Here is a 49,372-nt window from a genome sequence, read left to right as displayed (position 1 = left end):
AAGCGCCCACACTTATCGGCTGTGTATTGTTAAAGATCACTTCACGACTGAAAGACCCTGACCACCCTACCACCGTCTTTCTGCGTGTCCGCTGCACGTTGCAGCAGAGAAGCGAGATTATGCAGCCTATTTCCCGCTCCGTCAACACTTATTTCGTTCGCGCTTAAGAACTACTCACCGCCATCGCTGATGTGCGGCACCTTGGCAGCACGTCGGCAGCGCCACGGCTACCACCTGCAATGCCCTGGTCGCGAACGAAGACGCGAATATTAGGCGAGTCGGCGTCATATGACAAGTCGGTGACGCAGAATTTTTCGCTCGTCGTTAGCGAGCTGCGCCTGTCACCAACGGAAGTGGGATGGCGTCCGCCATCGCGTCATAGCCAGCGTCGTCTGGATGAATGTGATCTCCGCTGTCGAATGCCCGGCGAAGCTCTGAAGGATGCGCCGGGTCGCGCAACGCAGCGTCGAAATCGACAACGCCGTCATACGCACGGCTCGTCCTGATCCATTGATTCACCGCAAGCCGGATGCTCTCCCGCTGCGGCGGCAACGCGGCCGGCGTCAGCGTCGCGCCGAGCACCTTGATACCACGCGCGTGCGCATCGGCAATCAACCGCTGATACGCATCGATGAGGCTCGCAGCCGTCACCTGCGTATGCGGCGCATCGCAGTCGAGTCCCACACGCGCGGGCATCGCCGCAAAGTTGATGTCGTTGATACCGATCAGCACAATCGCAGTCCTGACACCCGGCCGATCGAGCACATCTCGACGAAAGCGCGCCTGAAGCGCGTCGCCGTAGCAAACTGAATCGCTGATCAAACGGTTGCCGCTGATGCCGAGGTTGATCACCGCTATCGACCGGTCGCCTGCTTGCGCCACTCTGCGGGCGAATGCATCCGGCCACCGGCGGTTCTGGTTCAGGCTCGAGCGCATGCCGTCGGTGATCGAATCGCCAATCGCCGCAACAGCCCCCGCATTCGGCGCTTCGACCATCAACCCGGTTACCCACACGTACTGGGTGAAGCGCTGACGGTAAGCGTCGTCGGACGCATCATCCGTGTGATTGCCAGGCGCGGACACATAGTTGACCTGGCTCGCGACGCGATGCCAAGCGACCACGCGCTGCTCAGGTCCCATATAGGTGCTGATCGCATACGGCGCTCCCGCGGCCACAGCGACACGAATCGCGTCGCTATCCACTTCCGCGCCAGCCGGCACAACCACCGATGGCTTTCCGCCGAATGTCGCGCGCGCCGACCCACCTTGTGTTCGTGCGCCCGATGTCGCGCGCGCGATTGTCATTGCGTCAATCACGAGCGGCGTACGTCCGTACGCGTTGCTAACATGCACGCGCACGTTGTTGCCGGACAGTGTCGGATAAACGATTTGCCGCACCGTACGACCCGCGACATCCGGTGCGCGGTACAGCGCCGGCAATTGCGCAGTCTGCGGAACAGGTTGCAGCGCAGTCGCCCATGCGGTGATCCATTGACCGTCACGTGATGTTTCGGCCGCAAATGCCGAAGCAGCGCCGGTGAAAAGCAATGCGGCGCCACAGGCGATGGCCAATGTACGAGCGATCATGTTCATCAAACGGCGTAGAGAAAAAAGAGCGCACATTGTGCACGAACTCACGCGTCAAAATGAGCGATGCTCGCAGTCAAATAAAGCCGCACGACGTCAAACTCCCACGACGCGCCCATTGCATCGCGAGGTCGTCTATCGCTTGATCGCCAGATACGCGCGGCTCACCAGTGGGCGGGCATGCACCCAGAGCCTGCTCGCAAGCCAGGCCGCCGACCTGTCCCGCACCTCCAGCCGTCTGATCGAATGCCCGGGAAAGGCTGGCGTAAGCGGCTGACTGGCCGACCATCGCCGAAAGGAATTGGTCCCTCGGTCGCAGGTGTAAAAGTGGCGAAAGCCGGCGCTCAGCGCGACGTCAAGGTAATCGTCGTCGTAGTAGCCCTGCGGCCAGCACAGGTGATTCGAAACTTCGCCGAGACGCGAGCGGAGTGTGTCACGCGCACGAACCAGGTCGTCATGCAGACGCTCCCGCTTCTCGCCGCGGTTGCGGGTCACCATGTCCCAACGGGCATGACAGTGCGTGTGACTATGAAACTCGAAGGTCCCGCAGCGTCGCATTGCTTCGATTTCAGACCAGCGCAAGATGGCGTCGTCGGCGCGGCCCTTTGCGATCGCATCCTCACTTTCCGCGTGACTCAACAGGTAAGGTAGCTTGCCACAGCCGCCACTCGATGCATGCGGCCGCGCAGGCCCATCGCCCGGCCACGCACTAACAAGAAAGCAGATCGCACTGAAGCCGTATCGTTGCAGCACCGGATGCGCGTGAACCCAGTTGTCGAGATATCCGTCGTCAAACGTGATAACTACCGACTTCGGTGCGACCGGCGCGCCACGCAGATAGTCCGCCAGCTCGCGGGCATTGAGCGTTCGGTAACCGCGCCGCGCAAGACACGCGATCTGCTCCGCGAAATGCGCCGGTGAAACGGTGATCATCCCGGGCGTCGGGCTGACATGGTGATACATCAGCACCGGCACCGCGAGCGCGACGCGCGTCATTGCAACCGCCCCAATTCTGCGAATTGTGTCGGCCGGTTTCGCTCAGCGAGGCCGCGCCGATAACAGGCGATCGTCTCATCAGCCATGTGCTCGACGGTTAGCCCGCGTTCGCCGATACGCGCGGCCTGCGCGGCAAGACGCGTGCGCAGCGACGGATCATCGAGCAGCCGCACAATCGACGCGCGCAATGCATGGCAGTCCCTGGCCGGCACGAGCAGACCGTTGACGTCGTCTTCGATCAACTCCGGCACCCCATCGACCCGCGTCCCGATGACGGGCAACCCGCGCATCATCGCTTCGATAAAAGATTGCCCGAGCGCCTCCTGATGCGTGGGCAGCACGAAGAAGTCGCTGCTGCGCAGTACGTTTGGAACATCGTTGCGCAAGCCAAGTAGATGAATGCGGTGCGTCAGCCCTAACGATCCGACGCGCCCTTTGATTCGCGCAAACTCCGGCCCATCTCCGGCCATTACGAAGTGCAGCGTCGGCCGGCTGAAGAGCAACGGGCGCACCGCGTCGATCAGATCGTCATGACCTTTCTTGTCGCGCATCATCGCGACCATGCAACCGATGGTGGCATCAGCCGAAAGCCCGAGCTCGGCGCGTAGCGTCGCCGGTTCGTCTGCGGCCGGCTGCGGCACGCCATCGTATATCGTCGAAATCCGCTCGCACGGGACGCCGGCCGACACCAGATAACGGTTCACGTACGCACTGACCGCAATGACGTGGTGCGGGATCCAGCGATAGGTAGCCAGCGATGTGACCGGCAACGCCAGATGTCGCGTCCTGACAATCAGCGGCGTGCGCGCCATGCGCGCGGCAAAGCCCGCAACGAGGCAGTCGTGACCGCTGTGCGTATTCAGCACGTCGAACGCGCGGCGCGACAGCAGCGACCGGATCGCGATCATCGACGCAACATCGGCGCCGCCTCTCATTGGCGCGTGATGCACCGCCAATCCGAAAACAGCGGCGCGCCTGCCAATTTGCGCGTCGGACGGACAGACAAGTTCGACGGTGTGACCCCGCTCCCGAAGCGCGAGCATCTCCTTCAGCGTGCGGATTTCCTGACCGCCCCAGCCTCGGGACGATTCACCATGCAAAATTTTCATTCGCGCATCGTACCGTGCGACGTATCCCAAATAATTGATTTAATTGTGAAATTTCGTCATCGCATACGGACTGCATTCGCTTGAACCTGCGCGGTACCGACAAGCACGATGTCCGCGCGCAAATATTTATTAACCGACCGGTCGGTTGGTTTATACTGCGGAACACAGCAATCTGAGCTCGCGAGCACACGTCATGTACACGCAATCCCTCGACCTCCCCGGCAATGCGTCACCGCAAGAGCGCGTCGGCACATCGTCCGAGCCCGAACAACGCCGCTTCGACGCGGTGATCGCCGCGGACGGAAAAATCGAGCCGCAAGACTGGATGCCTGACGCGTACCGCAAGACACTGGTGCGGCAGATCTCGCAGCACGCGCATTCGGAGGTCGTCGGCATGCTGCCGGAAGGCAACTGGATCAGCCGCGCACCGAGCCTGAAGCGCAAGGCAATCCTGCTCGCAAAGGTGCAGGACGAAGCCGGCCACGGACTCTATCTGTACAGCGCATGCGAAACGCTCGGCGTATCGCGCGATCAGTTGATCGATGCGCTGCACGCCGGCAAAGCCAAATACTCGAGCATCTTCAACTACCCGACGCCGAGCTGGGCGGACGTCGGCGTAATCGGCTGGCTCGTCGACGGCGCCGCGATCATGAACCAGATTCCGCTATGCCGGTGCACGTACGGCCCCTACGCCCGCGCGATGATCCGCATCTGCAAGGAGGAGTCGTTCCATCAGCGGCAGGGCTTCGACGCGCTGCTCGCGATGATGAAAGGCACCGACGCGCAGCGCGCACTCGTGCAACAGGCGGTCGACCGCTGGTGGTGGCCGGTCCTGATGATGTTTGGCCCAAGCGACAAAGACTCCGTGCACAGCAATCAGTCGGCGCAGTGGGGCATCAAACGGATTTCGAACGACGACCTGCGGCAGAAATTCGTCGACGCGACGCTCGAGCAGGCAAAAGTGCTCGGCGTCACGCTACCGGACGACCATCTGAAATGGAACGAAGCGCGCGGCCACTACGACTACGGCGCAATCGACTGGGAAGAATTCTGGCGCGTGGTCAATGGCGACGGTCCGTGCAACAGGGAACGACTCGCGACGCGCGTAAAGGCGCACGACGATGGCGCATGGGTGCGCGAAGCGGCGCTCGCGCATGCGGAAAAGCAGCGTCAGCGCGCGCAGCAACAGGCCGCGTGACCTCCACGCGACGCCGCCGCGCGACGGCACGCGAAAACGCAGAAGCCGCCGAACCTGACACAGCAACGCACCCGAAACGAAGTAGCGAAGCATCGAAGCAAGGAGATCGACAGTGAACAAGGAATGGCCGATTTGGGAAGTCTTCGTTCGCAGCAAGCAGGGACTCGACCACAAGCATTGCGGCAGCCTGCACGCGGCGGACGCGCCGATGGCGCTGCGCATGGCGCGCGACGTCTACACACGGCGTCAGGAAGGGGTGAGCATCTGGGTCGTGCCGTCGTCGGCGATCACCGCGTCCGCACCCGATGAGAAAGGCGAACTGTTCGAGCCGGCGGCTGACAAGATCTACCGTCATCCGACGTTCTTCACGCTGCCCGACGAAGTCAACCACATGTAAGTGCACAGGTCCGTGCAATCGACACCCGATATGAAAACCACGCCTGAACATCTTGCATACGTGTTGCGCATCGCCGACACCGCGCTAATCCTTGGCCAGCGCAACGCCGAATGGTGCGGCCACGGCCCGGTGCTCGAAGAGGATATTGCGCTCGCGAACATGAGCCTCGATCTGATCGGTCAGGCACGGCTGCTGTACACGCACGCGGCGTCGCTCGAGCAGACGCTCACCGGTCGGACGCGCACCGAAGACGATTACGCGTACTTCCGCTCCGAACGCGAATTTGCGAACTACACGCTGGTCGAGTTGCCGCACTACGGGCCTCTTGCCGGCACCGCGCACGCGGACAAAGACTATGCGGTGACCATCGCGCGCAACTTCATCTACTCGACGTTGATGGTGCATCTGTGGGCAGCGCTAGCCGCGTCGTCCGATGCGCAGCTCGCCGCGATTGCGGCGAAGTCGATCAAGGAAGCGCGCTATCACGTGCACCACGCGCGCGAATGGCTGGTTCGGTTCGGCGATGGCACCGAGGAATCACATCGTCGCGCGCAAGCCGCGCTCGACTACCTGATGCCTTACACGCGCGAGTTTTTCAGCGCCGACGCAATCGACGATGCCGCCGCCGCTGCCGGCATCGGCCCTCGCGCTGCGGATCTCGAATCAGCGTGGCTCGACGATGTACGCGCCGCCGTCGACGAGGCGACGCTCGCGCTTGCGGAACCGGTCACGCATGTGAGCACGGGCAAGCATGGCGAACATTCTGAGCACATGGGCTTTCTGCTCGCCGAGTTGCAAAGCGTCGCGCGGCAACACCCGGGCGCGAGCTGGTAAGCCTTGGTCATCGCAGCCCATCAAAGTGAACATCCGCGCGGATAACGACACAGGAAGCACGTCGATGACTTCAACCCTCGCCACCCGGTCGAGCACCGACCCGACACTAGCCCGCGCATGGACAGTGCTCGAGTCAGTGCCGGATCCGGAGATCCCGGTAGTCTCGATCCGCGAACTGGGCATCTTGCGCGACGTGCGCCGCGCGGCAGACGGCACGCTCGAGGTGGTGATCACTCCGACCTACTCCGGCTGTCCAGCGATGTCGCAGATTGCCGAGGACATTGGTCACGCACTCAACGCCGCGCAACTGACGCCACATCGAATCGAGACTGTGCTTGCGCCCGCATGGACCACCGACTGGATCGACGCGAACGCGCGCGAAAAACTGCGCGCTTACGGCATTGCGCCGCCTACCGGCCGATGCGCCGAAGGCAATTCAAGCGGCAACGCCAACCCTCAACAAACCGTGATTCGCTTCGTTCCACGCGCACCGGCGACACCCGCATGCCCACGCTGCGGCTCGACCCATACCGAACGCCTCGCGCAATTCGGCTCGACCGCCTGCAAGGCGCTCTATCGCTGCATCGACTGCCGTGAACCCTTCGACTACTTCAAACCGTACTGATATGGCCTCGACGACCCCGCAATTTCACCCGCTGCGCATTCGGGAAGTCCGCCCCGAAACGGCCGACGCGGTCTCGGTCGCATTCGAGGTACCGCGCGAATTGCGCGAGCACTACCGTTTCACGCAGGGCCAGTTCGTCACGCTGAAGGCGCACATCGACGGCGAGGAAACGCGCCGCTCGTATTCGATCTGCGTCGGTGTCACCGACTACGATCGCGACGGCGAATTGCGCATCGGCATCAAGCGCGTACGCGGCGGCCGTTTTTCGAACTTCGCATTCGACATGCTGCAGGCCGGCCACACGATCGATGTGATGACGCCCGACGGCCGTTTCTTCACGCATCTGAACGCGCAGCAAGGCCAGCAATACGTCGCGTTCGCCGGCGGTTCCGGCATCACACCGGTGCTCGCGATCATCAAGACGACGCTCGAAATCGAGCCGCGCAGCCGCTTCACGCTGATCTACGGCAATCGCAGCGTCGATTCGATCATGTTCGCCGAGGAGCTCGAAGACCTGAAGAACCGCTTCATGAACCGCCTTGTGCTGTACCACGTGCTGTCGGACGATCTGCAGGACGTCGATCTGTTCAATGGCGTGCTCGACGAAGCGAAATGCGCGGCGTTCCTCGAAGCACTGGTGCCCGCCGGGTCAATCGACGAAGCCTTCATTTGCGGACCCGCGCCGATGATGGAGGCCGCCGAAGCCGCACTCAAGGCCGCCGGGCTCGCGCAGCAAAAGATTCACGTCGAGCGCTTCGGTTCGCCGCTGCCGCAAGCAGGCGTTCCGCCGGCGGAAATCACCGACGATACGCCCGCCGCCGACCTCGAGATCGTGCTCGACGGCAAGCGCCGCAAGCTGCGTCTGCCGTACGACGGGCTGAGTCTGCTCGACGTCGGTTTGCGCGCGGGACTCGCGTTGCCTTACGCGTGCAAGGGCGGCGTCTGTTGCACGTGCCGCGCGAAGGTGCTGGAAGGCGAAGTCAGGATGGACAAGAACTACACGCTCGAAGCGCATGAGATCGACGACGGCTTCGTGCTGACCTGCCAGTGCCATCCGGTGACGGACAAGGTGGTCGTGAGCTACGACGAACGGTAATGCCCGCCGCATCACGTGGAACGCGTACCGGAGCGCTTTCGGCACGACCATGATCCGCTTACACTAGGGCCGCTCGCGCACCGGACGAACTCCGCGCGAGCGGCCCTTTCAGCTTTCGAAACAACAACAACCATGGCCCGTACCCGAGCGCCCGACCACGAAACGCAGCGCGACCAGATTCTCGAGCTCGCCGCGGAAAAATTTGCGCAGACCAGTTACCCCAGCACGTCGATGGCGGATCTCGCCGCCGCAAGCGGTACGTCGAAAGCGCGCCTCTATCACTACTACGAGAGCAAGGAAGCGATCCTGTTCGATCTGCTCGACCGCTACACGAAGCGACTGATGCTGATCATCGCAGAGGTCGAGGGATCGAGCCAGCGGCGCGAACTCTCCGAACGCGAAACCTTTGCCGAACTGGTTCGCGCGTTCCTCGCCGAATATGAAACCTCACACAGCCGGCACGTCGCGCTGCTCAACGACGTCAAATATCTCGACGAAGCGCAACGCGAAGTGATCGTGAACCGTCAGCGCGACGTCGTGGCCGCGTTCGCGCGCCAGCTCGCGCGCGCATACCCGGAGCGCGTCGCGCGCGACAACCAGACCGCGCTCACGATGATGGTGTTCGGCATGATCAACTGGACGTTCACCTGGCTCAAGCCGGGCGGCCGGATGGGATATCGGGAGTTCGCGGAGCAGGTCGTCGACATGGTCGACCACGGCTTGAGTGCGTCGGATTGATATCGCAGAGCAGCATGCGTCGTGGCTAACGCGCGACAGACTGTCACGTATATTACGAACGGTCATTCTTAATAAATCCGTTCAAAATTAACAACTTGGATAAAATACGAGGAGTCAGCAGCCCTCAGAAGAGTCTGAAATTCGGGTTTTCCCCAGTGATGAATGTAGCTTTCAGTTAAAATTACTGCTGCGGCGCATCATGCCGTCAGATGAATAGGAGAACCCGCCATGAGCAAGACGAATGCACGAGCCAAAGAGCCGATCGCGCTACCCGATCGCATACTGGGCGCGGCCGGCATTGCGCCTGCACTGGTTCGGGAACTCGGCGAAAAAGACCGCGAGCGCCTGCTCGCGCACTTCCTCGGCCTCGACGAAAACGACCGTCTGCTGCGCTTCGGGCAGGTGGTGCCGGACCATGTGATCGAGAACTACGTTCGGACGATCGACTTCAAACGCGACACGGTCTTCGGCGTGTTCAACCGTGAACTTGCGCTGGCGGGTGTCGCGCATCTCGCTTACCTGCCGGCCGAAGACGGCCAGCGCACGGCGGAATTCGGTCTGTCCGTGGTCGAAAGCGCGCGTGGCCAGGGCATCGGCTCGAAGCTCTTCGAACGTGCGGCCGTCCGCAGCCGCAATACGCATGTGTCGACGCTCTATATGCATTGCCTGTCGCGCAACAGGACGATGATGCATATCGCGAGAAAGGCGGGCATGCGGATCGAACACGCGTACGGCGAAGCCGACGCGTATCTGACACTCGCGCCGGCCGATCAGTCCAGCATCCTGAAGGAAATGCTCGAAGAACAGGCGGCCGCGTTCGACTATGCGCTCAAGCGCCAGGCGCAGCAGACGTCGACGCTACTGGAATCGTTGCTGCCCGCGGAAATCGCGTAACGCGCGTCTCATCTGCCTGTGGGTTTCATCGTACAGGCAGTGCGGTCGTTTCCTTGAACGTCTCCAGCGAGAAGCTCGACTTCACGTCGATCACCGATGGATGATGCAGCAGCACGTCCTGCACGAAGTGCGAGAAGTGAGCCATATCCGCGACCTGCACGCGCAGCAGGTAATCCATTTCACCGGCCATCGCGTGACATGCGACGACTTCAGGCCACGTCTGCACAGCCGCGCGAAAGAGCTCCGCGTGCGTCGCTCCCGCGTGCGTGCGAGCCACATCGCCGCGCGCGCTGCCCGTTGAGTCGCCCGTCGGGCCGCCGCGCTTTTCAAGCCGCACATTGACGAACGCAAGCAGATCGAGACCGATCCGCTTCGCGTCGAGCAGCGCAACATAGCCGCGAATCACGCCGCTTTCCTCGAGCCGGCGAATCCGCCGCAAGCAAGGGCTCGGCGACAGATTGACCCGTTCCGCGATCTCCTGATTCGACAGCCTGCCCTGCTGCTGCAGGATCGCAAGAATGCGGCGGTCGATTGCATCCAGCTCGATTGCAGCCATTTTCTGCCACTCAAGAGTAAATTCAAGCTACGAAATAGCCGAATCGTAGCCATCAGCGATTAACTTCGCAAGTTTCCATCGCGGCTCGCCCGATACACTTGCCGTCATGGCAACCGCACCGATGCGCGCCGCATTTCGGACGCATCCTGGAGATACGCATGAAGGTCCAAACTTGGGACAATCCTGTCGGCACCGACGGCTTCGAGTTCATCGAATACACCGCGCCCGATCCGAAAGCGCTTGGCAAGCTTTTCGAACAGATGGGCTTTGCCGCGGTCGCGCGCCACCGGCACAAGGACGTCACGCTGTATCGCCAGGGCGGCATCAACTTTATCGTCAACGCGGAACCGGATTCGTTCGCACAGCGCTTCGCGCGCATGCACGGTCCGTCGATCTGCGCGATTGCGTTTCGCGTGCAGGATGCCGCGAAAGCGTATCGCCACGCTCTCGAACTCGGCGCGTGGGGTTTCGACAACAAAACCGGCCCGATGGAACTGAACATTCCTGCGATCAAAGGGGTCGGCGACTCACTGATCTATTTCGTCGACCGCTGGCGCGGCAAGAATGGCGCGACACCGGGCAGCATCGGCGACATCGGCATCTATGACGTCGATTTCGAGCCGATCGCCGGCGCCGATCCCAACCCGGCTGGCCACGGCCTCACCTATATCGACCACTTGACGCACAACGTGCACCGCGGCCGGATGCGCGAATGGGCCGAGTTCTACGAGCGTCTGTTCAACTTTCGCGAGATTCGCTACTTCGACATCGAAGGCAAGGTAACCGGTGTGAAGTCAAAGGCGATGACTTCGCCGTGCGGCAAGATCCGCATCCCGATCAACGAAGAAGGCTCCGAGACGGCCGGGCAGATCACCGAATATCTCGACGCGTACCACGGCGAAGGCATTCAGCACATCGCACTGGGCACGAACGATATCTACCGCACCGTCGACGGTTTGCGCGCATCGAACATTGCGCTGCTCGATACGATCGATACCTACTACGAATTGGTCGACCGCCGCGTGCGGGACCACGGCGAGCCGCTCGAAGAACTGCGCAAACGCAAGATTCTGATCGACGGCGCGCGCGACGATCTTCTTCTGCAGATCTTCACCGAAAACCAGATCGGTCCGATCTTCTTCGAGATCATCCAGCGAAAGGGCAATCAGGGATTCGGCGAAGGCAACTTCAAGGCGCTGTTCGAATCGATCGAACTCGATCAGATCCGCCGCGGCGTGGTGAAGGACGGCGTGTAGCAGCACGTACCGCTACAGCAAAGATCTACGGCAGAAACCCACTGCGGGGCGTATTGCGAAGATGTCAGCGCAAGGACCTACTGCTGGCGACGCAGGCAAACACACAGGCGAATAACGTCATTCGCCTGATGGTGTTCGCCAGGACGGTCCGGAACGATCCGCCACGGAAGTTCTGGACAGCGCTTCCGTCGCCCGAACGAGAACGTTCGGCGCAGCGTTCGATGCGGTTTGCGCGCTGTTCGGGCGCACCGGCGCGCTCATCGCGAAAAATGCCGCTGAGACCATCAGGAAGGTCTGGACATGCTTGCTGTTCATGCTTCCTCCTCGTTCTGATTGGCTGCGCTGCGAAGCTCCACCCGATGTGGAACGTTGCGGGAAAGCGCAGGTGGGGAATTAGACAGGCGCTCGACCGTCGGTTCCGGAGACAGACAGCTTTTACAGCTTGTTACACCGCCGAACGGCGAGTGATACAGGAGGTCATACCGGTATCGTCGTATTCACTGTCTGGCAACCCGCATTCCGGCGTGTGATACACGATGCGACGGGTTTTTCCGGGTGCTACGATCGGGTAAAACCCGTCATGATGGCGGCCTTGGCCAACGCGTCCACAAGATGCCGCGGCCCCCATGCAGTTTTTGGTGATCCCAAAGTCGCTGGAGGAGTACACATAATGAATGCCCCATTGGACGCCGGTCAGCGAGCCTCGCTCGAAGCCGCGTTATCTTCCGTCACGCTCGACGACAAATACACACTCGAACGCGGCCGCGCGTATATGAGTGGCATTCAGGCGCTCGTCAGGCTGCCGATGCTGCAGCAGGAGCGCGACAAGGCCGCCGGACTCAACACGGCAGGCTTCATCTCCGGATACCGCGGTTCGCCGCTCGGTGGCCTCGACCTGTCACTGTGGAAAGCGAAGAAGCATCTCGCCGCGCATCAAGTCGTGTTCCAGCCAGGTGTCAACGAAGACCTCGCCGCGACCGCGGTGTGGGGCACACAGCAAGTCAATCTGTACCCGAGCGCGAAATACGACGGCGTATTTTCGATGTGGTACGGCAAGGGTCCCGGCGTCGACCGTTCGGCCGACGTACTCAAGCACGGGAACTCAGCCGGTTCGTCGCGACACGGCGGCGTGCTGGTCCTGGCCGGCGATGACCACGCAGCCAAATCCTCGACCCTCGCGCATCAGTCCGAGCACATCTTCAAGGCCTGCGGCCTACCGGTGCTATTCCCGTCGAACGTGCAGGAATATCTCGACTTCGGCCTGCACGGCTGGGCGATGAGCCGTTATTCGGGACTTTGGGTTGCGATGAAGTGCGTGACCGACGTCGTCGAGTCGTCAGCGTCAGTCGATATCGATCCGCATCGCACGCAAATCATTCTGCCGACCGACTTCGCCATGCCCGAAGGCGGTCTGAACATTCGTTGGCCCGACCCGCCGCTGGTGCAGGAAGCGCGGCTGCTCGACTACAAATGGTATGCGGCGCTCGCCTACGTGCGCGCGAATAGACTGGATCGCGTCGAAATCGACTCGCCGCATGCGCGCTTTGGCATCATCACCGGCGGCAAGGCGTATCTCGATGTGCGCCAGGCGCTATGCGACCTCGGTCTCGACGATGACACGTGCTCGCGCATCGGCATCCGGCTCTATAAGGTCGGCTGCGTGTGGCCGCTCGAAGCGCAAGGCGCGCAAGCGTTCGCGCGCGGCCTGGAAGAGATTCTCGTCGTCGAAGAGAAACGCCAGATTCTCGAATACGCGATCAAGGAAGAGTTGTACAACTGGCCCGATGCGCAGCGTCCGCGCGTGTTCGGCAAGTTCGACGAGAAGGACGGCGCAGGCGGCGAGTGGTCGGTGCCGATGGGCAACTGGCTGCTGCCCGCTCACTATGAACTGTCGCCGGCGATCATCGCGAAAGCAATCGCAACGCGTCTCGACAAGTTCGATCTGCCGTCCGATGTGCGTGCGCGTATCGCCGCGCGAATGGCGGTCATCGACGCGAAGGAAAAAGCACTGGCGCGGCCGCGCGTCGAAGCGGAGCGCAAGCCGTGGTTCTGCTCCGGCTGTCCGCACAATACGTCGACCAATGTGCCCGAAGGCTCGCGCGCGATGGCCGGCATCGGCTGCCACTATATGACCGTGTGGATGGACCGCAGCACCAGCACGTTCAGCCAGATGGGCGGCGAAGGCGTTGCATGGATCGGCCAGGCGCCATTCACGAACGACAAGCATGTGTTCGCGAATCTCGGCGACGGCACTTATTTCCATTCGGGGCTGATCGCGATTCGCGCAGCGATCGCGTCGAAGGCGAACATCACCTACAAGATCTTGTACAACGACGCGGTCGCGATGACCGGCGGCCAGCCGGTCGACGGCACGCTGACCGTGCCGCAGATCACGCATCAGCTCGCCGCCGAAGGCGCGAAGAAAATCGTGATCGTCACCGACGAGCCGGACAAGTACACGGCGAACGTCGGCCTCGCGCCGGGCATCAGCGTGCATCATCGCGACCTGCTCGACGATGTGCAGCGCGAACTGCGCGAAATCGAAGGCACGACGATCCTGATCTACGACCAGACTTGCGCGACCGAAAAGCGGCGCCGCCGCAAACGCGGCGCGTACCCGGACCCGGCCAGGCGCGTCGTGATCAACGAGGCAGTCTGCGAAGGCTGCGGCGATTGCTCGGTGCAGTCGAACTGTCTGTCGGTCGAGCCGCTTGAAACCGAATACGGTACAAAGCGGCAAATCAACCAGTCGACCTGCAATAAAGACTATTCGTGCCTGAAGGGCTTCTGCCCGAGCTTCGTGACCGTCGAAGGTGGCCAGATGCGCAAACCGGCCGCAACTGGCGTCGGGAGCGATGCAATGCCGCCAGTTCCGGAGCCGGACGTTCCGGCGATCGGCCAGCCTTACGGCGTGCTCGTCACAGGCGTCGGCGGCACCGGTGTCGTGACGATCGGCGCACTGCTGGGCATGGCCGCGCACCTCGAAAGCAAGGGCGTGACGGTGCTCGACGTTACCGGGCTCGCGCAAAAAGGCGGCGCGGTGATGAGCCACGTGCAGATTGCGAACCGGCCGGACGATATCCACGCGACGCGTATCGCGATGGGCGAAGCGAATCTCGTGATCGGCTGCGATGCGATCGTCACCGCCAGCGACGAGTGTGTGTCGCGGATGCAAGTCGGCCGCACGCGCGTGGTGCTGAACAGCGCACCGACGCCGACCGCGGCCTTTATCAAGAATCCGGACTGGCGCTTCCCCGGCGCGAGCACCGATGCAGATGTTCGCGCCGCGGCTGGCGACGACAACGTATCGGCCGTCGATGCGAACCGCTTCGCGCTCGCGCTACTCGGCGACGCGATCTATACGAATCCGTTTGTGCTCGGCTATGCATGGCAGCGCGGCTGGCTGCCGCTCACGCATGCGTCGCTGACGCGCGCGATCGAGCTGAACGCGGTGCAGGTCGAGAAGAATCTCGCCGCATTCGAATGGGGCCGCCGCACCGCGCACGATCCAGCCGCGGTCCGCAAGCTCACCGGAGCGCAGGGCCGCACAGCGGATAGCGATGCCGCGAGCGGCAAGATCGTGTCGCTACACACGCCCAAAGCACTCGACACGCTGATCGACAAGCGCGTGAAGTATCTGGCGGCGTACCAGAACATTGCGTACGCGGCGCGCTATCGCAGGCTGGTCGACGAGGTTCGCGCAGCTGAAACGGCACAGGATGCCGCGGCGGCGAACGCTGGGCAGTTGCCACTGACCGAAGCGGTCGCGAGAAACCTGCACAAACTGATGGCGTACAAGGATGAATACGAAGTCGCGCGTCTGTACACGGACCCGGCCTTTATCGAAAAGGTGAAGGCGAACTTCGAAGGCGACTGGAAGCTCAAGTTCCATCTTGCGCCGCCCGCGCTGTCGAAAAAGGATGCGCACGGTCATCTGGTGAAAAAGCAGTACGGTCCGTGGGTTCTTAGCGCAATGCACGTGCTGGCCAAAATGCGCTTCCTGCGCGGCACCGCACTCGACGTGTTCGGCAAAACGGACGAGCGTCGCACCGAGCGCGCACTGATCGGCGAATATGAAGCGCTAGTGCGCGAGCTGGTCGCGGGTCTCACTCCCGGCCTCGCGGCGGACAAGCGCGCGCTTGCGGTCGAGCTCGCGAATTTGCCGGACGGTATCCGCGGTTATGGTCACGTGAAGGAAAACAACCTGAAGGGCGTTCGCGCAAAATGGACGCAGTTGCTCGCGAAATGGCGCGCGCCCGCCGGAGATCAGACGCGGCACGTCGCATGATGAAGCGACCGCGCGTGTAGCGGCGGCGGTTAATCCGAAACACGCGCGCAACCGCGCGCAAAAAAACGGGCGCCTCGAGTCACCGAGGCGCCCGCTCTGTTTTAGCGACCCTTTACCTTCTACCGCGCACGCGACGTCGGCAACACAAGCAGCCAACGCCGCCGCCCAAGCGTCGCGCTTATTTCGCGGAAGCCGCCCGCCGCACCGCCACGTTCGCCGATGCCACCGCGGTCATATTGATGATGCGCCGCACGGTCGCGGCCGGCGTCAGGATATGCACCGGCTTGTCCGCGCCCAGCAGGAACGGCCCGACCGTCACGCCTTCGCCGCCGATCATCTTCAGCAGGTTGTACGTGATGTTCGCCGCCTCGACGTTCGGCATGACCAGCAGGTTCGCTTCGCCGGACAGCGTCGTGCCCGGGAACGCCGCCTTGCGCACCACTTCGGATAGCGCCGCATCGCCGTGCATTTCGCCGTCCACTTCGAGATTCGGCGCGCGCTCGACAATCAGCTTGCGCGCGGCCGCCATCCGCTGCGACGACGACGAAGGCGAACTGCCGAAGTTCGAGCTCGACAGCAGCGCGACCTTCGGCGTAATGCCGAACTTCTCGATTTCGCGCGCCGCGAGCAGTGTCATATCGGCCAGCTCTTCCGACGTCGGACATTCATTGACATAGGTGTCGCAGATAAACAGGTTGCGGCCCGGCAGCATCAGCAGATTCATCGCCGCGAAGTTACGCACGCTGACCGCCTTGCCGAGCACCTGATCGATAAACTTCAGATGCGTGTGGTACTGGCCGATCATCCCGCAGATCATCCCGTCCGCATCGCCGACACGCACGAGAATCGCGCCGATCAGTGTATTGAACTTGCGCATCGCGGCCTTCGCGACTTCAGGCGTCACGCCTTCACGCGCGCCGATCTCGTGGTACTCCTGCCAGCACTTCTGGTAGCGCGGATCGTCTTCCGGATTGACGATGTCAAAGTCCTCGCCGCACCTGAGCTTCGACCCCATCTTCTTCAGACGCATCTCGATCACCGCCGGGCGCCCGATGATGATCGGCCGCGCAATCTTCTCGAGCAGCACGAACTGCGCGGCGCGCAGCACGCGCTCGTCTTCACCTTCCGCGAACACGATGCGCGCCGGCTGCGCCTTCGCGGCGGCGAACACCGGGCGCATCACGAAACCCGTGCGATACACGGTCGCGCCGAGTTCCTCGCGATACGCGTCCATATCGTTGATCGGACGCGTCGCGACGCCCGACTCCATCGCCGCCTGCGCGACCGCCGGCGCGATCTTGATGATCAGACGCGGATCGAACGGCTTCGGAATCAGATAGTCGGGGCCGAACTCGAGCGAATGGCCTTCGTACGCTTTCGCGACCTCATCGCCCTGATCGGTCTCCTCCGCGAGCTCCGCGATCGCGCGCACGCACGCGAGCTTCATTTCCTCGGTGATCGTCGTCGCACCGACGTCGAGCGCGCCACGGAAGATAAACGGGAAACACAGCACATTGTTGACCTGGTTCGGGTAGTCCGAACGCCCGGTCGCGACGATACAGTCCGGCCTCACCTTCTTCGCTTCTTCCGGACGGATTTCCGGCTCCGGGTTCGCGAGCGCGAGAATCAGCGGCTGTGTGCCCATCTTCTGCACCATCTCCGGCTTCAGCACGCCGGCGCTCGAGCAGCCGAGGAATACGTCGGCGCCGTCGATCGCGTCGGCAAGCGTGCGCGCATCGGTGTGCGCGGCATAGCGGGCCTTCGACGGATCGAGATTATCGCGCCCTTCGTAAATCACGCCCTTCGAGTCGGTGACGAGAATGTTGGCTTTCGCGAGGCCGAGATTCACCAGCAGATCGAGACAGGCAATCGCCGCCGCGCCTGCGCCCGAACAGACCAGCTTCACTTCCGCGAGCTGCTTGCCGACGACCTTCAGACCGTTCAGGATCGCCGCCGACGCGATGATCGCGGTGCCGTGCTGATCGTCGTGGAAGACCGGAATCTTCATCCGCTCACGCAGTTTCTTCTCGATGTAGAAGCACTCGGGCGCCTTGATGTCTTCAAGGTTGATGCCGCCCAACGTCGGCTCGAGCATCGCGATCGCGTCGACGAGCTTGTCGGGATCGGTCTCGTTGAGCTCGATATCGAACACGTCGATGCCGGCAAACTTCTTGAACAGACACCCTTTGCCTTCCATCACGGGCTTCGCGGCAAGCGGGCCGATATTGCCGAGGCCGAGCACCGCGGTCCCGTTCGTCACGACGCCGACCAGATTGCCGCGCGACGTGTATTTCTGCGCGTCGAGCGGTTCGCCATGAATCGCCATGCACGCGGCTGCGACACCCGGCGAATACGCAAGCGACAGATCGAGCTGATTCGACAACGGCTTGGTCGGCGTGACCGAGATCTTGCCTGGTCGCGGATTCTGGTGATACGCGAGAGCGCTTTGCTTCAGTTGTTCGTCCATTTTTTTGACCTGCTAACGAGAGGACTTCGATTAGGATCGGACCCGGCTCGCCCCCCCTTGCGGCATCGGCATCGATCGTACGGAAGGTCGATTGACGCGAAATTCGCGCTTGCGCCGGACAGCGGCAACGAGATTGAACCCGCAGCGGAAAGACCCGCGGCGCGAGCGTGAACGAGGTATCGCGAGCGATTTCGGGCGGTTAGTTTACCCCTTACGGACGACGAATCGTTGGGGTTATGTCAGATAGCATTGCGAAAGTCGGTGCCCGTTGTCACGCTGCAATGCGAAACAAATGTTATCGCGACGAACACCCTGCGCGAACCGGAAAAGCCGCTTTAACGCTGCTCGAAACGCCAATCGCTTGTAGCCGGCCACCGGCGTTCCGCACGCGCGTTCCGTCTCGTCGGCCGCGCCGGAATCGGGTAAAATTGCAGGTTGCGCGCAACAGTCCAAGCCCGCCGGCTGCGCGGGGTCGCAGGCCATCGGGCATCTGGAAACCAGCGGAAACCGGCGGAAACCGGCGGAAACCCCGGAACATCCGCTTGCTGCGCGGCCGGGCGCGACGCCCGCCCTCCCGCTTACTCGTGCATCCCTACCCAAGGACCGCCCATGACAGGCTTCGATCGCCAGACGATCTCCGACACGACCGCCCGAATGCTGCTCGAAGTTCAGGCCGTGCATTTCAACGCTGAAAAACCATATATCTTCACGTCCGGCTGGGCAAGCCCGGTGTATATCGACTGCCGCAAGCTGATCTCGTATCCGCGCTTGCGCCGCGGGCTGATGGATATGGCCGAGACGACCATTCTGCGCGACGTCGGCTACGAGCAGATCGACGCGGTGGCGGGCGGCGAGACCGCCGGCATCCCGTTTGCCGCGTGGATCGCGGACCGTCTGATGGTGCCGATGCAATATGTGCGCAAGAAGCCGAAGGGCTTCGGCCGCAACGCGCAGATCGAAGGCTTGCTGACCGAAGGTCAGCGTGTGCTGCTGGTCGAGGACCTGACCACGGACAGCCGCAGCAAGATCAACTTCATCAACGCACTGCGCACCGCGGGCGCGAAGGTGAACCACTGCTTCGTACTGTTCCACTACAACATCTTCAAGGAAAGCGTGTCGGTGCTGAAAGACATCGATGTCGATCTGCACGCGCTCGCCACCTGGTGGGACGTGCTGCGCGTCGCGAAGCAAGCCGGCTACTTCGAGACCAAAACGCTCGACGAAGTGGAGAAGTTCCTGCATGCGCCGGCTGAATGGTCAGCTGCGCATGGCGGGGCGACGGCGGCGCCGCAATAACCCTGGCACGGGTGTCAGCAAATTGAAGCGCGCGCAACGCGTGCATCTGACAGAACGATTCGAGTTTCGCCGCTTAAACTGAAAAAGCCGCACATCGTCGGGATGTGCGGCTTTTTTTGCTAACTGCGAACGGCTAGCTAACGTTCATCAGGACTCGTCCGCCGCCGCACCGGATTCGCCGGGTTCCCTGATCTCACCGGGCGCATACGACGACAGATTCATCAAGCCGTTGCTTTGCGCGTAATGGAACAACTCGGAATCGCGCTCGAGGCCCAGCTTGCGCATCGCCGTATTTTTTTGCGTGCTGATCGTCTTAATGCTGCGGTTCAACTGTTCGGAAATTTCTTTGATGGTCATGCCCGACACAAACAGCCGCACGACTTCAAGTTCGCGCTTCGACAGGATGACTTCATCGTTCTTGCCGCCGGCGTTCATGCGCAACGTCTCCAGCGCCGACTTCACGGACGGACTCATATATTCGAGATTGCGCCCGACGTGCTGTACCGCGAGGCCGATATGACTGAGATCGTCCGCTTTGTTCACGACCGAAATCACGCCCAGTTCGCTCAAGCGCTTCAATAGCGCCGCGTTTTCGAGCATCGTCAGTACAACGATGGGCAAGTCCGGAAAATTGCGCCGCAAATAGCCGATCAGCGGCAACCCGTCGCCATACTGCCCGCCGGGCATGGCGAGATCTGTTACCAGCACGTCGCACGCGACGGTCTGCAATATTTTCACGAGTTCTGTCGATTGACGCGCGCGCGCCACGACCTGAATGCCCGGGAATTTGAGCAACGCCTGCTCGGCGCCAAACAAAATCACCGGATGGTCGTCGGCCACGACGACCTTGATTGGATTTTGCATTGCGCTCCCTTCGCCTGATAACCCACGCTCCGAAACTTCAGCCATCCAACTATTCTTTAGTTCTAAATTTATCGGTCTGCGGCCGCGCCAACGGCGATGCAAGTGTCCGACTATAGCCGATTTCACATCGTTACTGGCCGTCCGTAAGGTAAGAACGGGCTCACACAAACGTAATGTTAGACTCGATTCGCCTTCGCGGTGCAAAAACAGGGACAATATCGTTGTAGTCAGTTCGTCCTTTACCCGTGGCCTTGCGTAGGACTGGAGCAGCTGCACGAGCGCTTGCTCCGTTCGACAGGAGAATCGGCACATGCGTATGCGTTGCTCGACGGTTCGGCTCTCTACGTTTCGATTCTTTGCAAACTTTCACGCATTGCCGGTTCATGCATTCCTGATTGCGATTGCCGCGAGCCTGATGTCGCTCAGCGCGCCCGTTACCGCGCAGCAAGCCTTCACCATTTCAAGCAGCAGTGTGAAGGCAGGCGGCACAGTGAGCGACGCGCAAGTGTTCAACAAGGAAGATTGCAAAGGTGGAAACCGTTCGCCGCAATTGTCGTGGCGCGATCCTCCAGCCGGCACCCGCGGCTTCGCGGTCACCATTTACGATATCGATGCGCCTGGCCGCGGCTGGTGGCACTGGGCAGTGATCGGCATCCCGGCTAACGTCAATCAATTGCCGGAAAATGCGAGCGCATCCGGTTACCTGACGAAGCTCGGCGCGGTCGAAGCACGCAACGACTTCGACGTCGACGGCTATGGTGGTCCATGTCCGCCGCCGGGCAAACCGCATCGCTACCAGATCACGGTCTACGCGCTCAACACCAATGACCTGCGGATCGGACCAGGGCGCCCCGCGCTGATGTTCGATCACGAGATCAGCGTGGCCACCATTGGTTCTGCACGGATGACCGTTATGTATGGCCGTTGATGTGGTTCGCATCGGTGAGGCTTATTTCTGTTGCACCGGGCACGCGTCGCGCAAGCGCCGGCAACCCGTCTTAAAATAGCGATCCGGCGTCCGTTGGGACAACGCTAACGACACCGGAGCGCGCCCCGTTCCACCCAGCAAGCGAGAGTTCAGATGAGCACGAAAGTTTTTGTCGACGGACAGGAAGGTACGACCGGCCTGAAAATCTTCGAATATCTGTCGCAACGCGGCGATGTGGACGTGATCCGCATCGACGACGCGAAGCGCAAGGATCTCGACGAACGTCGCCGGCTCATCAATGCATCGGACGTCACGTTTCTGTGTCTGCCGGACGTCGCATCGCGCGAATCGGCATCGCTGGTCGACAACGGCCGCACCGTGCTGATCGATGCGAGCACTGCATTTCGCACGCACGCCGACTGGGCATATGGCCTGCCGGAACTGGCACGCGCGCAGCGTGAGCGCGTGCGCAACTCGAAGCGCATCGCGGTGCCCGGCTGCCACGCATCGGCGTTTGTGCTCGCGATGCGGCCGCTCGTCGAAGCCGGCATCGTCCCAGCGGACTTTGCCGCGCACAGCTATTCGCTCACCGGGTACAGCGGCGGCGGCAAAAAGATGATTGCCGAGTACGAGGCGGGCGGTAATGCGAAGCTCGACAGCCCGCGTCCGTATGCGCTGGGGCTCGCGCACAAGCATTTGCCGGAGATGGCCGCGCATACGGGCCTGAAGTCGGCGCCGGTGTTCACGCCGATTGTCGGCAGCTTCTACAAGGGGCTCGCGGTCACCACCTATTTCTCGCCGTCGCAACTGGCCCGACGCGTGACGCCGCAAGACGTGCAGGCGCTGTTCGCCGAGTACTACCAGGGCGAAGCGTTCGTGCGCGTCGCGCCGTTCAATGCGGACGACAACCTCGACAGCGGCTTTTTCGACGTCCAGGCGAACAACGATACCAATCGCGTCGACCTGTTCGTGTTCGGTAACGACGAACGCTTTGTGACGGTCGCGCGGCTCGATAACCTCGGCAAGGGCGCATCGGGTGCGGCGATTCAATGTATGAATCTGGCGATCGGCGCGGACGAACGGAGCGGGTTGATCGGGTAAGCCGTGTGATGGGCCGGCGCATTGCACCGGTTTGCCCGGGCGAGCTCGGGCCGTGAAGAAAGGAGGCTGGCTTGAAACGCCGGCCTTTTTCTTTTCGTGCCGCCGGGCCGACGAACGCAGGCGAAAAAAAAGCCCGCCGAGGTGGCGGGCTGAATCCATATCAGAGGAGACATGGAGGAGACAGGAACCACTATAGCAAATACTTTGGTGCGACGCAACAACTTCCGTAGTGTCCCGCTCCCCTGTTGCTCACTGGCCACAGCAGGCTGGGAGATCCACCCAGCAGCGCTCCGGCTCAGGCATTTTTTGTGCCCTGCGTCATGCGCGAAGCATCGTTCTCTTATAACGGACGGGCTGGCGGCCGCTGCAAACTTCAGCGGGACACTGTCGCAATGGCCGCAAGCCAAAACGGCGGCACGGCAGAATCAGCCGGCTACCGGCCCGCGCGGCGCGCCGCGACCTGCCCCAGCACCGCGAAGTCCTTGTCGCCGTCGCCATGCGCGAGCGCGTCGAGCAGACTGTCGCGCACAACGCTCGCAATCGGCATCGGCGTCATCACCGACTCCGCCGCGGCGAGCGCAAGCCGTACGTCTTTCATACCGAGCCGCGCCTTGAAAAGCGCCGGCTCATAGCGCTGTTCGGCAATCATCTTGCCGTAACCCGCGTAGACGACACCCTGAAACAGACCGCTCGTGATCACATCGAGGAAGTCCTGCATCGCGACCCCGTGACCGGCCAGCATCGCGCCCGCCTCGCCGAGCGAGGCCACCGCCGAGCCGATCAGGAAGTTCGTTGCGAGCTTCATCGCATTCGCCTGCTGCGCGAGCGAGCCGATTCGCCACGTCTTCTGGCCAATCGCATCGAACACCGGCTGCACGCGATCGATCGCTTCGGCAGGTCCGGCGGCGACGATTGTCAGCTTCGCGGCCGCCGCCGCGTCCGGGCGCCCCATCACCGGCGCGGCGACATAGTTGAGGCCGCGCTGCGCGTGCGCATGTGCGAGTTCCTCGGCCAGCGTCACCGAAATGGTCGCCATGTTGACGTGAATCTGCCCACGCGGCGCCTGTTCGAGCAATCGCGCATCGATCACTTCGCGCACCGCGGTATCGTCGGCCAGCATCGAGAACACCGCGTCGCCGGTGAAGGCTTCCGCGACCGACCCGACCACCTGCGCGCCGGCGTCTACGAGGCTTTGCGCGCGCTCGGGCGAACGGTTCCACACACGTACCTTGTGACCGGCTTTCAGCATGTTTCTGACCATCGGCGCGCCCATTTCGCCGATGCCAATAAAACCGATGTCCATCTATCGCTCCTGTTCAACGGAACCGGAAGTAAAGCACAAGCGCACGACACGTGCAGAATTTGCCGACGGCGCAGCCGCACGCAAATGCGATACTGACGCATGGTCACCGCCACTTTCCGCTTCTACGAGGAGCTGAACGATTTCCTGGCCCGGCCGCTGCGCCGGCAGTCGTTCAGTTGCGCCTGCGCGCGCAATGCGACCACGAAGCACATGATCGAAGCGCTCGGTGTGCCGCATACCGAAGTCGAGCTGATTCTGGTGAACGGCGAATCGGTCGGTTTCGATCACCCGTTGCAGGACGGTGACCGCGTTGCCGTCTATCCGAAGTTCGAAGCACTCGATATCCAGCCGCTGCTGCGCGTGCGGGAACGGCCGCTACGCGTCATGCGCTTTATCGCCGATGCACATCTGGGTGGCCTTGCACAACTGCTGCGGCTCGCCGGTTTCGATACGCTTTACGACAACCACTACGCGGACGCGCGCATCGAGGCGCTCGCGCTTGACGAAGCCCGCGTCGTACTGACCCGCGACCGCGAATTGCTGAAGCGCCGCACGATCACGCACGGCTGCTATGTGCGCACGCTGAAGCCCGAAGCGCAACTGCGCGAAATCTTCGACCGGCTGGATCTGGCCGGCAGTGCTCATCCGTTCCGGTTGTGCCTGACCTGCAACGCGCCGCTACGGCGCATTTCGAAGGACGAGGCGGCAGGCCGCGCGCCGGATGGCGTGCTCGAGCGGCATACGCAGTTCGTCACCTGCGATGTGTGCCGGCGCGTCTTCTGGGAAGGCTCGCACTGGCGACGAATGCGGGCGTTGATGGACAGCGTGGCGGGCGACCCGGCCTGAATCAGCCATTCGCCGATCGATACAAACGGAAAGGCCGAAGCGCGCTCCATACGCTTCGGCCTTTTTGTTCGACTTTTTCGTTCCATTCGCCAGCGTCAACATGCCGGCGTTCACTCGGGCGGCCGACATCGCGCCCGATGCGATGCCTAGTTCGGCTGGCCCTTGTCATTCGTGCCGGCTGCCGAAGCGGCCGTCGACACATTGGCACGCTTGCCATGCGTCTTCAACTGCTTGTGTGCGTGCCTGGGCTTCGCGGCGCTGGCGGCAGCCGGAGCCGCATCGGATGCTTGTGCGAACGCCTGAACGGACACCATGGCAACAGCGGCAGTAACGAGCGAGGCGATGATTTTTTTCATAGGTGATCCCCAAACCGGTACAGCATGAGTTGATATGAGTATGAGCGGAGCGGCGCAGCGGGAAAGTCGCAGACGCAAGCCCCGCGGGCCAAACTCCGCGGGGGAGTATCACGCAGCGTAGGCTGTTTGTCATCTGTGATCAGATGAACTGTATTTTCCGGGAGACAGGTCGCGTTTGCGGGCGCTTGCCGACGTTTGCGGACCTTGGCAGGCAGACCCGCACGCTCCGTTATCATGTCGGCTACCCGCTTCGCTCTGCTGAATGCAGCTGCATCGATACGAGACCGCTTCCGCTTGAAAACCACGACTCGACAACACGTGCGCGCCAATCTGCTGATGCTGGTTGCCGCGATGATCTGGGGCTCCGCATTCGTCGCGCAGCGCCTGAGCCTCGATGCAATCGGGCCGTTTCTGTTTACGGGCTTGCGCTTTCTGCTCGGCGCCGGTGTCGTGCTGCTTTTGCTCGCGTGCATGCGGCCGCGGATGGCGGCAAGAGCGCAGGCTTTACGCGCGCGTTCACCTGCGCCGGATCACTTCGCATTAGTACGCGACGGCGCATTGCTCGGCTTGGTGCTCGCCGCCGCAATTTCGTTGCAGCAGATCGGTTTGCAATACACGAAGATCGCGAACGCGGGCTTTATCAGTTCGCTATACGTGGTGATCGTGCCGCTGATGGGCGTCGTGCTACGTCATCAGACCGCGCTCGGCACCTGGCTCGGCGCGGCGCTGGCCGCGCTCGGCATGTACTTTCTGAGCGTCGACGAGCACTTCTCGATGTTATACGGCGACTGGTATCAACTGGCCGGCGCGCTGCTGATCTCCGTGCAAGTCGTGCTGGTCGGCCGATTCGCGCGCCGGCACGATCCGCTCGCGCTCGCGTTGGCGCAATTTGTCGCGTGCGGCGTGATCTGCAGCGCAATCGCGCTCGCGTTTGAGCCCATCCGGGTCGACGATATCGTGCGCGCCGCACCGACCATTCTGTATGGCGGCGCGCTGTCGGTCGGCATCGGGTACACGATTCAGGTGGTCGCTCAGAAGGATGCGGCACCCGCGCACGCAGCCGTGATCTTCAGCATGGAAGGCGTATTCGCCGCGTTTGCCGGCTGGATCGTACTCGGCGAAACGCTGAGCGCGCGCGCGATGTTCGGCTGCGGCCTGATGTTGATCGGGCTGATCGTCTGTCAGCTGCTGCCAATATGGAATAGCCGCAGACAGTCCGTGTCGCCCGGTTGCGAGCGCGCGTCCTGAACACGCAACCCGCTATGCCGCTTCGGCGGCGAATCGCTCGTGCAAGCGCCTTGGCTTGTCGACCGTCGGTGGAAACACACACCAGCAGCCGTCGTCATGCCTGAAGAAGAAGAGCGCACGCAACCCATCGGCTGACAGCGTTTCGACGCGAACATAACGTGTGCCATCGCTACGCGTGCGGCTGAACTCCGTGACCCGCACCGGCCTTGTCGGCACCGGCGCCAACCACTTGTCTACGAGGCACCGCAGCGACTGCTCGCCCGCGGCTCTCACGACGTTCTCCAGCTCGGTTTGTCGCGGAACTCTTCCCGTGAGGTGTCCGGACTATCCCGCTCTTCCTCTTCTGCTTCAAGCTCCGCCAGTTCCATCTCGCGGATCACTGCGGCCGCACGCAAGGCCCTGCAGTTGGTTGAATGTCGGATATCGGAAAGCATCCGAACCATTTGCCGTGCTGTTCGACGTTTCATTACACACCCCCGCACTGCACAAAAGACTTGATAAAGCACTTTAACTTTATGCCTGGATTACCCGTCGCTGTATAGTTTTTGACGAAATAGCAACAGTCGATTTTGAATTAATCGGTATCGGGTTCCAGTGCGATCACTTTGCGCGTGCGACGCTAAGCGGGTCTGTGCGCTGGCGACCGCAGCGGCGAAGGTACTTCAGACAAACAGGAATAAGCCTGGCATCGGATATGCAGTAATCGCCAGTTCAAGCGAATGCGCTGCAACCGCAGCGCATTCGCCGGTATCGCGATGGTTCGCTTCCCTGGTTGTACGAGCAACCAACCGCGTGTTTGACGCGAGCGAGTCGCGGTTAATCGTGGCTCCTCGCATCCATCGCGCACAACACTGTCACTGACGCGTCCACGACGGAAACGGATCGTCGAATGCAAGCCAGCTATCGACACCGAGCATCAGTTCATCATCACCGAGCAGACACGCATCGAATCTGGCTTTTAACGCGGCTTCGTTCATATTCGTGCCGATCAGCACGAGCTCCTGCTGGCGGTCGCCGTATGGGTCCACCGAACGGCTTCTGATCACATCCAATGCGTCCGGGTTTTCCGGCCACATCGCTTTCGGCACCGCAGCCCACCATGTCCCCGCGCGTTGATAACGCGAGATGGCGCCCGCCTGCGACCACTCGCCGACCAGATCGTTGCGCGACGCGAGCCAGAAATACCCCTTCGACCGCACGACGCCCGGCCACTCCTGCTGAATCCAGTCGAAAAAGCGCCGCGGATGAAACGGCCGCCGCGCGCGATAGACGAAGCTGCTGATCCCATACTGCTCGCTCTCCGGGATATGTTCGCCGCGCATCTCCTTGAGCCAGCCCGGCGCCTGCGCAGCCGCTTCGAAATCGAACAGTCCGGTATTCAGAATGCGCTCGATCGGCACGCGCCCAAAGTGGCTTTCGATAATCCGCGCACGCGCATTCAATGCACGCAGCACGCCTTTGATGCGCTCAACATCCGCTGCGCCGATCAGATCGGTCTTGTTCAACACGATCACGTCGCAAAACTCGACCTGCTCGGTCAGCAGATCGACGACCGTGCGCTTATCCTCATCGCCCATCGTTTCGCCGCGGTCGGCGAGAAAATCATGCGAGCCATAGTCGCGCGCGAAGTTGTATGCATCGACGACCGTGACCATCGTATCGAGCCGCGCGATGTCGGACAGACTGCGGCCTTCTTCATCGCGAAACGTAAAGGTCTCGGCCACCGGCAACGGTTCTGAAATGCCGGTCGATTCGATCAGCAGATAATCGAAGCGCCGCTCTTTTGCGAGGCGCTGGATTTCGACCAGCAGGTCTTCCCGCAACGTGCAGCAGATGCAGCCGTTGCTCATCTCGACCAGCTTCTCGTCGACATGCGACAGCTGACTGCCATCGCGTACGAGCTGCGCATCGATATTGACTTCCGACATGTCGTTGACAATGACGGCCACGCGTTTGCCATCGCGATTGTTCAGAACGTGGTTGAGCAGCGTGGTCTTGCCGGCGCCAAGAAAGCCGGACAACACGGTGACGGGAAGCTTGTTCATGGATCTCTCATGCAAGGGGTTTATTGAAAAAGGCAAAGCCGGATACCCGATCCACGAATGTTATAATATAACACTTGATGCGTGCAGAGCCGCGCACAACGCGTGCGCGCCCGCAGGCGCGCTGCAAGCCGCCATCACACCGCCGCTAACCGAACATACGCGCGGCAATTTCAGCCACATGCTTGCCCTGATAGCGAGCGATATCGAGTTCATTTTTCGTCGGCTGGCGGCTGCCGTCCGACCCGGCAAGCGTGGTCGCGCCATACGGTGTGCCGCCGCTGACTTCATCCATATTGACGAGCCCCGCGCACGCATACGGCACGCCGATAATCACCATGCCGTGATGCAGCAGCGTCGAATGAAACGACGTGATCGTGGTCTCCTGCCCGCCGTGTTGCGTGGCGGTCGACGCGAACACGCTGCCGATCTTGCCGACCAGCGAGCCCTTCATCCAGAGCGCGCCGGTCATATCGAGGAACTGGCGCATCTGGCCCGCCATATTGCCGAAACGCGTCGGGGTGCCGAAGATGATCGCGTCGTAGTTGGGCAGATCGTCCTGCGTCGCGACCGGCGCCTTCTGGTCGAGCTTCACGCCAATCTTCGCGGCCATATCTTGCGGAATCGTTTCGGGCACCCGTTTGATATCGACGGATGTCGACGCGCCTGCTGAACGCGCCCCTTCCGCGACGGCATCTGCCATCTGTTCAATGTGTCCGTACATCGAGTAATAAAGCACGAGAATTTTCGCCATTTCACTCTCCGGAATAAGGCGACGCGCCGCGCGTCGGTGCGTGCGTCGACCGGTTCTAAGGAAGACTTCGGACGTCCCGTGCGGCTATGCAACCGGGCGAAAAGCGAGGAGGAAAAGTAGCAAACCGCGCCGGATGCAATGCGAGGATGCGGCGGCCAGACCGCGCGAGAACCTTTAGAGTGATAGCACTGCGAGGCGGCCAGACAAGCTCATTCTTACGCCTTTCGACAAATCGGATCACTGCAAGCCGTCGGCGCATAGGCAACGCGGCGACTACGCAAGACTGAAGCCGATGCCATGCAGGTTCAGATCAGATAGAACACGCTCGCGATAATCGACCCAAACAGCGTCCATTTGACGACGTAATAGGTCGGACGATGCCACGCCTTGATCTTCTTGCCGGCCCGGCGAATCGCATAGACATACTTGAACATCCGGTTCAGCACCCCGGTGCGGTCGCCTGCCTCGTTCGGCGACGCCGCCGCGCGCATCAGCGTGTTCGACACCAGGCGATTGACCGCAGCCGCCCAGCGGAAGCGCATCGGCCGCTCGATATCGCAGAACAGCACGATGCGCGACACGTTCGTATCGTTCTTCGCATAGTGAATGTAGGTCTCGTCGAAAATCACCTGCTCGCCGTCGCGCCAGTAGTACTGCTGTCCGTCGACGTCGATATAGCACTTCGGGTCCGCCGGCGTGACAAGCCCGAGGTGATAGCGCACCGACCCCGCGTACGGATCGCGATGGCGCACGAGGCTCGCGCCCGGCGGCAGTTGCGCGAACATCGCGGCCTTCACCGACGGAATGCCTTGCAACAGCTTTGTCGTGTACGGACACAGTGATTGGGCGGACGGATGCGGCGCGTCGTACCACTTCAGATAGAAACGCCGCCAGCCCGTTTTGAAAAACGAATTGAAGCCGATATCGGAGTAATTGGCCGCCGCGGCGATCTTCTGCGATGCGTCGACCGCGAGCGCCTCGTCGCGAATGGTCTGCCAGTTCGCACGAAGCGGCTCGAGTTCGGGAAACCACGACGACTCGATATACGGTCCGGGCTTGATCGGCGACAGCAGATAGCACCAGATATTGATCGGCGCGAGAAACGTCGAATGGTCAGACAGCTGACGCCAGAACTTGAACCGCTGCGTACCGCGATTGAATACATAGATCGCGCTAAATACGAACCACGCCAGAACAATCCACCGCATGATGGCTCCGGTAATTTTTTGTTAATGAAACTGTCAAAAAAAGTCTAGCGGAGATGCGAATTGAATGCATCCAGGTTCGCTAACTACAAGCGCTATAAGGAAAGTTGTGCGCAGCAGCGGGCATGCCCGCTATACGGCAGGCAAACGACCTGCGACCAGATGTATCGCGCTGCAACAGGAAGGCGCCGGACGATCGGTGTCGGGCGGGTGGCAGGAGGAAAGTCGACGGGAAAGGTCGGAAAAGAAAGCTCCGCGGGCGCATCAGCGGAGCTTGCCAGCGGAGGTGGCGATGAAGGTGACGATAAAACGCGCGGCTTGCAGCCGCGCGCCGTTTAAAACCCTGCGGCCAGCCCGTCGCGCCGGCTGTCGCTTGCCGCGACATAACCGCGCTCCGGCTCATTGCGATCGAGCCTCCAGATGTACTGGCCCGAGCCGAAGTCCATATACGGATCATCGAACGACTTGATCTGGTGCCCGCGCTGTTCGAGTCCGCGCACGCAGTCCGCGTCCAGATTCGACTCGACGTCGATCGTGAAGTCGCGGTTGACCTTCCAGCGCGGCGCATCGCATGCGGCCTGCGGCTGCTGACCGTAGTCGAGCATCCGCACGATCGACTGCAGATGGCCTTGCGGCTGCATATCGCCACCCATCACGCCGAAGCTCATCACCGCCTCATCGCGGCCGTTCACCTGCTGCGTGAGGAATGCCGGAATGATCGTATGGAACGGCCGCTTGCCGCCTTCGACAACGTTCGGTGACTGCGGATTCGTCGAGAAACCAAAGCCGCGGTTCTGCATCGACACGCCGTACTCCGGCACGACGACGCCCGAGCCGAAGCCCATATAGTTCGACTGGATAAAGCTGACCATCATGCCGCTCTCATCGGCCGCGGACATATAGATCGTGCCGCCCGCCTTCGGCATGCCGAAATCGAAGTGCGTCGCGCGCTTCGGATCGATCAGCTTCGCGCGCGACTTCAGGTACGCGTCGTCGAGCATCTGTTCGGGCGTCACTTCCATCGAGCGCGGGTCGGCCACGTAACGATAGATGTCGGCGAACGCGAGCTTCATCGCTTCGATCTGCAAATGCTGCGATTCGACGTTGTCAACCTTCAGCGATGCGACGTCGAACTGCTCGAGAATGCCAAGCGCGATCAGCGCCGCGATGCCCTGCCCGTTCGGCGGAATTTCGTGCACCTTGTAGCCGCGATACTGCTTCGAGATCGGCTCGACCCAGTCCGCGCGATAGTCGCGCAGATCGGCCGCCGTCATCGCACCGCCATGCTCGCGCGCAAACGCGGCGATACGCTCGGCGATTTCACCTTCGTAATACGCGCGCGGACCTTGTTCAGCGAGCAGCCGCAGCGTCTTCGCGTGACCCGGGTAGCGAATCAGTTCGCTCACCTCAGGCGCGCGGCCGTGCGGCATGAAAGTCTGCGCGAAGCCCGGCTGGTCTTTCAGTTCCGGCACCGCGGCCGCCCACTTGTGCGCGACGACGCTCGCCACCGCGTGGCCGCGTTCGCAGATCTCAATGGCCGGTTCCATCAGATCGGCAAACGACAGCTTGCCGAACTTCTTGTGCAGCGCTTCCCAGCCGGCGATCACGCCGGGCACGGTCACCGCGTCCCAGCCGCGCTTCGGCTGGATAGCGAGACCGTTCTCTTCACCGTACTTGCGTTTGAAGTAATCGACACTCCATGCAGCGGGCGCGGTGCCCGACGCATTGAGGCCGTGCAGCTTGTTGCCGTCCCAGACGATCGCGAAAGCGTCGCCGCCCAGTCCGCACGACACGGGCTCCACTGCCGTCAGCACCGCGGCGGCGGCGATCGCCGCATCGACCGCATTGCCGCCTTTCCACAACATCCGCAGACCGGCTTGCGCGGCCAGCGGATGCGACGTCGAAACGATATTGCGCGCGAACACCGGCAGGCGCTGCGTCGGATAAGGGTTTTGCCAGTTGAAACGTGTCATGAAAAACTCAAGCGGATGAAAGTAATGAAAGAGACCAACGGCGCAAAACAACTACGATTCACGCGGATCGAGCGCGTCGCGCAAGCCGTCGCCGAGCAGGTTAAAACCTAGCACAGCCAGGAAAATCGCGACGCCGGGGAACACGGACAGCCACGGCGCCTGGCTCACGAAGTCTTTCGCGGTGTTCAGCATCGATCCCCACGATGGCGACGGCGGCAACTGCCCGAGCCCGAGAAACGACAGACTTGCCTCGGCGATGATCGCCGTCGCGATCGTCAGGCTCGCCTGCACGATGATCGGCGGCAGCACATTCGGCAGGATGTAGCGCACGATGATTCGCGTATGACCGAGACCGATTGCCCGCGCGCCTTCGACATACTCCTCGGCCTTCACCGCGAGCGCCTGGCCGCGCGTCAGGCGCACGAAGCGCGGCATCGCCGAAATGCCGATCGCGGCCATCGCATTCGTCAGGCTTGGGCCGAGGAACGCGGCCAGCGCAATCGCGAGAATCAGGAACGGAATGGACAGCAGCGCATCCGCGATGCGCGAAATCACGCCGTCGATCAGCTTGCCGAAATAGCCCGCCAGCAGGCCAAGCGGCAATCCGATCACAACCGCGATCGCGACCGACACGACACCCGCCATCAACGACGCGCGCGCGCCATACAGCAGACGCGCGAACACATCGCGGCCGAGTTCGTCGGTACCGAACCAATGCGCGGCCGACGGCGGCTGACGCACGGTCAGAAAGCTCGCCTGCACCGGGTCGTAATGCGTGAGCCAGGGCGCGAACAGCGCCATGAACACGGTCAACAGCACGAGCGCGGCGCCGAACACGGCCGCGCGATTGCGCATGAACTTCGCGAGTCCGCGACGTTTGCGGCGCGGCAGCGTGGTCGCCGCGCCAGCACCGGCAGCGGACGACGATGGACGGACAGGAGCGGCGGGAGTGGCCATCAGCTGCGCCTCATTCGGGGATTAAGCACGATATACAGCACGTCGGCGCACAGATTGACGACGATAAACGACAGCGCGGTGACCAGTACGACGCCTTGCACAACCGCATAGTCGCGATTGAACACCGCGTCGACGATCAGCTTGCCGAAGCCCGGAATCGTGAACACCTGTTCGGTGAGCACCGCGCCCGCGAGCAGTTCGCCGAACAGTAGCGCGAGCACGGTGACGATCGGAATCAGCGCATTGCGAAAGCCGTGCTTGACGACCACGGTCGCGCGCAACAGGCCTTTCGCGCGTGCAGTGCGGATGTAATCGGTGCGCAGCACGCTCAACATCGCGCTGCGCGTATGCCGCATCAGTTGCGCCCCAAGCGCGGCACCGAGCACGAACGCGGGCATCAGCATGGTTTTGATGCTGAGCCAGAAGTCCTCGCTGGGTGACACATATCCGGATGACGGCAGCAACTGCCAGTGCACCGACACCAGAAAGATCAGCATGATGCCGAGCCAGAAGTTCGGGATCGACATGCCCGATAGCGCGAAGATGTTCGCTCCGTAATCGAGCGGGCCGCCGCGGCTCGCGGCAGAGATCACGCCCGCCGGAATGCCGATGCCGATCGCGAAGATCATCCCCATTACCGCAAGCTGGATCGTCACCGGCAGCTTCTGCGCGATCAGCGACGTGACCGGCACATCGGTGCGCAGCGACGAACCGAGATTGCCGTGCAGCACGTCCTTGACCCATAGCATGTACTGCGTCGGCACCGGCTGGTCGAGGTGATACTTGACGCGCAGCGCGGCGATCAGCTGTGGGTCCTGGTCTTCACCGGCCATCGCCAAAACCGGGTCGCCGGGCAATAGCTTCTGCAGGCCGAAAATCAGCATCGACACGAGAATCAGTGTCGGCACCGCGACCAGCAAGCGATTGGCGATGATCCTAAGCATGCTTCAACCCTTGACGCTCACGCCGGACAGGCGAATCAGACCGTCCGGATAGGCCTTGAAACCCTGCACTTTCTTCGACAGCGCGTACGGCCACGGCTGGATGTAGACATACGAGATCGGGTCTTCATCGGCCAGCAGCTTGAGCGCCGCCGCGTAGTCGGCCTTGCGCTGCTCGACCGTCGCGCCGACGCGCGCAGCGTCGAGCAGCTTGTCGACCTGCGGATTGCAGTAATGCCCGTAGTTCAGGTTGCCGTTGCACGTGTTGAACTGGTGCAGATTGCCGTCCGGATCGACCCGGCCCGACCAGCTGTTGAACATCGCCTGGAAGTCACCCGAATGCGCGGCGTTCAACTCGGCCGCGTAGTCGGTCGGCCGCAGCTTCAGGTTAAAGCCGGTCTCGCCGACCATCGCCTGCATCATCTGCACGATCTGGCTCGCCACCGTGTTGTTCGGATAGGTGAACTCGATGTCGACCTTCTCGTGGCCCGCTGCCTTCAGCAGCGCTTTCGCCTTCGCCACGTCGCGATGAATCGGCGGCAACGCCGCATCGAAGTACGGGCTCGAGCTCGCCAGACCCTGGTTGGCCGGCGTAAAAATGCCGCCGCCGATCACCTGATTGATCGCATCGCGGTCGATCGACAGGTCGAACGCTTCGCGCACCCGCTTGTCGCGCAGCACCGAGTTGCTGCGCGGACCATTGCCGATGTTGAACGTGACGTTCGCATAGCCGAGGCCGCCGATCGACACGAATTGCAGGTTCGCATCCCGCTTCACGCCCGCCACGTCGGACGGTGCGATGCGCTCGACCATGTCGAGCGAGCCCGAGCGCAGGTTCGCGAGACGCACCGTGCTGTCCGGAATCGGCAGGTAGACGATGCGCTGGATCGGGTACTTCGCCGAATCCCAGTAGCCGGGGAATTTCTCTAGCACGACGCGATCGTTCTGCACGCGCTCGACAAATTTGTACGGGCCGGAGCAAACCGGGTGCGCCGCGATGCCCGCCGGGTCCGACAGCGTCTTCGGCGCGAGCATCATGCCCGCACGGTCGGACAGCGAAGCCAGCAGCGACGCGTCGGGCTGCTTCAGCGAAATCGCGACCGTATCGTCGTCGACAACCGTCACATGGTCGACCGAGGCCAGCTCGCTCTTGCGGTTGCTGTTCTGCTGCGTCATGTAGCGATCGAGGTTGGCCTTGACGGCGGCCGCGTTGAACGGCTCGTCATCCTGAAACTTGACGCCCTTGCGCAGCTTGAAGGTCAGCGTCTTGCCATCCGCGCTCGTGCTCCACGAGGTCGCGAGCACCGGCACGAATTTCAGATCCGGCGTGATGTCGACGAGCGAGTTGCACAGCGACGCAAACACGACGCGGTCGACGAACTGCACGCTGCGTGCGGGATCGAGCGTGCCGATGTCGTCCTGCAAGCCGATCCGGATCTGGCTGGTCTGCGCCATCGCGGTGGACGCGCTCAGGGCGAGCGCCGCGGCAATCAACATTGTTCGCATGCGGTCTTTCCTTTCTTCCCGGTTCAATAAAGCGGTGTGGTGGTGTTCGGCTGCGTCACCCGGCAAGGCCGGCAGCCTGCGTGGCCTGCTGGGACTGCGCGGCTTGCGCAATCTGGCGTTCGCGATAGATCGCGAGCCGCTCGGTCAGCTTCGTGCTGACACTCGTGGCGAGCGGCGCACCGCCGCCCGCGTTCTGGATCTCGCGCCAGAAGTGACACGCGACGCGCCGTCCGTCCGCGAGCGTTTCGCTCGGCGGACGCTCCTGCGAGCACAGCGGCTTCGCATGCGGGCAACGCGGATGAAAGCGGCAACCGGGCGGCGGCGCGGTCGGACTCGGCAGGTCGCCGGTCAACGCGACTCGCGTGCGGCGCTCGTGCGGGCTGCTGACCGGAATCGCGCCAAGCAGCGCCTGCGTATACGGATGCAGCGGTGTGTCGAATAGCGCATCGACGTCGGCCAGTTCGACGATCTCGCCGAGGTACATCACCGCGACGCGATCGCTCATATGGCGGATCACCGCGAGATCGTGCGCGACCATGATCAGCGTGAGGCCGAGATCCTGCTTCAGCGTTTCGAGCAGGTTGATCACTTGCGCCTGCACGGATACATCGAGCGCCGACACCGGCTCGTCGCCGACAATCAGTTTGGGTTCCCCCGCCAGCGCGCGCGCAATGCCGATCCGCTGCCGCTGACCGCCGGAAAACTCGTGCGGATAACGATCGGCGTAGGCCGGCTGCAAGCCGACCGTCCGCAGCAATTGCGCGACCCGCTCGCGACGTTCGGCGCCGTTGCGCGCGAGCCCGTGCAGCGCGATCGGCTCACCGACAATCTGCCCGACCGTCATGCCCGGGTTCAGCGACGCGAACGGGTCCTGGAAAATCAGCTGCATTTCGCGCCGCAGCCGCCGCATCGGCGCGCCCTGCAGATGCGTGATGTCGCGCCCCTGGTACAGCACGCGGCCTTGCGTCGAGTCGATCAGGCGCAGCAGCAAGCGGCCGAGCGTCGACTTGCCGCAGCCCGATTCGCCGACGATCGCGAAGGTTTCGCCGGCCTCGACCGCAAACGACACATCGTTGACCGCATAGACCACGGGCGTGCGAGTAAACAGATGACGCTCGCCGCCGAAGTGCTTCGTCAGCGCGCGCGCTTCGAGGATCGGCGCAAGCGGCGCGTCCGCGCGAGCTACGTTCGTCGCGTTTTGCGCGTTTAGCGTGTTCGGCTTGCTGTTCATGCGACTTCCCTGCGAGGCGCGGCGAGAGCCTGTGCGGCGCCGTAGGCGGACTGCTCGACCGGCGCGAGCCAGCACGCGACGCGATGCACGCCCGCAATCGGCTGATCCGGCGGCGCGGCGTCGATACAGCGCTGTTCGGCAAACGGACAGCGCGGCGCAAAGCGACAGCCGTCAGGCATCTGTTCAGGAGACGGCACCGAGCCGCGAATCGTCGCGAGCGTGCCTTCGCGCTTGCCGGTCGACGGAATCGCGCCCATCAACCCGATCGTGTACGGATGCTGCGGATCGTCGAACAGATCGGCGACCGTGCCGTATTCGACAATGCGACCTGCGTACATCACCGCAACGTGATCCGCGACTTCCGCGACGACACCGAGGTCGTGCGTGATCAACACCATCGCGGTGCCGGTCTCGGCCTGCAGGTTACGGATCAGCGCGAGCACCTGCGCCTGAATCGTCACGTCGAGCGCGGTAGTCGGTTCGTCGGCGATCAGCAGACGCGGCCGGTTCGCGAGCGCCATCGCGATCATTACGCGCTGGCGCATGCCGCCGGACAGTTGATGCGGATACGCGTCGAGGCGCGTTTCCGGCGCGGGAATACGCACCAGGCGCAGCATCTCGAGCGCTTGCGCGCGCGCCTCGGCGCGATCGACGCCACGATGCCGCCGGATGCTTTCGGCGATCTGCTCGCCGACCGTGAACGCGGGGTTCAGCGACGTCATCGGCTCCTGGAAGATCATCGAAAGCCGGTTGCCGCGAATATCGGCGAGCTCGCGCTCGGTCAGCGTAAAGAGGTCCTTGCCGTCGAACACCGCGGTGCCCGACACGCGCTGCGCGGGCGGGCTGGCGAGCAGCCCCATCAGCGCTAGCGACGTGACGCTTTTGCCGCAGCCCGATTCGCCGACGATGCACAGCGTCTCACCGCCGCGGACCGCGAACGACACGTTATCGACGAGATTCGGCATCGCGGCCGAGCGCGAAAACTTCAATGAAAAGCCACTGACCTCGAGTACCGCTCGGCGCTCGGTGTCGCTCATGCTGTGACACTCCCTACTTGCTGGTCGTCCTCGAAGCGCTATTAAGCGTCGAATGAAACCCGGATTATGGGTGCGTCACTCGACAGAAAATATTAATATTTCTTGCCGACACTTAAGCTTTTCTTGAGTTACAAAATGCCTACGATGCGGATGTTAAAAACCTTTCGGGCGGTCGCGCGAACCGGGTCATTCGCGGCGGCCGCGGAGAAAGTCGCGCTGACGCAGGCCGCGGTCAGCCTGCAGATGCGCGGCCTCGAACAGGCGCTCGGCCGGCAACTGTTCGACCGTAGCGGCCGGCAGGTCGTATTGAGCCGCGACGGCCAGCAGATCTGGCCGAAGGTCGAGCAGATTCTCGATCTGCTCGACGAACTCGACGCCAACCCGGCCGATTCGATGGTCGGGCCGCTGACGATCGGCGCGGTGGTGTCGGTGATCGGCGCGCTGTCGCTGGTGGTCGCGAATCTGAAGACCGCGCATCCGCAACTCGATGTGAAACTGCTATCGGCGCGCTCCGATGAACTCGCGGCGATGGTCGAAGCCGGCGACGTCGATATCGCGGCCGTGGTCGCGCGGGCGGATGCGACGCTGCCGGATACGCTGAAGTGGACCACGCTGTACAGCGAGCCGCTGGTGCTGGTGGTTAGCAGCGAGATTGCCGATACCGACCCGCAGCGCATTCTGCGTAGTCACGGTTTTTTGCGCTTCGATCGGCGCGTGCGGACCGGGCGCGTCGTCGAGCAGGCGCTGCAGAAGGCCGGGTTGAGCGTGAGCGAATATCTGGAGCTGAACTCGATCGAGACGATCCTCGCGCTGGTGCGCGAAAACGTCGGCGTCGCGGTGCTGCCGCAACTGCATCGCGGTAACTGGCGCAACGATCCGTCGCTGCGCGTGCTGTCGATTTCGAATCCGCCGATGCTGCGCACGGTCGGGATGATTCAGCGCGCGTCGTATGACCGGCCAGGTATCACGCAAGCGATCATCGATACGCTGCACGGCTGAACGCGCCGCGCGACGCGTCGCTTTAGCGCAATACAGGCTCACTACAGGTTCAATGCGCGACCGGCGTCGTCACCTCGCGCGCGCGGCGAATCGCGACCGACGGCACCAGCATCGCAAGCAGCAGTACCGCAATCGACACCGCCAGCAGCACCACAAACGTCAGATGCAGCGACTGCTGCAACGCGACCCGCACACCCAGATCGGCGCCACCCAACTTGTTCGCGGACGCATCGAGCGCGGCGCGCAGTTGATCGGGCGTCACCGCGCCGATCTTCTTCGCATGCGCGAGCCCGAAGTTGAACACCGCGCCGAACAGCGTCGCGCCAAGCGTACTGCCCAGGTTGCGCGAGAACAGATTCGACGCGGTCGCGCTGCCGCGCTGCCCGGCTTCGACAATTTCCTGAATCAGCACCAGCGCGGCAGTCGCCGCGAGACCCATGCCGAAGCCCATCACGAGCGAACCGAAGGCGGGCATCAGCGGCACGCTTTCCATGCCCATCAACGCGAACACCGCGCCGCCGGCTGGAATGAACACGCTGCCGACCACCAGAATGGAGCGCAGATTGAAGCGCCGGAACAGCCGTGCGGAAATCGTCGCGCCTACCGGCCAGCCGACCATCATCACCGTCAGCGCCATTCCGGCGACCACCGGCGAGCGCTGCAACACCCCTTGTACGTAAATCGGCAGAAAGGTCGTTACGCCCATCAACACCATGCCGGTCAATAGCGTCGATGCGTTGGTCGCAGCCACGGGCCGGCGGCCCCACAGCGCGAACGAAATCATCGGCTCGGCCGCGCGCCGCTCCTGCATCACGAACAGCACGGACGCAACCGCGCAAACCACGCATGCAACCAGCGCGTGACGGCTTTCGGACGCGCCTGCATCCGTGAGCGCGATCATCAGCGCCGCGACGGCAACGGTGAACAGCGCCGCGCCGGCGATATCGATCGACGGACGCTGATGCCTGGGCTTTTCGTGCAGGAACGCGATAAAGCCCGCCATCGCGGTCAGCCCAATCGGCACGTTCATCCAGAAGATCCATGCCCATGACAGATCGCGGATGATCAAACCGCCGACCATCGGCCCGAGCACCGCCGAGATCGCCCAGACGCTCGCCAGATAGCCCTGCACCTTGCCGCGCTCGTGCGCCGGGTAGAGATCGCCGACGATCGTCATCGCGACCGGCTGGATCGCGCCGGCGCCGATGCCCTGAATAAGCCGGAACGCGATCATCGCCGGCATCGACCACGCGAAGCCGGCGAGCACCGAGCCCGCGAGGAAGATCGCAATGCCGACCAGCATCACCGGCTTGCGCCCGAACAGATCGGCGAGCTTGCCAAACACGACGGTCATTGCCGTCTGTGCGAGCAGAAACGAGGAAAAGACCCAGCTATACAGATCGAGTCCGCCTAGCTGCGTCGCGATTTGCGGCATGGCGGTGGAGACGATCGTCATTTCGATCGCGATCATGGCCGTCGAAGCCATGACCGATGCAATAACGAGCGCGCGTCCGGAACTGCGCGATTCGGCCATTTGACGTGTACGGAGATTCGATTGCGGGGGGAGGCGATGCGAAGCGTGTTCGCTTCGTTGCAAGAGCCGCATTTTGCCAGCCTGTCGCAATTCGTGCTGACCGCGGGCTCGCCGCGCGCAGCCCGCTCGAATTGAGATTAAAGATATTCTTAATAAAGTCGTAAACAGTATGGAAGCTTAAAGGAAGCCCGTGCGCTTCGTTGCCGACAGTCAAAAACCAGGAGCCCTCACTCATGAGAATTGCAGGCAAGCCGTATTTCGAGAACTTGCGTAACGTGTTCGCCACCAAGGAGCAGCTGGAGGGCAAGGGCTCGACCAAAGGCAATGACCCGACCAAAACCGATGGCCCGACCAAAGGCCATGGCTCGCACTCCGGCCCGAAGGCCGGGCAAACGGCGAGCCATGGGCCGCATCACACGAGCGGACATAAACCGCCGCAGCCATCGTCATCCGCTCCGGCCAACGACGGTACGAGCAAACCGTCCGATTCGCACATCGATACTTACGCTTAAGGTCGACCACGCACGGCGCGTATGCATTCCGGATGCATGACGTTACGCGCGTGACGTTACATCCCCGTCACGCGCAGCCCGCTACCCTCCACGGCGGCGCCGCTTGCGGTTTCGCTTGCCGTTGATACAGCGCGAGCGGCGCAGCGAGAAACGACGCGAGCAACAACCCCGCACCCTCGTGCGCCTGCGTGTACCAGGCTTCGACATGCGTCAGGTTCATCGTGCCGACGCACCGGCCGTCATAGGCGACCGGAATATTCAGAATCGACCCGAGCCCCATGCCGGTGATCACCGCATGGTCATCGAACGCGGCGCGAATGCCTTCCGGGTCGGTCGCCCGAAATGGCTGCAGGTTTCCAAGCGTATGTCCAGCCCACGCGCTGCCGCGCTTCTTCTTGCGCCCGCCTGGCGGATACACGGTCGGCATGTTCGTGTACAGGCGTTCGACCTCGTAACGCTCGGCATCGAACGACATGATCGTGAACAGCTTGCAGCCCAGCGTTTCACACGCGAGCGCATACACTTCGCGAAAAATCACCTCAGGCTGCTGCGCAACGCGCAGCGCAAGCGCGAGCCGCGACAGGTCATTCAGTTCGAGCGAACGCGTTTCGGTTTGCATGTCGAGGCTCACCGTTCAGCCATGAATGCGCGTCGAAGCACGCAGATCGTCGAGATCGGGCCGTGCGGCGAGTTCCTGTCTTTCGATATCTTCGAGCGAGCGGTTGCGCGTCTCGAGGCCGAGGAAGAACACGATCGACGCGCCAACCACGAGCACCGCGGTCGTCATGCCGAACACGCCGATAAAGCCGAACGCCGGATACACGAAACCGACCAGAATGGGTGCGCTAACCGAGCCGATGCGTCCGAATGACGACGACGACCCGACACCGGTCGTGCGCACCGCCGTCGGGAAAATCTCGGGCGTGTACGCGTAGACGCCGGCAAACGCGCCGTTCATGAAGAACGACAGGCTCATGCCCGCCGCCATGATCGCCAGCTCCGTGCGCGAAAACGCGAGACAGATGGCCGCCGCCGCGCCGAGCAACATATACGACGACACCACCGCTTTGCGGCCGAGCCGTTCGTTCAGGTACGCGGCCGAGAAATAGCCAGGAATCTGCGATGCGTAGATCGCGATCGAATAGCCGAAGCTTTGCGTGATCGTCAAACCCTGCTTGACGAGCAGACTCGGTATCCACGAAAAGAACGAGTAGTACGCGAACGCGACGGAGAACCACATCGCCCAGCTGATCGCAGTGACACCTGCAAGCTGCGTCGACCACAATGCAGCGATATTGCTCAACGCGCCACCGCCGCGTGCGCGACGCCGTGGCGATGGCGCGCCATCGGGCACCATCGAGCGCACCGGCGCAAGCGTCATCCCGCGCTTGATATAGCCATCTTCGACGCTGGTGATAATTTCATCGGCTTCGCGCATCCGGCCACGGCTTTCGAGCCAGCGCGGCGACTCGGGCAGCGAGCGTCTCCACCACAGCAGCATCACGACCGGCACCGCGGTGAGCATCGCGACATGGCGCCAACCTTCCGCGAAATTGCGCACGACCGCAAAGCCGAGCACCGACGACGTCAGATAGCCGAACGACATGAACCCGACCAGCGCGCCGCAGAACACGCCACGATAGCGGCGCGGCACGAACTCGGCGAGGAACGGCGCGATCACCACGGCTTCCGCGCCCGAGCCGAAGCCCGACACGACGCGCAGCGCGAAGAAGGCATGCCAGTTATCGACCAGGCCGCTCGCGAACGACGCGACGCAATAGATGGACAGCGCACTCATCATGATGCGGCGCCGCCCGATCACATCCGCGGTCACGCCCGACAGGAACGCGCCGAAGAAATAGCCGATATACGTGCTGCTCGCGACGAGTCCGGTCTGCGCGCTGCTCAGATGCCACAGCTTGCTGACGATCGGCAGCAGAAAAGCGAGCGACGACGAGTCGAGGCCGTCGAACAGATAGCCGAGCCCACCGATGATCAGCAGCTTCCGGTGAAAGCCGGACAACGGTAAGCGTTCGAGTCGAGCCGCAATAATAGACATAAGCCTGCCCCCCAAGAAACACGACGTGTATGGCACGTTCGAATCACCGGACGCGTCGGATGAGGCTGTAAGCGTCAGCGTCCGGTACTTTCATTGCGACGACCTCCGGCCGGCAAGCGACAACACGCGATGGCCGCACGGCTAGCGGCCAATCGCGTACGCCTGCATCTGACGCGGCGTCGCCGCACCGCGCATCAGACCGTCGCGCAGGCCCACCGCGCAGACGCGCCCCAACGCCCACGGTTCCGCAACGGTGAGGTCGTGGCCTCTTGCGCGCAGCTCCGCGAGCGTGCGTTCCGGAAAGTGCGCTTCGGCCGACATCTTGCCGAGCTGCATCGCACGCGGATAAAACGAACCCGGGAAATGCGCGGTCTGAAACGACGGCGCATCGACGGCGGCCTGCAGATTCATACCCGCATGCATATGCCTCAGAAACAGTTGCAGCGACCATTGATCCTGCTGGTCGCCGCCCGGCGAGCCGAATGCCGCATACGGCTCGCCACCGCGCGTGACGAGCGTCGGCGACAGCGTCGTGCGTGGACGGCGGCCCGGACCGAGCGACGACGGCAAGCCCGGTTCCATCCAGAACATCTGCGCGCGCGTGGTCACGTTGAAACCCAAACCCGGCACGGCCGGCGACGCCTGCAGCCAGCCGCCCGACGGCGTCGCGGACACCATGTTGCCCCAACGATCGACGATATCGAGGTGCACCGTGTCGCCGCGCAACTCCGGCAGCGGTGCGAAGGTCGGCTCGCCCTGTCCGCGGCCACCGGGCTGCTGCCGCCCGGCATTCGCAATGATGATTTGCGTGCGTTGCCGGCTGTCGCCGAGTTCACCCGGCCGGAATTCGAGCGACGCGCGCGCGGGGTCGACGCACTTGCGCCGCGCGTCGTTGTACGCATCGGAGAGCAACGTGTCGAGCGGCACCTGCGCATGCAGCGGGTCGCCATAAAACACTTCGCGATCGGCGAACGCGAGCTTCGCGCATTCGATTACGGTGTGCACGAAATCAGCGCCGAGCGGATCGAGGCTCGCGACGTCGAAGCCTTTCAATAGCGCGAGCTGTTGCAGGAACACTGGACCTTGTCCCCATGGGCCGGTCTTGTGCACTGTGACGCCCGCGTAGTCATACGACACCGGCTCTTCGTAGGTCGGCATCCAGCGCGTGAGATCGTCGGCGGTGAGCAAGCCGCGATTACGCTGGCCCGACGTATCGAGCACCGCGGTCGTGCGGAAGTACCGGTCGATCGCGTCCGCGACGAAGCCCGAATAGAAAGCGCGCCGCGCACGCTCGCATTGCGCGGCACGCTCGCCCGAACCCGCCTCTTCGAGAATGCGGCGGTAGGTGGCCGCAATCGACGGATTGCGGAACAGCGCGTTCGGCTGCGGCGCTTCGCCGTTGCGCAGCCATTGTTCGGCTGACGTCGGCCATTCGCGGCTGAAAAAGTCCTGAATCGCGAGAATCGACGCCGCCATCCGCGGCACCACGGGATAGCCGTTCTCCGCGTAGCCGATTGCATAGCTGAGCACATCCTGCAGTGGCAACTGGCCGTAGTCGCGCAGCAACGTCATCCACGCGCCGAACGCGCCGGGCACGACCGCGGGCAGCAAGCCGGTGCCTGGCACCACGTCGAGCCCCATGCCGCGCATCCGCTCGATGGTCATCGTGGCCGGTGTGACGCCCTGCCCGCACAGCACGCGCACGCGCTTTTCGCGCGCGCTATAGAACACCACCGGCAACTCGCCGCCGGGTCCGTTCAGATGCGGTTCGACGATCTGCAACACGAACCCTGCCGCCGCCGCCGCATCGAACGCATTCCCGCCTTTTTCGAGCACCGCCATCGCGGACGCGGTCGCGAGCCAGTGCGTGGAAGCCGCCATGCCGAAGGTGCCGATCAGTTCGGGACGCGTCGTAAAAGCCATTGAATCGATCTCGCGATAACCGTTAAAAACGAACCTTGAGCTGACCGCTCTGCTGAACCAATCGCGATTGGTCCAGCCACGATTCCGTTTCATTCGACGCCAGTAAAGTGCGCTATCCATCTGATCCTTGATCATCAATAAGCAATGGTCAAGGAAAAGATTGAAAGCGCTTCCACCGTGCTAACATTGAACCAATGTATGATTGGTTCGGAGAAGAATCGATGTCTGATACCGAGGTGCTGGACCGGGTGATCGACTACATCGCACGTCACGAGCTTCGGGACGGCGATCTGCTTCCCGCGGAACGCAAGCTCGCTGAAGACCTGTCGATCAGCCGGCGCGAACTGCGCGGCGCGCTCGCGTCACTCGAAGCGGCGGGGCGGATCTGGCGCGGTGTCGGTCGCGGCACCTATCTCGGTGCGCGCCCGCTGAAGTTTTCGCAGAAGCTAAGCGGCCTGAGCGTCGGCACCAGTCCATCGGACGTCGCGGAGATGCGCGTGATGATCGAGCCCGCGCTCGTTGCGCTCGCAACGATGAAGGCAAGCCCGGCGGACCTTGCGGAGTTACAGAAAATCGCACGGAAAAACGCGGCGACCCGGGACGACTACGAATGGCAGCAATGGGATCACCGCTTTCACCTGCTGCTCGCGCAAGCAACGCGCAATCCGGCGATCATCGCGCTGCTCGAGGCAATCAACGGCGTGCGTGTGCAGCCGGCGTTACGCGAAAAAACCGTGGACCACGAAACACGCAAGCACTTCGCGGAACAGCACCAGGCGATCGTCGCCGCGATGACCGCGCGCGATAGCGAACTCGCGGAACAGCGAATGCGCGAGCATCTGTTGAGTGTGCAGCTGAGAGTGACTGCGCGCGAGAAAGGCGCGCAACGGGCAGAAAGTGTGTGAGGAAGTGGGCAGGCCGCGCACGCCGGCGCGGCCTGCGGTCTTTACCTCAGCGAGCGTGCATACGACCCTGCGAAGGCCGCATCAATGCCAGCCGTGACGTTCGCGCCACTCATGCTCGCGCCATTCACGGCGGTGCCATTCGCGTTCGCGCCATGCGCGGCGCTCACGCCAGTCCGGACCATAGCCATATCCGTAGCCCACCGCGACCGGCTCCTGCGCGACCACGACCGGTGGCGGCGGAGGCGCCACATAGACCGGCGCCGGCACCGCCAACGGAACGCCCAGTCCAACAGCCACATCCACATGCGCCGACGCCGCTGTCGACGCGCCCAACACTGCGAGACCCAGTACCGCGCCGAGCACCTTCTTGTTCATTTTCGACTCCTTGCACGTAGAGTGCGTGACGGTGAAACTGGCTTGCAGTTTATGAGCCGATGTTTGACACAGGTGCTACGTTGATCACACATTCGTAACAGGACGTTAGCGATTAGCGGCTATGCGCCGAAGCCTGCGCGACGTGACGCGCCATCAGCGCGGCCGCGCCGAGGTACTGCGCCGGGTCGGTCAAGGCGCGCAATTGCGCGTCGTCGAAGCGCTCGCCAATTGCTGCGTTCGCCGACAGCACGTCATACAGCGTGCGCCCTTCCTCGATCGCGACACGGCACGCGTCATACACCACGTCGTGCGCGTGCTGGCGTCCCAGCGCCGGCGCGAGCCCCATCATCACCGCTTCCGCGACAATCAGCCCGCCGGTCAGGTCAAGATTCTTGCGCATCCGCGCTTCGTCCACGTGCAGTCCGCGCAGCATGAAGTTTGCCTGGTGCAGCGCGCTCGACGCGAGCAGGAAGCTTTCCGGCACCGCGCTCCATTCGAGATGCCACGGGCCGGTCGCGCGCTCGAAGTCGTGCATCATGCTGTCGAACATCAGCGCGGCGCGCTCGCGCAGCATCTTCGCGGCGGCGAACATCAGTTCGCTCGAAATCGGATTACGCTTTTGCGGCATCGTCGAACTCGCACCGCGACCCGGCACGAACGGCTCCGCGACTTCACCGAATTCGGACGCGGCCATCACCATCACATCGACGCTGATCTTGCCAAGCGAACCGCCGATGTTCGCGAGCAGCGACACCAGTTCACATAGCCCGTCGCGCGCGACATGCCACGTAATCTCAGGGTTGCGCAGCCCGAGTTGCTGCGCGAACAGCCGGCGCGTCTCGAGCGCGCGCGCCGGATCGCCGAGCGACGCAAGCGTGCCGGCCGCGCCGCCGAACTGCGCCATCAACACGCGCGCGCTCGCCTGTTGCAAACGCTCCGCATGCCGATGCAGCGCGGACAGCCACACCGCCGCGCGAAACCCGAACGTGACCGGCAACGCATGCTGCAAATGCGTGCGGCCCGCGGTCACCGTATCCGCGTAACGGTCGGCAAGCTGGCGCAGCGCGTCGCGCACTTCGTCGAGTTGCCGCGAGATGATCGCGACGCCGCGCTGACATTGCAGCATCGTCGCGGTATCCATGATGTCCTGCGTCGTCGCGCCCCAATGCACATAGCGGCCTGCTTCGCCGCACATCTCGCTCAACTGCTTGACGAGCGGCAGGATCGGATAACCGACAATCTCCGTTTCGTGACGCAGTTGCCCGAGATCGAGCTTCGCGAAATCCGCGCGCCCGGTGATGTCGCGCGCCGCCTGTTCGGGAATCAGACCGACCTGCGCCTGCGCCCGCGCAAGCGCGGTTTCCGCGTCGATGCAGCGAGCGAGATACGCGGTGTCGGAAAACACGTCGCGCATCTCGGGCGTGCCGAACATGTCGCGAAACAGCGCGGAGTCGAAAACAGTGGTGGCCATCGTCGTCAGTTCCTCAATCCTTCCATTCCATTCGTCAATCAGGCTGCGAGGCGTTCGAGCCAGCTGCGCAACCCGTCTTTTTGCTCGAGTCCGAATCCGGCCGCGTCGGTCGGGCGCACGAGTCCGCCGCCGATCCCGCAGCCGGCGGGATAACCGCCGAACGGCTGGAACACGCCCGGGTAAGCTTCGCAGCCGCCCAGTTCGAGGCCGACCGCGATATGCAGGTTGATCAGATGGCCGCCGTGCGGATACGCCTGTGCCCGATCGAAGCCGCGGCTTTCGATCAGTTCGATCATTCGCGCGTACTCGGTGAGTCCGTATGCGAGACCGGCATCCATCTGGAACACGTCCTTGCCGGGCCGCATGCCGCCGAACAGCGTCAGGTTCTTCACGTCGGCCAGCGAAAACAGGTTTTCGCCGGTCGCGATCCGGCCTGCGTAGACCTCGGCGATCTGCCGGTTCAGGTCGAAATCGAGCGGATCGCCGATCTCTTCGTACCAGCGCAAGTCGTACGGCGCGAGCGCTCGCGCGTACGCCAGCGCGGTGTCCAGATCGAAGCGGCCGTTCGCATCGACGGCGAGTCGTTGTCCCGAGCCCGCGACGGAAAGCGCCGCGTCGATACGCGCGAGATCCTGCGCGAGGCTCGCGCCGCCGATCTTCATCTTGAACGCGTCAAATCCCAGTTGGCGGTATTGTCCAAACTCGTCGGCGAGGCGCTGTGTGCTCTCATCCGGGTAGTAGTAGCCACCGGCGGCATACACGTCGACGCCTTCGGTCTTGCCACGCCGCCCGTAGTGGCGCGCGATCGTCACATGCGCCGGTTCGTCGAGCAGCTTCGCGTTCAGGTCCCATACCGCCAGTTCGAGCGCACCGGCGGCCGCCGCGCGGTCGCCATGGCCGCCCGGTTTTTCATTGCGCAGCACCGTCTTCAGCACCTTTTCCGGGTCGAAGCGCTCGCCGCGCTCATCGAGCAGACTGTCGGGCGTCGCGGCGACGAGCCGCGGAATCATCCGCTCGCGCAGAATGCCGCCTTGCGCGAAGCGCCCGATCGAATCGAACGCATAGCCGATCAGCGGCTTACCGTCGCGCACGACGTCGGTGTGCAGCGCGACCAGCGACACGTCGTGCTCCGCAAAGCTCACCAGCGCATTCGCCACGTTTCCTTCGAGCGGGACCGATATCTCCCTGACCGCCGTGATACGCATAACCTTCCTTGAACGAAGCAGAATCGTGAATCAGATGACCTTGCCGGGCCGCGCGCCGAATACGCGCTGATATTCATCGCGCGCCGCGTGCTCATCGAACTCGCCGGACGACTTCGCGATTACCAGCGTCGCGACGCTATTGCCGATCGAGTTGCAGATCGCGACCGCTTGCGACGTGAAGCGGTTGATGCCGAACAGGATCGGCAGCCCTTCGATCGGCAACATGCCGGATGCGGTGACGGTCGCCGCGAACACGATGAACGTGCCGCCCGACACGGTCGCCGCCCCCTTCGACGTGACCAGCATCAGCACCAGCAACCCGAGTTGCTGATGCAGACTGAGCGGCACACCGTACGCGTTCGCGACGAACATCACGCACAGCGACATATAGACCGCGGTGCCATCGAGGTTGAATGCATAGCCGGTCGGCAGCACGAGACCGGTCGACTGTCGCGAGCAACCGAGCCGTTCGAGCTTCTCGAACAGACGCGGCAACGCGCTTTCCGACGATGCAGTCGCGAACAGCAGGAAAATTTCGTCCTTGAAGTAGCGCAAGAAGCGGAACACGTTGAAGCCGTACAGCCGCAACACGATGCCGAGCACCACCACGACGAAGAACGCGAGCGTCAGATACATCACGATCAGCAGGTAGCCGAGCGCAATCACCGCGCTCATGCCGCTGCTGCCGATCGCGAACGCGATCGAGCCGAACGCGCCGAGCGGCGCGAACTTCATGATCACGTCGACAAACTTGAAAAAC

General features: G+C 62.6%; 43 protein-coding genes (1 of these 43 only partly in view). 17 read left to right on the top strand and 26 right to left on the bottom strand.

Annotated elements, in window-relative coordinates; translation table 11 throughout:
- Positions 1-324 precede the first annotated feature (324 nt).
- From BX592_RS10860 to BX592_RS10850, 3 genes are all read right to left on the bottom strand, one after another.
- Positions 325-1,587 carry an SGNH/GDSL hydrolase family protein gene (locus BX592_RS10860; RefSeq protein WP_134191783.1) on the bottom strand — a complete coding sequence of 421 codons (1,263 nt, stop codon included), beginning with the start codon at positions 1,585-1,587 and terminating at the stop codon, positions 325-327.
- A gap of 135 nt (positions 1,588-1,722) precedes the next feature.
- A complete protein-coding gene (locus BX592_RS10855) occupies positions 1,723-2,583 on the bottom strand; it encodes a polysaccharide deacetylase family protein (RefSeq protein WP_134191764.1) in 861 nt (286 codons plus the stop codon).
- A complete protein-coding gene (locus tag BX592_RS10850; protein ID WP_134191763.1) occupies positions 2,580-3,692 on the bottom strand; it encodes a glycosyltransferase family 4 protein in 1,113 nt (370 codons plus the stop codon). Before BX592_RS10850 ends, BX592_RS10855 begins: the two co-directional genes overlap by 4 nt.
- A 193-nt stretch (positions 3,693-3,885) precedes the next feature.
- Here BX592_RS10850 and paaA point away from each other — a divergent pair, with 193 nt between their 5' ends.
- The 7 genes from paaA (at position 3,886) to BX592_RS10815 (ending at position 9,474) form a co-directional block, all read left to right on the top strand.
- Positions 3,886-4,890, top strand: a complete 1,005-nt coding sequence (paaA, locus tag BX592_RS10845; RefSeq protein WP_134191762.1) for a 1,2-phenylacetyl-CoA epoxidase subunit PaaA — start codon at positions 3,886-3,888, stop codon at positions 4,888-4,890.
- A 112-nt stretch (positions 4,891-5,002) separates the two neighbouring features.
- Complete coding sequence (gene paaB, locus BX592_RS10840) at positions 5,003-5,287, top strand: 1,2-phenylacetyl-CoA epoxidase subunit PaaB (RefSeq protein ID WP_134191761.1); 285 nt, start codon at positions 5,003-5,005, stop codon at positions 5,285-5,287.
- Between the two features lie 30 nt (positions 5,288-5,317).
- On the top strand, positions 5,318-6,121 hold the full coding sequence (gene paaC / locus BX592_RS10835; protein WP_134191760.1) for a 1,2-phenylacetyl-CoA epoxidase subunit PaaC: 804 nt from the start codon (positions 5,318-5,320) through the stop codon (positions 6,119-6,121).
- A gap of 64 nt (positions 6,122-6,185) precedes the next feature.
- Complete coding sequence (paaD, locus tag BX592_RS10830) at positions 6,186-6,746, top strand: 1,2-phenylacetyl-CoA epoxidase subunit PaaD (RefSeq protein WP_134191759.1); 561 nt, start codon at positions 6,186-6,188, stop codon at positions 6,744-6,746.
- A 1-nt stretch (position 6,747) separates the two neighbouring features.
- Positions 6,748-7,842 carry a 1,2-phenylacetyl-CoA epoxidase subunit PaaE gene (paaE, locus tag BX592_RS10825; protein ID WP_134191758.1) on the top strand — a complete coding sequence of 365 codons (1,095 nt, stop codon included), beginning with the start codon at positions 6,748-6,750 and terminating at the stop codon, positions 7,840-7,842.
- A gap of 132 nt (positions 7,843-7,974) precedes the next feature.
- Positions 7,975-8,580: a TetR/AcrR family transcriptional regulator gene (locus BX592_RS10820; RefSeq protein ID WP_134191757.1), complete on the top strand. Its 606-nt coding sequence runs from the start codon at positions 7,975-7,977 to the stop codon at positions 8,578-8,580.
- A 228-nt stretch (positions 8,581-8,808) separates the two neighbouring features.
- Positions 8,809-9,474 (top strand): GNAT family N-acetyltransferase, encoded by a 666-nt coding sequence (locus BX592_RS10815; RefSeq protein WP_134191756.1) that lies wholly within the window; start codon positions 8,809-8,811, stop codon positions 9,472-9,474.
- A 25-nt stretch (positions 9,475-9,499) separates the two neighbouring features.
- On the opposite strand, the gene BX592_RS10810 is transcribed toward BX592_RS10815, so the two are convergent.
- Positions 9,500-10,030, bottom strand: a complete 531-nt coding sequence (locus BX592_RS10810; RefSeq protein WP_134191755.1) for an Lrp/AsnC family transcriptional regulator — start codon at positions 10,028-10,030, stop codon at positions 9,500-9,502.
- Between the two features lie 158 nt (positions 10,031-10,188).
- Here BX592_RS10810 and hppD point away from each other — a divergent pair, with 158 nt between their 5' ends.
- Both hppD and BX592_RS10795 read left to right on the top strand, forming a co-directional pair.
- A complete protein-coding gene (gene hppD / locus BX592_RS10805; RefSeq protein WP_134191754.1) occupies positions 10,189-11,286 on the top strand; it encodes a 4-hydroxyphenylpyruvate dioxygenase in 1,098 nt (365 codons plus the stop codon).
- A gap of 670 nt (positions 11,287-11,956) precedes the next feature.
- On the top strand, positions 11,957-15,574 hold the full coding sequence (locus BX592_RS10795) for an indolepyruvate ferredoxin oxidoreductase family protein (protein ID WP_134191752.1): 3,618 nt from the start codon (positions 11,957-11,959) through the stop codon (positions 15,572-15,574).
- 178 nt (positions 15,575-15,752) lie between these two features.
- Here BX592_RS10795 and BX592_RS10790 read toward each other — a convergent pair whose 3' ends face one another.
- Entirely contained in the window at positions 15,753-18,041 is a 2,289-nt protein-coding gene (locus BX592_RS10790) for an NADP-dependent malic enzyme (RefSeq protein ID WP_134191751.1), read from the bottom strand.
- 609 nt (positions 18,042-18,650) lie between these two features.
- On the opposite strand from BX592_RS10790, the gene BX592_RS10785 reads away from it, so the two are divergent.
- Complete coding sequence (locus tag BX592_RS10785) at positions 18,651-19,337, top strand: orotate phosphoribosyltransferase (RefSeq protein WP_134191750.1); 687 nt, start codon at positions 18,651-18,653, stop codon at positions 19,335-19,337.
- 147 nt (positions 19,338-19,484) lie between these two features.
- Here the strand turns inward: BX592_RS10785 and BX592_RS10780 are convergent, their stop codons facing one another.
- Positions 19,485-20,201 (bottom strand): response regulator, encoded by a 717-nt coding sequence (locus tag BX592_RS10780; RefSeq protein ID WP_134191782.1) that lies wholly within the window; start codon positions 20,199-20,201, stop codon positions 19,485-19,487.
- 310 nt (positions 20,202-20,511) lie between these two features.
- On the opposite strand from BX592_RS10780, the gene BX592_RS10775 reads away from it, so the two are divergent.
- Both BX592_RS10775 and argC read left to right on the top strand, forming a co-directional pair.
- The gene (locus tag BX592_RS10775; protein WP_134191749.1) at positions 20,512-21,129 is read left to right on the top strand and encodes a YbhB/YbcL family Raf kinase inhibitor-like protein; all 618 of its coding nucleotides are present in this window, start codon (positions 20,512-20,514) and stop codon (positions 21,127-21,129) included.
- Positions 21,130-21,282: 153 nt separating this feature from the next.
- Positions 21,283-22,230 carry an N-acetyl-gamma-glutamyl-phosphate reductase gene (gene argC / locus BX592_RS10770; RefSeq protein ID WP_134191748.1) on the top strand — a complete coding sequence of 316 codons (948 nt, stop codon included), beginning with the start codon at positions 21,283-21,285 and terminating at the stop codon, positions 22,228-22,230.
- Between the two features lie 433 nt (positions 22,231-22,663).
- On the opposite strand, the gene BX592_RS10765 is transcribed toward argC, so the two are convergent.
- Positions 22,664-23,533, bottom strand: coding sequence for an NAD(P)-dependent oxidoreductase (locus BX592_RS10765; protein ID WP_134191747.1), 870 nt, complete (start codon positions 23,531-23,533; stop codon positions 22,664-22,666).
- 99 nt (positions 23,534-23,632) lie between these two features.
- Between BX592_RS10765 and BX592_RS10760 the strand changes: the two genes are divergently transcribed.
- The gene (locus BX592_RS10760; RefSeq protein WP_134191746.1) at positions 23,633-24,379 is read left to right on the top strand and encodes a Mut7-C RNAse domain-containing protein; all 747 of its coding nucleotides are present in this window, start codon (positions 23,633-23,635) and stop codon (positions 24,377-24,379) included.
- A 146-nt stretch (positions 24,380-24,525) separates the two neighbouring features.
- On the opposite strand, the gene BX592_RS10755 is transcribed toward BX592_RS10760, so the two are convergent.
- Positions 24,526-24,735, bottom strand: a complete 210-nt coding sequence (locus tag BX592_RS10755; RefSeq protein ID WP_134191745.1) for a hypothetical protein — start codon at positions 24,733-24,735, stop codon at positions 24,526-24,528.
- A gap of 294 nt (positions 24,736-25,029) precedes the next feature.
- On the opposite strand from BX592_RS10755, the gene BX592_RS10750 reads away from it, so the two are divergent.
- The gene (locus tag BX592_RS10750) at positions 25,030-25,983 is read left to right on the top strand and encodes a DMT family transporter (protein ID WP_134191744.1); all 954 of its coding nucleotides are present in this window, start codon (positions 25,030-25,032) and stop codon (positions 25,981-25,983) included.
- Between the two features lie 12 nt (positions 25,984-25,995).
- Here BX592_RS10750 and BX592_RS34365 read toward each other — a convergent pair whose 3' ends face one another.
- From BX592_RS34365 to BX592_RS10700, 10 genes are all read right to left on the bottom strand, one after another.
- Positions 25,996-26,256, bottom strand: a complete 261-nt coding sequence (locus BX592_RS34365; RefSeq protein WP_134191743.1) for a hypothetical protein — start codon at positions 26,254-26,256, stop codon at positions 25,996-25,998.
- A 581-nt stretch (positions 26,257-26,837) separates the two neighbouring features.
- Positions 26,838-28,028 (bottom strand): zinc metallochaperone GTPase ZigA, encoded by a 1,191-nt coding sequence (gene zigA, locus BX592_RS10740; RefSeq protein ID WP_134191742.1) that lies wholly within the window; start codon positions 28,026-28,028, stop codon positions 26,838-26,840.
- Between the two features lie 145 nt (positions 28,029-28,173).
- Positions 28,174-28,779, bottom strand: a complete 606-nt coding sequence (gene wrbA, locus BX592_RS10735) for an NAD(P)H:quinone oxidoreductase (protein ID WP_134191741.1) — start codon at positions 28,777-28,779, stop codon at positions 28,174-28,176.
- A gap of 305 nt (positions 28,780-29,084) precedes the next feature.
- Entirely contained in the window at positions 29,085-29,987 is a 903-nt protein-coding gene (locus BX592_RS10730; RefSeq protein ID WP_134191740.1) for an aspartyl/asparaginyl beta-hydroxylase domain-containing protein, read from the bottom strand.
- Between the two features lie 332 nt (positions 29,988-30,319).
- Entirely contained in the window at positions 30,320-31,957 is a 1,638-nt protein-coding gene (locus BX592_RS10725) for a gamma-glutamyltransferase family protein (protein WP_134191739.1), read from the bottom strand.
- A 51-nt stretch (positions 31,958-32,008) separates the two neighbouring features.
- A complete protein-coding gene (locus BX592_RS10720) occupies positions 32,009-32,914 on the bottom strand; it encodes an ABC transporter permease (RefSeq protein ID WP_134191738.1) in 906 nt (301 codons plus the stop codon).
- Positions 32,914-33,858 (bottom strand): ABC transporter permease, encoded by a 945-nt coding sequence (locus BX592_RS10715; protein ID WP_134191737.1) that lies wholly within the window; start codon positions 33,856-33,858, stop codon positions 32,914-32,916. Before BX592_RS10715 ends, BX592_RS10720 begins: the two co-directional genes overlap by 1 nt.
- Positions 33,859-33,861: 3 nt before the next feature.
- Positions 33,862-35,361: an ABC transporter substrate-binding protein gene (locus BX592_RS10710; RefSeq protein ID WP_134191736.1), complete on the bottom strand. Its 1,500-nt coding sequence runs from the start codon at positions 35,359-35,361 to the stop codon at positions 33,862-33,864.
- A gap of 55 nt (positions 35,362-35,416) precedes the next feature.
- Positions 35,417-36,592, bottom strand: coding sequence for an ABC transporter ATP-binding protein (locus BX592_RS10705; protein ID WP_134191735.1), 1,176 nt, complete (start codon positions 36,590-36,592; stop codon positions 35,417-35,419).
- A complete protein-coding gene (locus tag BX592_RS10700) occupies positions 36,589-37,629 on the bottom strand; it encodes an ABC transporter ATP-binding protein (RefSeq protein WP_134191734.1) in 1,041 nt (346 codons plus the stop codon). The genes BX592_RS10705 and BX592_RS10700 overlap by 4 nt, the downstream gene beginning before the upstream one ends.
- A 135-nt stretch (positions 37,630-37,764) precedes the next feature.
- On the opposite strand from BX592_RS10700, the gene BX592_RS10695 reads away from it, so the two are divergent.
- Positions 37,765-38,628 (top strand): LysR substrate-binding domain-containing protein, encoded by an 864-nt coding sequence (locus tag BX592_RS10695; protein ID WP_134191733.1) that lies wholly within the window; start codon positions 37,765-37,767, stop codon positions 38,626-38,628.
- A 49-nt stretch (positions 38,629-38,677) separates the two neighbouring features.
- Here the strand turns inward: BX592_RS10695 and BX592_RS10690 are convergent, their stop codons facing one another.
- Entirely contained in the window at positions 38,678-40,162 is a 1,485-nt protein-coding gene (locus tag BX592_RS10690) for an MDR family MFS transporter (protein WP_134191732.1), read from the bottom strand.
- Between the two features lie 233 nt (positions 40,163-40,395).
- Here BX592_RS10690 and BX592_RS10685 point away from each other — a divergent pair, with 233 nt between their 5' ends.
- Positions 40,396-40,674: a hypothetical protein gene (locus tag BX592_RS10685; RefSeq protein WP_134191731.1), complete on the top strand. Its 279-nt coding sequence runs from the start codon at positions 40,396-40,398 to the stop codon at positions 40,672-40,674.
- A 67-nt stretch (positions 40,675-40,741) separates the two neighbouring features.
- Here BX592_RS10685 and BX592_RS10680 read toward each other — a convergent pair whose 3' ends face one another.
- The 3 genes from BX592_RS10680 to BX592_RS10670 all read right to left on the bottom strand — a co-directional run bounded on the left by BX592_RS10680 (position 40,742) and on the right by BX592_RS10670 (position 44,656).
- Positions 40,742-41,293 (bottom strand): GAF domain-containing protein, encoded by a 552-nt coding sequence (locus tag BX592_RS10680; RefSeq protein WP_134191730.1) that lies wholly within the window; start codon positions 41,291-41,293, stop codon positions 40,742-40,744.
- A 15-nt stretch (positions 41,294-41,308) separates the two neighbouring features.
- Entirely contained in the window at positions 41,309-42,733 is a 1,425-nt protein-coding gene (locus BX592_RS10675; protein WP_134191729.1) for an MFS transporter, read from the bottom strand.
- A 141-nt stretch (positions 42,734-42,874) separates the two neighbouring features.
- Complete coding sequence (locus tag BX592_RS10670) at positions 42,875-44,656, bottom strand: gamma-glutamyltransferase family protein (RefSeq protein WP_134191728.1); 1,782 nt, start codon at positions 44,654-44,656, stop codon at positions 42,875-42,877.
- Between the two features lie 221 nt (positions 44,657-44,877).
- Here BX592_RS10670 and BX592_RS10665 point away from each other — a divergent pair, with 221 nt between their 5' ends.
- Positions 44,878-45,561, top strand: a complete 684-nt coding sequence (locus tag BX592_RS10665; RefSeq protein ID WP_134191727.1) for a FadR/GntR family transcriptional regulator — start codon at positions 44,878-44,880, stop codon at positions 45,559-45,561.
- Between the two features lie 81 nt (positions 45,562-45,642).
- Here BX592_RS10665 and BX592_RS10660 read toward each other — a convergent pair whose 3' ends face one another.
- From BX592_RS10660 to BX592_RS10645, 4 genes are all read right to left on the bottom strand, one after another.
- Positions 45,643-45,936 carry a hypothetical protein gene (locus tag BX592_RS10660; protein ID WP_134191726.1) on the bottom strand — a complete coding sequence of 98 codons (294 nt, stop codon included), beginning with the start codon at positions 45,934-45,936 and terminating at the stop codon, positions 45,643-45,645.
- A gap of 112 nt (positions 45,937-46,048) precedes the next feature.
- Positions 46,049-47,407, bottom strand: coding sequence for a class-II fumarase/aspartase family protein (locus BX592_RS10655; RefSeq protein WP_134191725.1), 1,359 nt, complete (start codon positions 47,405-47,407; stop codon positions 46,049-46,051).
- A gap of 38 nt (positions 47,408-47,445) precedes the next feature.
- Positions 47,446-48,612 carry an enolase C-terminal domain-like protein gene (locus tag BX592_RS10650; RefSeq protein ID WP_134191724.1) on the bottom strand — a complete coding sequence of 389 codons (1,167 nt, stop codon included), beginning with the start codon at positions 48,610-48,612 and terminating at the stop codon, positions 47,446-47,448.
- Positions 48,613-48,642: 30 nt separating this feature from the next.
- Positions 48,643-49,372: the 3' portion of a cation:dicarboxylate symporter family transporter gene (locus BX592_RS10645; protein ID WP_134191723.1), read on the bottom strand. Its footprint extends 617 nt past the window's final position; the window shows 730 of its 1,347 coding nt (coding positions 618-1,347); its start codon lies off the right edge, out of view — the gene reads right to left on this strand; it ends in the stop codon at positions 48,643-48,645.

The organism is Paraburkholderia rhizosphaerae, from assembly GCF_004366595.1.
GTDB lineage: Bacteria > Pseudomonadota > Gammaproteobacteria > Burkholderiales > Burkholderiaceae > Paraburkholderia > Paraburkholderia rhizosphaerae.
Note: the sequence above shows the minus strand (reverse complement) of the source record. Positions and strands in the feature narration are given on the sequence as shown.

Coding starts and splice junctions, on each gene's coding strand:
- BX592_RS10665 (WP_134191727.1), top strand. CDS start 44,878: ATGTCTGATACCGAGGTGCTGGACCGGGTGATCGACTACATCGCACGT.
- BX592_RS10685 (WP_134191731.1), top strand. CDS start 40,396: ATGAGAATTGCAGGCAAGCCGTATTTCGAGAACTTGCGTAACGTGTTC.
- BX592_RS10860 (WP_134191783.1), bottom strand. CDS start 1,587: ATGATCGCTCGTACATTGGCCATCGCCTGTGGCGCCGCATTGCTTTTC.
- paaD (WP_134191759.1), top strand. CDS start 6,186: ATGACTTCAACCCTCGCCACCCGGTCGAGCACCGACCCGACACTAGCC.
- BX592_RS10775 (WP_134191749.1), top strand. CDS start 20,512: ATGCGTATGCGTTGCTCGACGGTTCGGCTCTCTACGTTTCGATTCTTT.
- BX592_RS10705 (WP_134191735.1), bottom strand. CDS start 36,592: ATGAACAGCAAGCCGAACACGCTAAACGCGCAAAACGCGACGAACGTA.
- hppD (WP_134191754.1), top strand. CDS start 10,189: ATGAAGGTCCAAACTTGGGACAATCCTGTCGGCACCGACGGCTTCGAG.
- paaC (WP_134191760.1), top strand. CDS start 5,318: ATGAAAACCACGCCTGAACATCTTGCATACGTGTTGCGCATCGCCGAC.
- BX592_RS10850 (WP_134191763.1), bottom strand. CDS start 3,692: ATGAAAATTTTGCATGGTGAATCGTCCCGAGGCTGGGGCGGTCAGGAA.
- BX592_RS10810 (WP_134191755.1), bottom strand. CDS start 10,030: ATGGCTGCAATCGAGCTGGATGCAATCGACCGCCGCATTCTTGCGATC.
- BX592_RS10815 (WP_134191756.1), top strand. CDS start 8,809: ATGAGCAAGACGAATGCACGAGCCAAAGAGCCGATCGCGCTACCCGAT.
- BX592_RS10675 (WP_134191729.1), bottom strand. CDS start 42,733: ATGTCTATTATTGCGGCTCGACTCGAACGCTTACCGTTGTCCGGCTTT.
- argC (WP_134191748.1), top strand. CDS start 21,283: ATGAGCACGAAAGTTTTTGTCGACGGACAGGAAGGTACGACCGGCCTG.
- BX592_RS10695 (WP_134191733.1), top strand. CDS start 37,765: ATGCCTACGATGCGGATGTTAAAAACCTTTCGGGCGGTCGCGCGAACC.
- BX592_RS10795 (WP_134191752.1), top strand. CDS start 11,957: ATGAATGCCCCATTGGACGCCGGTCAGCGAGCCTCGCTCGAAGCCGCG.
- BX592_RS10725 (WP_134191739.1), bottom strand. CDS start 31,957: ATGACACGTTTCAACTGGCAAAACCCTTATCCGACGCAGCGCCTGCCG.
- BX592_RS10765 (WP_134191747.1), bottom strand. CDS start 23,533: ATGGACATCGGTTTTATTGGCATCGGCGAAATGGGCGCGCCGATGGTC.
- BX592_RS10760 (WP_134191746.1), top strand. CDS start 23,633: ATGGTCACCGCCACTTTCCGCTTCTACGAGGAGCTGAACGATTTCCTG.
- BX592_RS10650 (WP_134191724.1), bottom strand. CDS start 48,612: ATGCGTATCACGGCGGTCAGGGAGATATCGGTCCCGCTCGAAGGAAAC.
- zigA (WP_134191742.1), bottom strand. CDS start 28,028: ATGAACAAGCTTCCCGTCACCGTGTTGTCCGGCTTTCTTGGCGCCGGC.
- BX592_RS10755 (WP_134191745.1), bottom strand. CDS start 24,735: ATGAAAAAAATCATCGCCTCGCTCGTTACTGCCGCTGTTGCCATGGTG.
- paaE (WP_134191758.1), top strand. CDS start 6,748: ATGGCCTCGACGACCCCGCAATTTCACCCGCTGCGCATTCGGGAAGTC.
- BX592_RS10700 (WP_134191734.1), bottom strand. CDS start 37,629: ATGAGCGACACCGAGCGCCGAGCGGTACTCGAGGTCAGTGGCTTTTCA.
- BX592_RS10820 (WP_134191757.1), top strand. CDS start 7,975: ATGGCCCGTACCCGAGCGCCCGACCACGAAACGCAGCGCGACCAGATT.
- BX592_RS10730 (WP_134191740.1), bottom strand. CDS start 29,987: ATGCGGTGGATTGTTCTGGCGTGGTTCGTATTTAGCGCGATCTATGTA.
- BX592_RS10780 (WP_134191782.1), bottom strand. CDS start 20,201: ATGCAAAATCCAATCAAGGTCGTCGTGGCCGACGACCATCCGGTGATT.
- BX592_RS10670 (WP_134191728.1), bottom strand. CDS start 44,656: ATGGCTTTTACGACGCGTCCCGAACTGATCGGCACCTTCGGCATGGCG.
- BX592_RS10855 (WP_134191764.1), bottom strand. CDS start 2,583: ATGACGCGCGTCGCGCTCGCGGTGCCGGTGCTGATGTATCACCATGTC.
- wrbA (WP_134191741.1), bottom strand. CDS start 28,779: ATGGCGAAAATTCTCGTGCTTTATTACTCGATGTACGGACACATTGAA.
- BX592_RS10690 (WP_134191732.1), bottom strand. CDS start 40,162: ATGGCCGAATCGCGCAGTTCCGGACGCGCGCTCGTTATTGCATCGGTC.
- BX592_RS10785 (WP_134191750.1), top strand. CDS start 18,651: ATGACAGGCTTCGATCGCCAGACGATCTCCGACACGACCGCCCGAATG.
- BX592_RS10790 (WP_134191751.1), bottom strand. CDS start 18,041: ATGGACGAACAACTGAAGCAAAGCGCTCTCGCGTATCACCAGAATCCG.
- paaA (WP_134191762.1), top strand. CDS start 3,886: ATGTACACGCAATCCCTCGACCTCCCCGGCAATGCGTCACCGCAAGAG.
- BX592_RS10680 (WP_134191730.1), bottom strand. CDS start 41,293: ATGCAAACCGAAACGCGTTCGCTCGAACTGAATGACCTGTCGCGGCTC.
- BX592_RS10715 (WP_134191737.1), bottom strand. CDS start 33,858: ATGCTTAGGATCATCGCCAATCGCTTGCTGGTCGCGGTGCCGACACTG.
- BX592_RS10655 (WP_134191725.1), bottom strand. CDS start 47,407: ATGGCCACCACTGTTTTCGACTCCGCGCTGTTTCGCGACATGTTCGGC.
- BX592_RS10710 (WP_134191736.1), bottom strand. CDS start 35,361: ATGCGAACAATGTTGATTGCCGCGGCGCTCGCCCTGAGCGCGTCCACC.
- BX592_RS10720 (WP_134191738.1), bottom strand. CDS start 32,914: ATGGCCACTCCCGCCGCTCCTGTCCGTCCATCGTCGTCCGCTGCCGGT.
- BX592_RS10660 (WP_134191726.1), bottom strand. CDS start 45,936: ATGAACAAGAAGGTGCTCGGCGCGGTACTGGGTCTCGCAGTGTTGGGC.